Below are 45,477 nucleotides of genomic sequence, written 5' to 3' on the forward strand. Positions count from 1 at the left end.
AACTGCACGACGGTCGCCGGATGCAGACCGTTTCGCTTACGGATGACCTGCTGCGTTCGTGCGATTGCGCCGTGATTATTACCAACCATAGTGCATTCGACTACGAACGGATTGCGACATTAGCTCCGGCAATCGTTGACACTCGCAACGCAACTCGTCATCTGCAAGGCCCACTGCGCGAGAAGATTACAGTATTGTAGCCTGTTAGTAACACCTGCAATCATCAGCCATTCACCCGGCTTTGGCATAACGTAAGTGCGTAAGAGGCGAGCAGTAAGGAGCATAAGCTGTGCAACGTGAGGTGCGACTCAGTATCGTTATCCCATGTTACAACGCTGCGGCAACCCTGGGTGAACAGCTCACCGCGTTGGCCGATCAGACGTGGGATCGGCCATGGGAAGTGATTGTGGCCGACAACGGTTCGCGCGATGATTCGCGACGGGTTGCCGCCGCCTTTCTCAACCGGTTGCCGCACCTACGCATTATTGATGCAAGCGCACGACGTGGTGGTGCCTTTGCCCGGAATGAAGGCGCCCGCCACGCGCGTGGTACTGCCTTAGCCTTCGTTGATGCTGATGATGTGGTGGCGCCGAGTTGGGTGGCGGCAATCGGCAATGCTCTCGACCGCCACCCGTTTGTCGCCTCGCGCTTTGATATCGAGCGGCTCAATCGCCATTCCTGGCTGAGCCGGACGCGGCGTAATCCGCAAGCCGACGGGTTACAGCGGGTGAATTATCCGCCGTATTTGCCGCATGCCGGCGGGTGTGGCTTAGCCGTCGAGCGGTCGCTGCACGAACTGGTTGGTGGTTTTGATGAGACGCTGCTCCGTTTGATGGATACCGATTATTGTTTCCGGATTCAGTTGCAGGGTAACGTTCCATTGACCTTCGTTCCTGAGGCGCTAGTCTACGTTCGGTACCGCGACACTTTACGCGGAATGTTGCGCCAAACGCGCGAGCGGGCGATTGCCAATGTGGCGTTAGCTCGTCGCTATAGCGGTGAACAACTCGCGCAACGGCGGTCGTTCCAACTCTGGTTGGCATATACCAGGCGCTGGTTCCGCCATTTAGGCCGAGCGATACGGATTCGCCAGCGCGAACAGTTGGCGGAATGGTTGCGGGTGAATGCGTGGTTGATCGGATTACTGCAAGGTAGTCTGCAATACCGTTACCCACCCTTAGCAATCTAGGATCGGGACAGATGATTTCATCGCAGCAAGGTGGTCGTGCTCGTTCCTCACTTCTTGGGCGTTGGTTGGCGCCATTGGGCCGGCGGTGGCTTGGCACACTTATCCGGATAGAGACGCCTACTCCCCTAGTGGCATTGACCTTTGATGATGGGCCACATCCCCGTTACACACCACAGATTCTCGACGTGTTGGCCCACTATCACGCGCGTGCTACCTTCTTTGTGTTGGGTCGGCACGCGGCTGAGCAGCGTGATCTGGTAGCGCAGATTGCTGCTGCCGGTCACGTAATTGGTAACCACACCTTTCATCACGTGCGTATGCCACAGACGCCGCGCTACCAACGTTGGCGAGAATTGTGGTCTGCACAGCGGGCAATTGCACCATATGGAACCCGCCTTTTTCGCCCGCCTTACGGTGGTCAATCGTATGGCTCGCGACTCGATGCGTTGCTGCTAGGGTATGAAGTTGTCGGTTGGACATTCCACATCGAAGATTGGGTGACGCAATCGCCGGTTCAGTTGGTCGAGCGACTAAACCGACAGCTTCGTCCGGGCAGCATTATCCTGCTCCACGACCGGCTGGCGCAGCCGCGTGATCCGGCGGCAGCCGATCGGACACCATTGATCGAAGCGCTGGCAACGTTCCTCGCTCAAGGGGGTAAGACGTACCGTTTTGTGACTGTCCCCGAACTCATCCGTGCCGGACGCCCCGTGCGAGGGCCATGGTTCCGTCCGGCGTTGTAAGGATTTAGGAATACCACGATGGCTGAAGATACACTCCTGATCCCGCCGTATGGCGGTCGTCTGGTCAATTTGGTGGTGCCGGCTGAAGAGCGGTCCGCATGGTTAGCGATGGTCTCACGCTTGCCATCGATCCAGATTTCGATGCGTAGTCTGTGTGATTTAGAACTGCTGGCAACCGGTGGTTTTTCACCGCTGACCGGGTTTATGGGGCAGGCCGATTACGAACGTGTGCTGGAAGAGATGCGGCTGGCCGACGGTACGCTGTGGCCTATCCCGGTGACGCTGCCGGTCGAACAGAGTTCGTTTGGCAGCGACCGGATCGTGCTGCGCGATGTGCATAACAATCCGCTCGCCATTATGGAAGTGAGCGAGATTTTTTCGTGGGACGCCGAGCGTGAGGCGCTGGCCGTCCTCGGCACGAACGATCCCCGCCATCCATTGGTAGCCGAGATGGCGCGCTGGGGGAAGTTTTACGCTGCCGGGCGGTTGCACGTCTTTAATCTGCCGCGCTACTACGATTTTGTCGATCTGCGGCGGACGCCGGCTGAGGTACGCCGATTACTGACGGCGATGGGGCGGTCGAATGTGGTGGCGTTTCAAACGCGCAACCCGATGCACCGCATCCACGAAGAGCTGACCAAACGGGCAGCGGCGCAGATTGATGGGAGCCTGCTCATCCATCCGGTGGTTGGGATGACCAAACCCGGCGATATCGATCACTTTACCCGTGTTCGCAGTTACCGATTGTTAGTTGAAAAATACTACGACCCGTCGCGTACCCTGCTCAGTCTCTTACCCTTGGCGATGCGAATGGCCGGCCCGCGTGAAGCGGTGTGGCATGCCATCATCCGTCGTAATTACGGAGCGAACCACTTTATTGTTGGCCGTGACCATGCCGGCCCTGGTAACGATAGTATGGGTAGACCGTTTTACGGTCCGTATGATGCGCAAGCGTTGCTAGCACGCTATGCCGGGGAAATCGGCGTGAAGATGATCCCCTTTACCGAGTTGGTCTATCTCAAGCGCGAAGGTCGGTATGTGCCGATCGATGAGATGCCGCCGGGGGCTGAAGTTGCCACCATTTCTGGAACGCAGGTGCGTGATGAGTATCTGGCGAAAGGCCGTCTCTTACCCGAATGGTTTACCCGCCCTGAGACTGCCGAGATTCTACGTCAGATGTATCCACCGCGTCACCGCCAAGGGTTTTGTGTTTGGTTCACCGGTCTGAGCGGTGCGGGGAAGTCCACGATTGCTGCCATTCTCAATATTCTGTTACTCGAGCGCGGTCGCACGCCAACAATACTCGATGGTGATGTGGTACGGACACATCTCTCGAAGGGTTTAGGGTTTTCGCGTGAGGATCGTGATACCAACATCCTCCGGATCGGCTTTGTTGCCAGTGCAGTGGTCAAAGCGGGCGGGGCCGTTATCTGCGCAGCCGTCAGCCCCTACCGCGCCGCGCGGAACGAGTGCCGGGCCATGATCGGGAGTGACCAGTTTATTGAAGTATTTGTCGATACACCACTTGAAGTATGTGAGCAACGTGATGTGAAAGGTCTCTACGCCAAAGCCCGGCGTGGTGAGCTGCGAGGATTTACCGGCATCGATGACCCGTATGAGCCGCCGGTTAATCCTGAGTTGGTGTTGACGACAACCGATGTGACGCCCGAAGAGAATGCACGCAGGATCATTCGCTATCTCGAAGAGAAGGGTTTTCTGGAGGGTTAGTATGGTAAACGTCTTCCGTCGTGCGCGTCGTACTCTGCGTCAGTGGATCAGAGGCCCATATGCCGATCTCGGTTTTACTCCGCATCCCGATTTCTACTATCTCGCCTCGTTTCCGAAGTCGGGGAACACATGGGTGCGCTTTTTGCTGGCGAATTTGTTGGCCGGCGAAGAATTGGGCCTTCAGGGGTTTGGTCGTTATGTACCCGATAGCCATATCAAAGGTGATCTGGTCTATATGGCCGATCCGACCACACCGTTTAATCAGATGCGACCGCGCTTTGTGAAGACGCACCTTCAATATCGCCCGATCTTTCGACGGGCTATCTACATTGTGCGTGATGGGCGTGATGCAATGACATCGTTCTACCATTGGCGGAACAAACGCTCCGGTAAACCGATCACCCTACGTGAGGTCATCACCGGCGATTTCTACTGGGGTCGTTGGTCAGATCATGTCTTAGGGTGGCTGAACAGTGATTGCGAGCTGTTGTTGGTCAAATATGAAGACCTCTATGCCGACATTGTCACCCAAGTACGGCGGATCCTTGAGTTTTGCCACATGCAGGCGAGCGATGAACAGATTGCGGCTGCGGTTGCGGCCGCGTCGTTTGATCGGATGCGCGCTAAAGAACGAGCCGCCCAAGGAGCCGATACGCCGTTTTTTGTGCGCAAAGGCGGTTCAGGCGATTGGCGTAATTTGTTTTCGCCAGACGATGAAGAACTGTTCTGGCAATACCATCGTGCCGGCATGGTTGCCGCCGGTTACCCCACAACCTAGGCTAAGGAGTACCGTTTTATGCGCCAGCACGTGGTTCGTTTGTGGACATCACTATGGATGCGCTATGCCGGTCCACACCGGTTGGGTAAAGTGGCGACATGGTTGGCTGCCTTACCGTATGCGCCCTACAAAGCGCGCGTGGGACTGGCCCATCGTTATCCGCAAGGTTACATCGCACCGTCGGCACAACTGAATGGGCGCAGAATCCGGCGCGGTCGCCATGTGTTTATCGGCGATGAAGTGTTGATTTATCAGCGGCAAGACGGTGGACCGATTGAACTGGCCGATTACGTCGAGCTGCATCGCGATACGATCATCGAATGCGGACGCGGCGGGAGTGTGGTGATCGGTGAGCGCACGGGTCTTCAACCACGTTGCCAATTGTCGGCCTATGTTGAACCCATTGTAATCGGACGTGGATGCCAGATTGCACCACAATGTGCCTTCTATCCCTACGATCACGGCACGGCGCCCGGTCAGTCGATCGGTATGCAACCGCTGACGAGCAAAGGGCCGATTGTACTAGAAGATGATGTCTGGCTAGGGTACGGTGTGGTGGTGTTATCCGGTGTGACAATCGGTTCCGGGACGGTAGTAGGGGCCGGGAGTGTTGTAACAAAAAGTTTACCTGCCGGGGTGATTGCCGTAGGAGCACCGGCGCGGATTGTGCGTGAACGTACAGCACTCGATATTAACCCTATCACAATGAGGTGACATATGGTAGCGACGGTAACAGTTGCGATTCCGGTCTACAAACGACTCACGTATGTGGCGCAGGCGATCCGCTCGGTGGCTGCACAAGACTATCCGGCGATTGAACTCATTGTCTCCGACAACGGTTGTAACGGCAATGCCGTATGGGAAATAGTCCAGGCCAACTATCCGCGTCCCTTTATTTTTCGCCAAAACCCAGCTCCGGTACCGATTGTAATGCATTTCAACCAGTTGATAGCAGCCGCAAGCGGTGAGTATTTCATCTTGTTGAGTGATGATGATGAGTTGGCGCCGGGTTATGTCTCGACGATGGTTGCAGCATTGGTAGCGAATCCCTCCGCAGCCGTAGCCATCTCGCGGGTGGAGGTTATCGATGAGCACAATCAGGTGATCGGATCGACCGCCGACCGTCCGTTGCCGCCGCCGTTGATGAGTGGCCCGGATTGGATTGAGCGGTGGGGGCGCAACGAGCATAAGTTTGTTAGTTTCACCACCAATGTAGCCCGCACGTCCGAGATACGGATGGTTGGTGGTTATCCCGATTTCGATGGCGGGAATGGCATTGATAACGCATTGCTCGTTGCTTTGAGCATCGAGCGTAGTATCGTCTATTGTCACGAGGCTATTTTTCGCCATCGTATCTACGATACCAGCTTTGGTAAATCGGTCAGTATCGCAAGCTTGGCCCGTGCATCGCGCCAATTCCTCGCCTTCCTCGATCAGCATCCGGCGCTGCGCGCGTATGCCCGTCAACATCCGCAGGAGTGGCGTCGCTGCCGGAATGCTATTATTCGCGTGATCTGGACAACCTACTATGGGCGGTGGCGTCATCTCTACCGTGACCGTGAGGCATATCTCGATTGGTTAAAAGCCGGTTTTGCCTTGCCGTTCATTCCTGCTTACTACCGACGAGTGATTCCTGAGATTATCTACTCGCTGCCGACAATTGGGCAATTTGCCCAGCGTCGGCTCGAAACACGGTGAACGTATGCGTGTAGTTCACGTTAGTACGAACGACATCAGCGGTGGTGCGGCACGGGCAGCGTATCGGCTCCATCAGGGCTTATTGCAGTTGGGGTGTGCTTCACGAATGGTGGTTGCCCATCGGTGGAGTGATGATCCGACGGTGCAGGCGTTGGTGTCGAAACCCGGTTTCATCGGTACGTGGCAACGACGTTGGCGTGGTTGGCGGATCCGACGCGATATGCAACCGTACCTCACAACCCGCCCGCCCGGCCTCGAACCGTTCAGCGATGATCGCAGTCGGTATGGGTACGAATTACCAAGAGCATTGCCGGCTTGCGATGTGGTCACTTTACATTGGGTTGCCGGTTTGCTCGATTACGGCAGCTTCTTTCGGACCGTACCGCAACGAGTGCCGGTCGTGTGGCGGCTTTCCGACCAGCAGCCCTTTACCGGCGGTTGCCATTACGATGAAGGCTGTGGACGCTACACGGCAACCTGTGGGGCATGTCCGCAGCTCGGTTCGCGCGATGATCACGATCTTTCCCACCGGATTTGGTTACGCAAACGGGCTGCCCTCGCTGCCGTACCACCCGGTCATCTCCACATCGTTGCACTCAACCGTTGGATGGCTGCCGAAGTACACCGTAGCTCGCTGTTCGGGCATTTACCGGTACATGTCATTCCCAACGGTCTTGATACCACCGTCTTTGCACCGTATGATCGGGCCTATGCGCGGGCAGTACTTGGCTTACCCCAGCAAGCAAAGATCGTCCTGTTTGTCGCAGTTTCGGTCAATAATCGTCGGAAAGGATTTGCCCAATTAGCAGCGGCATTGGCCGGTCTGTATGATGAACCCGACTTATTGCTGGTCTCGATCGGCAAACATCCGCCTACCTTGAATATACCCATCGCGCATCATCCTCTCGGTACGGTTGATGAAGATACCCGGCTCGCCTTAGCTTATAGCGCTGCTGATCTTTTTGTTATTCCGTCGTTGCAAGACAATATGCCGAGCACGGTGCTCGAAGCACTGGCCTGTGGCACGCCGGTCGTCGGTTTTGATACCGGTGGGATTAGCGAATTGGTGCGCCCCGATCAAACCGGTTGGTTGGCGCCGGTCGGTGATGTCGACGGGTTGCGTGAGGCCATTCGGCGTGCGCTCCACAACGATGATGAGCGCTTATGGTTGGGACGTCGCTGCCGAGAAATTGCCCTTGCTGAGTATCGGCAAGAAATACAGGCGCAACGCTATCTCGACCTCTATCAACAAATTACGACTACCGCCAATGCTACAGTACGGGCGGGATGATCTGGCTCCCCTTCAGCAATCGCATAGTTGAACGTTTTGTCATTGCTGATGTTGTTCAATGACATTACACTGTCAGATGAACCCGTTACAACTAACATAGTACAGTGTGTCAACACCAAAGCGGTCGGGTTTCATATCTTCATCACTCCGTTCACATTGCCAGACTGCTCGTTTTCGGTAGCTGGCATGGCTCGATGACCCATTTTGTGTGGAGGGTCCCTTGGAACTACGATTGTATCTCCTGTTTGTTTGGCGTTGGGTGTGGTTGATTGCATTGTTCGCGGTAATCGGCGGTGGCATTGGCTACGCCTACTCGCAAACTCAACCACGTCTCTATGCTGCTTCGACCATGCTGATGGTCAATCAGGATCAGGGTATTTTTGCCCGTCCGTCGCCCACGTTCGATGATCTGCGTGCTCGTGAGCGCTACGCGCTAACGGTACGCGAACTGTTACTCGTCCGACCGGTACTCGAACGAGCTGCTTCGATGGTTGATGGCGTGACGGTAGCTCAACTCGCTGCCCGCACGAGTACGTCTGATGTTGGTAAGACCGAGCTATTTTTACTAACGGTGCAAGATACCGACCGTCAACGGGCCGTGCGATTGGCCGATGCCATCGTGGCTTCGTTTCAAGCCCTCGAACGCGATTTGCTCGATAACCCGTATGCCCAAGCCTCGAGCTTGATTATCGTTGACCCGGCTCATGCCAAGCGTAATCCGGTGAGTCCTGATTATACTCGCAATATTGTGCTTAGTATCTTTATTGCGGTTGTGCTGGCAATTGGGATCGGATTTTTATACGACTACTTCAATACCCGTATCCGCGATGAAGGTGATTTTACGCGCCGGGGTGGTGGCCGTCCGTTAGTCGTTGTTGGTAAGCTGAACGGCGCTACGCCGGCGGCACAACTCGTCACGCTCCGCGATCCAGCCTCGCTCGATGCCGAGGCGTATCGTATGATGCGACTGCACCTTGATGCAATCCCTGGCGACGAACGCCCCCAGGTGATTGCCGTGATCAGCCCGTCACCTGGTGAAGGACGGAGCGTGACCGCGGCTAATCTGGCCGTCGCACTAGCGCAAACCGGGCGACGGGTGGTGCTGGTTGATGCGCATTTGCGCCATCCCATCCTGCATACCATCTTCAACGTCCCACATCAAGGTGGATTATCCAACCTCCTGAGCACACCGGTGCAGGCAATCGAGCCATTCTTGCGCGTGACCGAGCAACCAAATTTGTATGTATTGACGGTAGGGAATGCCAGTGGTTTGCCGGCTCAGTTGCTGGGCGGGCCACAGTTAGAAAAGGTGCTGGCAGCCCTACGGCAACACGCCGATGTGGTGTTGATCGATAGTGCGCCTCTACTCACATTTGCCGATACCGCCCTTCTGTTGCGTGCCGTCGATACCACGCTGGCAGTAGTGCGAGTCAAGCAGACGACTGAAGAAGAGCTACGCCATATGCTTGATCTCCTGCGCCAGACCGAAATCGCGTGTCTTGGCGTGGTGCTGAATGGTGTTGTCAAACGTCGCCGACGGTTGCAGTTTACCGGCTTCAGCTCTTCGCCATTGATCAAATCGGCGACCATTGCGAACCGCAGCGAAATAGCGGGCGACACAGGAGATTGATCTATGTCGCGAATTTGGTTTCTCGTGATTGCACTAGGTACTGCCATACTGACCGGTTGCAGTCAGCCGGTGATCTCTGAGCCTGAGTCGTCTGCAACATCTGTTCCTGCTGAAGCAGCGGTAGCACCGACACCCACTGCTGCACCGGTGATTGTAAACGGGACGCTGATGGCTTCCGGTCGGGTTCAGCCGATGACAGTGCTTGATCTCAGCTTCGTAAACCCGGGTTCGGTGGCAGAGGTGGTTGTGCAACTCGGTGATCGGGTACGGGCCGGTGATGTGATGGCGAGTCTCGATGTGCGCACACTCGACTTGACGATAGCTGAGGCACGAGTGATGTTAGCTGAGGCGCAGGCCAATTACGAGCAGTTGATTAGTGGGGCAACGCCCGAACAAATCGAGCAGGCCAAGGCGGAGATTGATCGAGCGCGCGCACGTTTGGCCGATAGTCGCACGAATGTGACCCAGAGCGATATTGCCGCAGTACAGGCCGAGCTGCGTGAAGCGAAAGCAGTGCTCGAACGGCTCAAAAAGGGTATTACACCGGAAGATAAGGCTCGCCTCGAAGCTGCTGTGGCCGAGGCGCGTGCGCGGTTGCAAACTCGGATCAATACACTCGCCGGTGAAAAGACGCAACTTGAATCGCAGATCGAGCGCTTGGCAAATGAGTTGCGTAACGCCCAAGATGACTACTCGCGCACGAAGTGGGCGAACGAACAGATCATCGCCAGCGGTGGTCAGTTAACGCAGGCCCAGATCGACAACGAGACTCGACTGTTGCGGGCCGTGGAAAATGCTGAGCATCGGTTGCAAGAGGCTCGCGTAGCACTGGAAACCGTGCGCCAGAATGAGTTCAGCGAAATCGCTGCGTATCAGGCTGAAGTGCAGCAATCGGAAGCGCTCTTGGCCGAGGCGTTGCGTCCGGTAACGCCCGATCAGATCGCGGCGGCGGAAAAGCGCATCTTGCAAGCCGAGGCGAAACTGGCTCAGTTTACGATCAACCATCCCAACGAGGTAGCTGTGTATGAGGCTGAGCTACGCAAGGCCGAGGCTGATTTGGCTCGTCTGACTGCTAACCCCACCAGTGCGCAAATTGCCATCGCGCAAGCACGGATTGAGCGGGCCGAAATTGAGCTGCGCAAAGCAGAACTCAACCGTGAACGTTACCAAATTCGTGCCCCAATCGACGGAACCGTGGTGGGGGTCTACGCCCAACCGGGTCAGACGGTTGATGCTAGCCAGCGTGTGATTACGTTGGCAACCCTCGATCGGTGGCAGATTGTCGTGGCCAATCTGAGTGAGCTACACATCAGTCTGGTCCAAGAGAACGATCCGGTGACCATTAGCTTTATCGCACTGCCTGATGTTCGGTTGAGTGGAAGGGTTAGTTATATCGAACCGGTTGGTCAAGAGACCGGAATCGGTACGACGTATACCGTCCACATTGTTCCCGATAGCTGGGATCCGCGTCTGCGGTGGAATATGAATGCGCAAGTGACCTTTGCCGCAAGACCGTAGTTTGGGTGCGTCAGGTATCAATGCGTAGTTAGCACACCACTAGAGGAGGTTGGAAGAATGACAACTACACCTACGCCCCATGTGCTCATTACCGGAGGAGCCGGCTATATCGGATCGCTGCTGACCGGCGTGTTGTTGCAGCACGGGTGGTCGGTGACCGTGGTCGACGATCTCTTGTTTGGCGGTTCATCATTACTCGGCTATTGGTATCATCCTCGTTTTCGCTTCGCCAAGGGTGATATTTGCGATCCGGCAACGTTACGAGCCGGCGCCGATGGAATCGCGGTAGGGGATTTACCGCCGGCGCGTTTCGATGCCGTTATTCATCTCGCCGCTATCGTTGGTTTTCCGGCGTGTCAGATGGTGGGACCACAAGTGGCGTGGCGCTACAACTTCGAGGGGACTAAGCGGGTATTCGCTGTGGCCGATGATGCGCAAGTGGAACGGTTTGTCTTTGCGTCAACGTACAGTAACTATGGCCTGTCACCTAACGGTGAACCGGTGACTGAGGATTCGCCGCTTAATCCGCAGTCACTATACGCCGAAACCAAGATCGCTGCCGAGCAGTATCTGCGTAACGATACCGGTGGCGCCACGACAACCCCGATCCTATTCCGATTTGCTACCTTGTTCGGTATTTCACCTCGCACTCGCTTCGATCTCATCGTCAATCAATTTGTACTTGAGGCGATGACCAAACGCAAACTGATTATCTATCAGCGCGGGTATGCCCGTTCATTCGTGCATGTGCGTGATGTCTGTAATGCGATTCTGTTGGGCTTGAACGCGCCGTTGTCAACGGTAAATCGCGAAATCTTTAATGTGGGTGGTGATACAGGTAACTATACCAAAGACGAGATCGTAGCATTGGTGCAACGGCATGTGCCGGGGACAGTTATCGAGTACAAAGATCTGACGTTTGGCGGTGATATGCGCGATATTCGCGTATCGTTTGCCAAAATCCGTGAGCGGCTCGGTTTTGTCCCACAGATCAGCGTTGAAGAGGGGATCCGCGAAGTAGCGGGTGTCCTCACCAATGGTGTGATTAAAGATGCACTCGATAGCCAGTATCGCAATGCGCAGTTTATCGTCCAGTAGTGACGCTCCCTTATGGAGAAACATTCCTCATCATTCACGCATTCCAACAAAATATGAGTTTATCCAGCGAGGATCGTATGCAGCTCAACACACAGCGCTGGCCCGATAGTCATCAATTTTGGCACGATAAGCGCGTCGTTGTCACCGGTGGTGCCGGTTTTCTCGGCTCGTATGTGGTCGAGAAGTTGAACGCACGTGGTGCGCGTGATGTCTTTGTACCCCGGTCACGCGACTACGATTTGCGGCACGTTGATGCGATTCGCCAATTGTTGGCCGATTCCCGTCCCGATATTGTGATCCACATGGCGGCCCGCGTGGGCGGGATCGGCGCCAATCGCGATCACCCGGCGGAGTTTTTCTACGACAATCTCATGATGGGTGTGCAGTTACTCCACGAGAGCTGGAAGTTTGGGGTCGGTAAGTTTGTGACGATCGGTACGGTGTGCGCCTATCCGAAGTATACACCGGTGCCGTTTAAGGAAGATGATCTCTGGAACGGCTACCCCGAAGAGACGAATGCACCGTATGGCTTGGCCAAAAAGATGCTGCTCGTGCAGGGAGAGGCGTATCGGCAACAGTACGGCTTTAATTCCATCTTCTTGCTGCCGGTCAACCTTTACGGGCCGCGCGATAACTTTGATCTCGAAACATCGCACGTCATTCCGGCTCTGATTCGGAAGTGTATCGAGGCAGCAGAGCGTGGTGATGATCACATCGTGGTTTGGGGCGATGGTTCACCGACGCGCGAGTTTATCTACGCCGCTGATGCCGCGGAAGGCATTTTGTTAGCGACGGAACGGTACAACGATCCCGATCCGGTCAACATCGGGAGTAGTGATGAGATCAGTATTCGTGATTTGGTCACCCTAATCGCTGAATTAACCGGTTTTCGCGGCCAGATTGTCTGGGATACGACTAAGCCCAACGGTCAACCGCGTCGCAAGCTCGATGTGTCACGGGCATGGGAACGGTTTGGCTTCCGATCCACGACACCCTTTACCGAAGGATTGCGGGCAACGATTGATTGGTACCGGACGCATCGCGAGGCAATGGTTGCGATGCGTGCCGTTGGTGAGGTACTCTAAACCTATGCTAACTGTAACCTGGACAATACCGACAATTACCGATTTGCCGCCACCACCACCTGACCGACAAGGTTGGCCGTGGACAATCGCAACGCCACCGGCGCCAGCCTTGTTGGACGATGGCCGCCCGTGGCCCCGGATTACCATTGTAACGCCCTCGTACCAGCAAGCCCAGTACCTCGAAGAGGCGATCCGGTCGGTGTTGTTGCAGGGCTACCCAAACCTTGAATACATCGTGATGGACGGCGGGAGTCGTGACGGGAGTGTCGCGATCATTGAACGCTACGCACCGTGGTTGAGTTACTGGCAATCGCAGCGCGATGGTGGGCAGTCGGCGGCACTTGCCGATGGGTTTGCCCGCGCTACCGGCGAGATTCTGGCGTGGATCAATTCCGATGACCGTCTGCAGCCGGGAGCGTTGCAACGGGTAGGACGTTTTTTTGCCAAACGTCCGGGGCTGGCTTTCGCCAGCGGCGATGTCAATTTCATCGATGCCGATGGGCGGGTGACGGCACGGATCTTTGCCTTGCCACCTAACGGGAAGCTCACTGCGCAACTCGGTGTGCATCGCTGGCCGCAGCAGGGATGTTTTTGGCGACGTAGCGTGTATGAACACGTAGGTGGGGTGGACCGCAGTCTACGCTTCTGTATGGATCGCGATCTCTTCATCCGACTGAGCATTGCCGGACCGAGCCGCCGCATACCGGGGCCACCTCTGGGCGATTTTCGCCTCCACGAGGAAGCAAAGACCGCCACTCTCCAGGCGGTTTGGCAGCGTGAGCATGCACTGTTGCGGCGACGTTATGGTCAATCCCTTGCTCCACACGATTATGCCCGCCTACGCATCCTCTGGTGGCTCTGGCAAAAGCACGCGAGCCTGCGACAGCGTCTGTATCGGCATTTTGGCTTTGAATGCTAGGAAGACGGCTAACGATGATTGTGACCGGGTCCATCATTCTTAATCCACTTGAGCTTGCGTTACTCGGTCTCGTATGTTTGTACGCGGTTTGGCGCGGACGACCGGAGATTCCGTTGGCGATCTATCTTTCGTTTTCGCTGTGGACGCGCACGATCTTTGTGGGGCCGAGTGCGGCAACGTGGCCGTTGTTGGCAACGATAGTGGTGGCCCTGATTCGCTATTTGCACGTCGTGCGGCCATGGTCGTTGCTGCCACAGCGGCTAGATGCGACGACCGCCCAAATCTTTCCGGCAGTTGATCGCTGGATCGTACCGTGGATGGTGTTTTGGTGGGGATGGGCGCTCTTGGTACTGTTTCAGTTTAAACTGCCGGACAAAATGTCGATTGTGCGCCCGGTGTTGCTTTATATCATTGTGGGCGCAGTGGTAGCACTGATCGCGATCCGTGATGCGGCCGCAGCGCGACGGTTTGCCATTACCTATCTGTTGACAAGTGCCTACGGTTTGTATGCGGCATTGCGGTTTATCAATGTACCGCTCGATTATCTGCTCGGCGATCCCGGTTTGTCGTCGCTGCCGTATCGTAATCTTGGGATCCGCGAGTACAATTACTTTTCACATCATCTGAGTATTGCCTTCATTCTAGGTCTCGCCCTCTTCTTGCAAGCGCGTCGGTGGTGGTCGCTCATACCCACTTTAGCACTGGCACTATGGTGCATTTATGGCGTATTTCTGACCGGTGCCCGCCAGTCGTTGAGTGGCTCAGGTGTGGCAGCAGCGCTCATCTTTGGTTGGTCGCTGACCCGTACCGGTAAGAAATCGTGGCGTGTGCCATTTTCCATTGCGATTATTGTGCTCGTGGTTATGATGATTTATCAGGTAGCGCCTCATCTGGTGGTGCGAGAAGGGGAGAGTGGTCTTGAAGAATCGTTCAACATCTTCGAGGACCGCGGTGGATTGTGGCAGATCGGTCTGAACTACTTCTTTGCGTCACCGGTATGGGGTTGGGGATTTGAATACAAGCTCTGGTCGCACAATATTTTCATCGGTACGCTAGCCGATCAAGGATTGGTGGGGATGACGTTTCTCATCGGCTACCTGATCTGGGCGTTGCGACGCTTGCCAGCGATTTGGGTACAGATCCCCACCGATGATCGCGGAGTTTGGCGTATTACCTTTTTTGCCATCTTTGTCTTCGCCTTGGTGCATGGTCAAGCGTCGGGGAATACGATGGTGACGGCCCATCTACACTGGTCGTTGTGGGCGGTGTGGGCGTTGAGTACGGGCGTTGTCACGGCACCGGCCCATGCCCCGTTGCCGCTATTGGCGCGGGTACGGCCACGCACGTTACCGGCGGGGGTGCGAGCATGAGCCACGAACCACGTATCACCTTTGGTATGATCGTGCTCAACGGCGAGCCATTTTTGCGCTACAACCTGCGATCTATTTACCCGTTTGCGCACCAGATTATCGTGGCCGAGGGGGCTAGCCCACGTGCAGCGCATGCGGCTACGCCTGATGGTCATTCGCTCGATGGTACGTTGGCAGCACTCTACCGCTTCAAAGCCGAAGAAGACCCAGACGATAAGCTGATCATCGTGACCGCTGAGATGTGTGGTCATCCCAACGGGTTTTGGCCGGGTGAGAAGGACGAACAAAGTCGTGCCTACGCCGACCGGGCTACCGGTGATTGGTTGTGGCAGATCGATGTTGACGAGTTTTACCATCCGTCTGACATCGCGCGTGTGATCGCATTTTTGCAACAACATCCCGAAACGACCTGCCTGAGTTTTCGGGCCTACCATTTCTGGGGTGGGTTCGATTATTGCGCCGAGGGTGGTCTCTTCTGGCATCGTCAATATCAGGGGGAACCGTGGGGACGCTATCGGCGCGTGTTGCGCTGGCGACCGGGTTATCGCTACGATTCACACCGTCCGCCGACTATTGTCGATGAACGGGGGCGTAATATCACCCGGCGGCGAATGTATGTCGCCGATTCATTCGGGGTGTGGATGTACCACTACTACATGGTTTTTCCTCATCAATTTTCGCGTAAGGGGGCCTACTACCAAAATCAGCCGTGGGAACGCGAACGTGGCCGTTTGCAAAAGAATCTCGATCTGCTCGGCGAGGTGAATCTGACCAACGGCTTACACATTATGGATCAATACGGGACGTGCAACTGGCTGACTCGCTTTCAGGGGCAACATCCGCCGCAGATCGAAGCGTTACGTGCTGATATTGCTGCCGGGCATGTGCAGATTGAACAACGCCGGACCGATGACATTGAGCACTTGTTAGCCGATCCACGCTATCTCCAGATGGTGCGTGTCGCTGCTCGGCAGGAATGGCTGAAAGCATGGCGTAATTATCTCATCTATCTACTGTGGTGGCGTCCGCGGTCGAATCTGGTGCAATTCATCCAAGAGCAGACACCGTCGGCATTGGTGCAGCGCTTGCCGCCCGCGCTCCGACGCAAGTTTATTCCCGAGTATCGACGGCGGTATCAAGAGCAACTTCTGCGCTATCAGCGTTCAATCCGTTCAGGAGACGCAACGTGACCGAACCACTCTTCAGCATTATTACGATCACCCTCAATTGCGCCGCCGATGCCGAACGAACGGCGCGTAGTGTGTTGGCTCAGACGTTTCCCGAGGTTGAGTATTTGGTCAAAGATGGTTGCTCGACCGATGGAACACCAGAACGGTTGCGGGCGTTGGGGGTACGGGTGATTGTGTCGCCCGATAGCGGTATCTTCGATGCGATGAACCAAGGTCTCATCTATGCCCGTGGGCGTTACGTCTGCTTCCTCAATGCGGGCGATGTGTTTAGTAGCCCTCACGTGTTACACATTGTGGCCGATGCACTAGCCCGTTATGGTGAACCAGATTTTCTCTACGGTGATGTACGCTCGTTGGTCGACCATCCGTTTCTCGGTACCGGTACTAACGGTAGCGGACGCTTGATCCGTTACCCTGACCGGCTGAGTCGGTTTTGGTTATACCGCAAAATGATTTGTCACCAAGTCTGGTTTGTGCGGCGTGAGATCTATGCGGCGCAACCGTTTGCGACCGATTACCGGATTTTAGCCGATTACGCCTATCTGCTCGATATGGTATTGCACCGCCGGGTACGCTACGCCCATATCACCCACGAACTCGCCATTTTCGACGGTGGCGGGACAAGTACGCGATCGTCGCCGCGCCGTGATGCCGAGCGGGCCCGTGCGTTGGCTTCCGTCTATACGCTGTGGGAACGGTGGCTGTACGAAACCGTCTTTGGGGGAATGCGATGGCTCAACCGCACACTCATCTACCCGGTCATACCGTTGCTACCCGAACGGTTGCGCGCTCGGCTGAGCGGTCTCTGACCGGAACACACCGGATTGTCCATATTTCTACGGTGCATCAGCCGTTCGATCAGCGCATTTTTCACCGCGAATGTGCGAGTCTGGCGGCTGCCGGATATGAAACGCATCTGTTAGTGCCGTTACCGGTCACCGCCCTCGAACGGCAAGGGGTGTATTTGCACAGTGTTGGGGTGCTGGCCGACCAACGGCTGGTCTTGGCGCTCAAGCGGCGATGGCGGCGGATGCGGCAAGCGGCGCTCCTTGCTCGGCAGTTAGATGCCGCTCTGTACCATCTGCACGATCCCGAGCTGATCCCGCTCGGTCTCTGGCTCAAGGCTACCACATCGGCACGAGTGATCTTCGATTGTCACGAAAATAATACGGCGTATCTGCACCAGAAACATCACATGCATCCGGTGATGCGCAGCGGTTTGTCATGGGGGATGGCGACGTTGGAATGGCTGGCGGCTCGTACATTTGATGCGATTATCACCGCCGATCGGGGGGTGGCCGATCTGTATCTACGCCGGTTTCGTGCGCGCCGGGTGGTGACGATCCACAATTTTCCGCATCTTGATCTGTTTTTGCAACAGCCACCACCCGCCGACGACGCACCGTTCGATTTGGTGTATCACGGCACCATCCCGCGCTATCACCTTGAGGTGACCTTTGCTGTTGCCGAGGCATTGCGTCGGCGTGGTCGGCGGGCGCGCTGGCTCTTTTTCGGGAAGTGCCCGGAGGCGGCATGGGCGCAGGCCGAGATCGAACGGCGTGGCTTACAAGACGAAATCGTGCTTGATGCGAATCAGGTGCCGCACGAACAGGTGGCGACTCGCGTGCGACAGGCGAAGATCGGGTTTATTCCGCTGCCCAATCTGCCTAAGTTCCAGCACAATATCCCGACCAAGCTGTTTGAGTTTATGGCGTTGGGTATGCCGACCGTGCTTAGCAATTTACCGCCTAGCCGGCCATTTGTTGGTGATGGTCAGTGTGCCATTATGGTACCGCCCGATGATAGCGAAGCGTATGCTGATGCGATCATCCGTTTGCTCTCCGATGCGGCATTGCGGCACGCACTGGGTGCTGAGGGTCGCAGGCGGGTGATCAAGGAGTTTAATTGGCAGCGCGAGGCACAATACCTGTTAGCGTTGTATGCCGAGTTGTTAGGTTCATAGATTACGACTGCTTATGCACCATCTCATTATTACTGCCGATGATTACGGGATGTGTCCAGAAGTGAATCGGGCCATTGAGGAGTGTCTGGCTGCCGGTGCATTACGAGCGACGTGTGTGATGGCGAACATGTCGTATGATACCGATGCCGCACAACTCCGCCGAGCCTTTCCCCAAGCCTCAATCGGCATTCACTGGACCCTCACGCTTGGGAAGCCGGCCGCAGCCCCTGAACAGGTACCCGATCTGCTGGCGCCAAACGGTCAGTTTTGGCCGGCAGCGGAATTCCGGCGCCGCTGGCTCGCCCGCCGTATTTCACCGGAGCAGGTGCGCCATGAATTGCACGCTCAGTATACGCGGTTCGTCGCCGTTGCCGGCCAGCCCGATTTTTGGAATACGCACCAGAATGTACATGTGGTACCCGGTCTCTTTATGGTGGTCGTTACCCTTGCGCATGAACTGGGTATCCCGGCGATGCGCTCTCACCGTCGGATTACCGTCCCACGTCGTGGCACGGCCCTGACCTACCATCTCTCCCATCCGGTGTATTGGTTGAAGGGCCAAATCATTGCCCGCTGGGCTGCGGCAGCCGCTCGATATGGGCTGCGTATGCCTGCCGGCGTCGTGAGCACACCGGGATTTGGGCCGGGGAAGGCAGCGGTTGAACAGATCGTGCGCCAGATGACGTGGCCGCGCCACGCGCCTGCCGAGTTGGTCATTCACCCGGCCACCCGGCTGATCCCCGAACTTTTTGGGTCGTTGACCGATTCACGTCTGCGCGAGTATGAAGTCTTTCGCGATCCGATGCTCGTCAATCGCTTAGCTGCTGCCGGTGTCCAGACAACCGGCTTTGAGGTGTTGCGATGAACCTGCGTTTGCCTTCGCAACAGCAGATCTACGATACCGCCCCGCGTTGGTTACAGCGGGTGTTGGTCAATGCCGAAGCGGTACGTCGCGAGTGGTTTCGGCGTCATGGTGCGTATCAGCAGTTGGTACGCGAACACGATCCCGCGTGGTACTATCGCTCGCGTGCCGAGCAGGAATCGTGGCAGCTTGCCCAACTCAATCGCCTGTTGGCCGAAGTTCGTCGGCGGGTGCCTTTCTACCGGCATGTCTTGCCCGACCGTCCACTCACCGGGCTTGACGAACTCTCCACGTTGCCGATGCTCAGCAGAGAGCAGGTTCGGCGTGATCCGTTTGCGCTGGTCGCTACCGATCTCGACCGACGTACCCTCTGGCCACGCAAGACGAGTGGCTCTACCGGGACGCCACTGACCTTCTACCTTGACCGCGAAGCAACCCGTAACCATCAGGCTCCGGCCGATGCGATGCTGGCCGCGTTTGGGTGCCGGTTTGGTGAACCGCGTGCTCGCTTTTCGGGCGCGTATGTCGTGCCGTATACTCGCATTCAACCGCCATTCTGGATCTGGATCGACCTCTACCATCAATTACAATGCTCGGCCTACCATCTCGCACCCGAGTTTTACCCGCATTATCTCCGTGCCCTGCGCGAGCATCGGGTGGTTTATGGAACCGGCTACCCGACGGCGTGGCATCTCTTGGCGATGTACGTCCGCGAACACGGCGATCAACCGCCCCGTTTGCGGGCCATCGTTACCGATAGCGAGGGCATCTCGCTCGAACAGCAAGCTGTGGTCGAACAAGCGTTTGGCTGCCCCGTCGTACAAACCTACGGCACCGGCGAGGTGGGGCAAATCGCGTGGCAGTGTGAGCATCGCCGCTACCACGTGCTCAGTCGCGCTGCCATTGTCGAAGTCGTTGATGAGAACGGCCAACCGGTCGCTCCCGACGAGACCGGTCAAATAGTCGTGACCTCATTTGCCAGCTCAGGGACGCCGTTTATCCGGTATCAAACCGGTGATCTGGCAACGCTGGCCGCTGATGATTGTCCGTGTGGTCGGCATAGTCCGTCGTGGTTGGCGATTGAGGGCCGGATCGATGACCGGATCAAGACTCCTGATGGACGTTGGGTTGGCCGTCTGAGCCACGTAACGAAACCCGGCATCGGAATCAAAGAGAGTCAGATTGCGCAAGTAGCTCGTGATCGGATTATCATCCGTGTGGTGCCGGCCCCTGATTTTGTACCCGCCTCAATGCAAGCGGTGCTTGCAGCGGCCCAACGTTATCTTGGCCCAACGATGCGGGTTGAGTGGGAATTGGTGGAACGCTTACCCCGGACACGCGCCGGAAAGTTGCGTCACGTCGTGCGTGAAGTTCCCGACTTATAGAAATGGACGCGAGCGAGACCGATGCACATTCTCTATCTGCATCAATACTTTACTACCCGCGCTGGGAGTGGCGGAACCCGCTCGTATGAGTTTGCCCGCTATTTTGTTCACCACGGTCATCGGGTGACCATCGTGACGGCTGCCGATCCGCAGACACCGTGGACGGGCGGATGGTGGCGGCAACGTGTGGTAGACGGAATGAACGTAGTCGAGGTACGGGCCGGTGATACCGATTATCGTCGAAAGACGGCCCTTGGCTACGGTCAGCGGATGGTCGCGTTTCTCCTCTTCGCCCTTGCTAGCGTCATCGCCGTACTGCGCGTCGAACGACCCGATGTCGTCTTCGCGACCAGCACACCGCTTACCATCGGCATTCCCGGTATGATCGCTAGCCGTTGGCATCGCGTCCCACTGGTATTCGAGGTGCGCGATCTGTGGCCGGAAGCGCCGTTACAGATGGGCGCATTGCGTCATCCGGCCCTGATACTGGCTGCACGCTGGCTCGAACGCACTATCTACCGCCACTCGCGCCATATTATCGCACTCTCGCCCGGTATGCGGCAGGGCATCTTAGATACCGGCGTACCACCGGAAAAGGTTAGCGTGATTCCCAATGCCGCCGATCTTGATCTCTTCCATCCGTTACGTGATGGCCGGTGTTGGCGTGAACGACTAGGTCATCCCTCATTTCTGGCGCTCTACTTTGGCACGATGGGTGAGGCTAACGATCTACAGCAGGTGATCGAGGCTGCACGAATATTGCAGACACAAGGCCGTGACGACATCCTGATCGTGCTGGTGGGGCAAGGCCGGCAACGTCCACAGCTTGAGGACAAAACCCGTGACTACCAACTGCGCAATGTGTGTTTTCTTGATCCGTTACCCAAAACCGAGGTCGCCGATCTGGTCGCTGCCGCCGATGTCTGTCTGACCATCTTCAAAGCCATACCGGTGCTGGCAACGTGCTCACCGAACAAACTCTTCGACGCACTGGCCGCCGGTAAAGCGGTTATCGTCAACACACCAGGTTGGTTGCAACAGTTGGTCGAAACGCATCAATGTGGGCGCTATGCACGTGCCGGCGATCCCGCCGATCTAGCAGCCCAGATCACTTATTTGTGTGACCATCCGGACTTCACCCAGCATGCCGGTCAACAGGCTCGGTATCTGGCCGAGCAACAATTTGATCGCCGGCAACTGGCAGCCGCAGCACTGACTATCCTGCAAACATGCACAGCAAACTAGCAACCTCTGCGTCTTTGCGTCTTTGCGTCTTTGCGTCTTTGCGTCTTTGCGTCTTTGCGTCTTTGCGTCTTTGCGTTATATAATTCGTTCCCACCACCGTGTCGGTAAAGCGATAGATGGCTCTCCGGGGGCTCAACCGGTTACGTCCCACGCCGATCATCCCTCTAACGCCTGCTGTACCGCTACCTCTAACGAGCTGGCACGAAATGGCTTCTCAATCAGGGGTATGTCGCCGATATGCACCCCTTGCAGCGCTGCAAATCCGCTCATCAACAATACCTTAAGGGTGGGCAAAGCCTGTTGTGCCAGCTTTGCTAGCTCTTGGCCGCTCATCTCCGGCATAACGACATCGGTTAGCAACAGGTCGACCGGTTCGCTCTGTAATAACGTAAGTGCCTCAGGCCCATTGTTTGCATGCAACACGGTATAACCAAGATGGATCAGGGTATTGACCGTCATTCGCAACAGATCGGGATCGTCATCAACCACTAAAATACGTGCTTGGCGACGGGCTGTGGGTATAACCACCGGCGATTCAACCGGTGTCGTTTGTTGGGCACACGGTAAGTACAGCCGGACGGTCGTGCCGAGGTTGGAGGTAGAATAGATTTGGGCTGTCCCTCCCGATTGACGAGCAAAGCCATAGACCATCGCCAGGCCAAGACCCGTACCGCGTCCGCGTTCTTTAGTGGTAAAGAACGGTTCAAAGGCACGTTTGGCTACTTCTGGTGACATTCCGTTACCGGTATCGATAACGTCAATCACGATATAGCAGCCGGGCGCCAACATCGCCGTCAACATGACATCTTCCACAGAAACCCACTGCTCACGAACCTTGATCGTCAGTATTCCGCCCTGCGGCATCGCATCACGACTGTTGATCACCAGATTCAGCAACGCGGCCTCAAGCCCGGCGCGGTCGGCTCGTGCCGGGAGAGTGGTTTGTTCGAGCAACTCAACTTTCACGTTTGAGCCGAGCGAGACTTGGATGAGCGGCAAGAACTCCCGCAACACCTGATGCAGTTCAATTGTAGTTGGTGCGAGCGGTTGGCGGCGGGCTACCGCCAGCAAACTTTTGGTTAGTTCGGCGCCACGCAATGCCGCATGGAGCGATGCCTGGATCATCTGCTGTATATCGGGATCGTATTGCCAATCGGCTAATACCATATCGAGATTACCGATAATAATCCCAAGCAGGTTATTAAAATCATGAGCAAGCCCACCGGTGAGCAACACCAAGGCCTCAAGCTTCTGCGTTTCGTGCAGGCGTTCATCAAGTTGTTTGCGCTCGGTAACATCGCTCAGTGCCCCGATCATACGTGTCACGTTGCCGTTTGCATCGCGCAACGCTTCACCCCGCGCCAGTATCCAGCGATACCGGTTGTTGCGATGACGCATGCGGAATTCCATATGAAACGGTTCAAGACCGGCAAAATGGCGATCAAGCGCTTTCGTCACTGCCGGCCAATCCTCGGGATGAATCCGCTCGAAGAAGGTAGTGATCGTGTTTGGTAATTCATCCTTGTCAAAACCGAACAAGGCTTTCCATTGTGATGAAAGATAGGTGATCCCATTGCTAATATCCCAATCCCATACCCCATCTTGCACTGCTCGTTCGGCCAACGTGTAGCGCTCTTCACTTAGTCGTAACCGTTCCGAAATGATGTGCTGCTCAATGATCGGTCCGGCTAAGTGGCTGATAAACTGGGTGAGGATGAGGTCTTCACTCGCCGGTGACGCAGCTCGTTTCGACCACACCGTGAAGGTGCCGATGACAAGGCCACCAGTACTGAGTATCGGTTCGGCCCACAGCGTTTGAATACCGTTCGCCTGCACAGTGTTCGCAACATCATGCCAGGCCGGATGGTTGGCGAGTATCGGAATAATGATCCGTTGGCGGTTGAATAGTGGCTGCCAGCGGTTGGTCGACGCTAACAATTCGTCTGTTTCGAGAAAAGCGCGGAGCGGCGGTGGCACGCTGGCTCCGATCACACTGCTTATCGCAAGGTGTTTTGGATCGAAGAGGATAATCGCACCGTAGGTATCGGGTTGCTCTTCTTCAAACGCCTGTATCAGAATGTTCATAAGGGTTTGCAAGTTTTCACCTCCCAGTAAGCTGGTGAAGAGTTGAACCCGTAACCGCTCGTGAAACTCGAGGCGCTTTAACGCGCTTATATCGGTGTGCGTGCCGAGGAGCCTGGTCGGAGTCCCATGTTCGTCACGTTCAACAATCGAGCCGACTGATAGGATCCACCTCCAACCTCCGTTCTGCATCCGCGAGCGGTATTCAACCCGATACTCTGAAATCTTGCCGGCCAGGTAATCGAGGAAGGTTTGGTATACGGTATCTGCGTCATATGGATGCAATCGCTCACGCCACTGTTGGTTGGTCTCGCTGAAGGTAGCCGGATCGTAACCCAACATGGTCGCATATTCAGCCGTCACAACTGTCCGACCACTGCGGAGATCGAGATCGTACAATCCTTGATTAGCCGCTCGCAAGGCGAGTTCGAGCCAGTGGGCATTGATTTGCAGGGTGCGAAGACTTTCGTATTCACTAGTAACATCGGTAAAAAAGATGAAAATAAACGTTTGCCCGTTCCCGTAAGTTCCGCCCGGTGCAATATTACAATAAAATGTTGAGCGATCTTGGCACAGACAGGTAATATGAAGGAGTGGTGTTTCGTCTCCGCTGCTCATCCGCTGAAACGCATCGATGATGATCGTATGTATATCGTTCGGATGCAAATCTTCGATATACAGGTTCTGCATTTCGCCGGCAGAGTAGCCGAAGAGACGATGCATCGCTTGGTTCGACCAGCGTACCTGCCGACTACCGATTTCAACCTCAATCACGCCAGACGGAGTATGCTCGACCAGCATGCGTAGGCGATAGGTTTCACGTACCATCGCGTGTTCTTTGCGGAGTTCACGCAGCACAATGAACGGCAACCGCATGAGGTCGGTTTCGGCAACAATATCGACGATGGCCGGTTCGTGGATAAACTGCGCAGGGTGATATTCATGTGTTGGGGAGAGGATGATCAGCGGTATGCCGGTCGGTACACTGAAGCACTGGGCCGTTCGGCAGAGAATGAGCAGCGGCGGTTGCTGAGCAATCTGGACGAGCAGATCACTCGGTGTGTTGGCAAACGAGTAGTTGATCTGCGGGTAAGCGAGTAGTTGTTGAATGAGAGGTTGCCGCAACTCATCAACGGCATAGAGGAGAAGGTGGGTGCGATTGCCGGTCATGGTCCTATTCCTATTGGTAACCGAAGCGACAAATCGCACCGGGTATCTACTAGTATATCACTCACAATGATAATTGCTACCGTTTCTGCGTATAGAGACGCTAACTTAACCGTTCGTTTTGTCACTGCTAGTTGCCGATGTAAAGGCGTGATCGACGTCCCATCCATCACCCCACTCGCTCGCGCGTGCCTGTCGCCAGACTGCACCGTGCCGGCGCGTAACGGTAATGTGTTGTACCCCCTGTACCGTACAGACTTGCAGTTCGATGTGCCCACTATGAATAAGCGGGTGACGGACGATCCGCCCACGAGTTGATGGTGTACCCTGCCGGGCGGCGATCAGGTACGAAAACTTTTCATCCTCAAACGGCGCCGTTGCACCTTTCAAACGACGTTGAAAGGCCGGCCGTGCAATGCGTTGGGCGAAGTGGCACCAGTCGTGCTGTTCGGCCAACGGGCAGGCTGCGGTATGAGGGCACGGCGCTACGATCGGAATATCACGCTTTATCAACTCATCCCGAATACTCAGAATGGTCGTATGACCGGTCGGTGTGCCTGGTTCGATAAAGATCAAAGCACCTTTCGTGGCTTTCCAAAGCCGACTAAGCAAGGTCAGGCGCATTGACGGCTCAATTTCACCATACACATAACTCGCTACAACCAAGTCGCTCTCCGGTAACCGTTCGATGGTGAGCACATCACTACGCTGCCATGTCACCGTCGGTAAACCGGCCCCGGCCATCAGTTGTTCGCCGATTCGCGCCATCGCCAACTGACGTTCAATCGCAATCACACGTTGCAGTGACGGCCACTGTTCGGCGGCAGCCCAAATTGCTGCACCACTGCCTGCTCCAACGTCCAGCATCTTCGTTGGCGCAAACGTCGGTTGCGCTTCGGCCAAACGGCGAAAAACGGCACGCACGGCCGCGTAGGTAGCCGGCATACGCCATGCCGCATACGCAACCGCTTCGAGCGGTGTGGTGATCGGTGGAGCTTGGCCGGTGCTTAACTCACGGTAGCGCGTCGAGAGTGCGATAGCTGTTTGCTCCAGTGCTGTCGCCGGTTGGCCGGCTACCATTCGCTCGAGTGATCGTTGGAGGATTGGTGGCAATTGCATAGGTACTTTTTCTCGCTACTGCTTTGCTCAACCTTGCTATTGTACCGGTACGTGCAACAATAACTCGCTATTTCAAATTATGGTATACTACAAGTATATTATCCACTTCTAAAAGAACTTCCTATCGAAACACCTCAAGAGCGGCTTGGTAGCCGCAGGAGTGCGGAATGAACCGTGCTGAACTAATTGCAGAGCTTGAGCGCATCCTCGGTCCGCGCGGTGTGGTAACCAACCCCGATGCCCTGCTGACGTATGATGCCGACGGGTGCGTGATGGATACCCACGAGCCGCACGTCGTCACTCTCCCGACCAGCGCCGAGCAAGTGGCGGCGATTGTCCGGCTGGCTGGCCGTGCCGGTATGCCGATTGTACCGCGTGGCGCCGGTACTGGGTTGGCCGGTGGGGCGACGCCGATGCAGGGGGGGATTGTCATCTCCACGGCCCGCATGGATAAGATTTTACAGGTTGATACGGCCAATGGGCGCGTGCTCTGCCAGCCCGGAGTTATTAATTGGGAATTGTCACAATATCTCAAGCCGTTTGGATATCAGTTCGCCCCCGATCCTTCTTCCCAAAAAGCATGCACAATTGGTGGGAATATCGCTAACAATTCCGGCGGTCCGCACTGTCTGAAGTATGGTATAACTGCCAGCCACGTGCTCGCCGTGCAAGTTGTCTTACCCGATGGTGCGATTGTGTGGACGGGGGATGGTAGTGTCCATACACCCGGCTACGATTTAACCGGCGTGATCACCGGTTCGGAAGGAACCATCGGCTTTGTCACCGCAGCATGGCTGCGCTTGACTCGTCTGCCGGAAGCGGTGCGGGTGGTGTTGGCCCTCTTCCCCGATATTGCCGGTGCCTCCAATACCGTCTCACAGGTGATCGCCAGTGGTTTGCTGCCTGCTGCACTGGAGATTATGGATCGACTGGCGATTAAGGCGGTCAACGATATGTATAAGTTGGGTTTGCCTGAAGCTGCCGGAGCTGCCTTGCTCATCGAGGTCGATGGGGTTGAAGATGGTCTTGATGAGCTGCTGCATGATATTACCGCCATCTGCTGGCGCAATGGGGCGATAGATGTACGACCTGCGCGCACATCGGCTGAACAAAATCAGGTGTGGGCCGCACGTAAGAATGCTTTCGGGGCGATGGGTCGTCTCGCGCCAACTTATTATCTGGTTGATACTGTTGTACCGCGTACAAAGCTACCGCAAACGATGGATGAAGTGGGCCGGATTTCACGCGAGTTCCGCTTACCGATTGCTAATGTCTTTCACGCCGGCGATGGTAACCTGCATCCGATTATCCTCTTCGACCGTCGCGATCGTTCGCAGAATCAGCGCGCGCTCGAGGCGGCGACCAGTGTTATGAAAGTGAGTATCGATTTCGGTGGCGTGATAAGTGGTGAACATGGGATTGGGGTCGAGAAGCAAGATTATATGACGTTGCTCTTTACAACCGAGGATTTGGCTGCGATGGCTGGTCTTCACCAGAGTTTTGATCCTCACGATCTGTTTAATCCCGGTAAGGTCTTCCCGAAGGGTCGTGGTTGTGGTGAATTGGCCGCTCTCCGGCGTGCGGGTATTGCCTGGAGTACGTTGAAAACGAGTTAATCGCATGAAGCTCGCATCGTTGCAAACCGATTTGGCCGCGATCTGCGGTGAAGATTATATCTGTGAACAACCCGCCGATCGCCAGATTTATGGTCAAACGCCGCTCTTGGCAGTTGCCCCCGGCTCCATTGATGAGTTATCCCAGACGGTAGCCCGCCTCGCTGCGGAACCATTGGCGATGGTGCCATGGGGTGGTGGTACCCAGCAATCATGGGGGCGTCCGCCTAATCGTCCATTTGTGGTGATTGAAACCCATCGTCTGCACCGCATTCTTGATTATACGCCGGATGATTTGACCATTTCGGTTGAGGCCGGTCTGACCTTAGGTGCGTTGAGTGCAGCGTTGGCCGAGAATCGGCAGATGTTGCCGCTCGATGCGCCATTGCCTGATCGAGCAACCATCGGTGGTTTGTTGGCAACAGCGATGGATGGCCCGCGTCGGCTCGGCTATGGCTCGGCCCGCGATCTACTGATCGGGATCAAGGTTGTCGAAGCGACCGGTCGAGTGTCGAAAGCCGGCGGTATGGTGGTTAAGAATGTGAGCGGCTTCGATATGATGAAGCTGTATTTGGGGAGTTTTGGTACGCTGGCAATTATCGCATCGGCCAACTTTAAGTTAATTCCGCAACCACGTGCCGCGGCAAGTATTCTATGTCGAGCTGCAACTCCGGCGCCGTTGTGGAAAGTAGCCAATGCCATTGCTGTAAGCCAACTGACACCGGTAGCCGTTGAGTATGTCGAAGGAGTAGCGGTAACCGGTGCATCGTATGCTTTAGCGGTGCGTACTGAGGGGTTGCCGGCAGCGGTCGAGCGTCATGTGCGTGATGTGAGGGCCTTTGCCACCCAATTCGGTGTGAGCGCTGAGCCAATGCGCGATGCCGAACACGAGCAACTGTGGGCTGCGCTTAATGATGTGCCGCAAACGGCACTCGTCGCCGCCGATGAGCTGGTTGTCCGTGTTACCTGCCTCCCCGCCAATCTGAGTACGATCCTGACGGAAGCACGCACTGCGGCGCAACACGCTGATCTCCCTTTCCAAAGCACGGCTCGGTCGCTGAACGGCGTAGCCTATCTGCGGGTGCGTGGTCCACATCCTGCTTTGCGAGAATGGTACACTGCGTTGCTCAACGCTGCCCCTCAGATGACACTGCTGGCTGCACCGCTGTCGTTGGTCGCTGAATTACCGGCGTTCGGTTCGCATGTGCCCAATCGCGAATTGATGCAACGGATTAAACAAGAGTTTGATCCGACGCATCTGCTGAATCCGGGGCGATTTGTGGTCTAGTTCTTTCCGGTAACGGGCCGGTCTGTACAAAAGGAGTTCGCCGCAGTGACGACAACTGCTGCTCCAACTGCATTGGTTGAAGAGCTACGCGCCGTGCTCGGCGCAGAAGCAGTGCTGACGACGCCGGAGTCGTTGCTGACCTACGACTCCGATGGCAGTATGATCGTTTCCCATCCACCGGATATTGTCGTGTTACCGACCACTGCCGAACAGGTTGCAGAAGCGGTGCGGTTGGCTAATCGTGCCGGCTTGGCAATCGTAGCGCGTGGCGCCGGTACCGGGATTGCCGGTGGCGCCGTGCCGCTGCGTGGTGGGTTGATGATCAGTACGGCGCGCATGGATAAAATCCTTGCCGTTGATACTCGTTCGCGATTGGCCGTCGTTCAGCCCGGCGTTGTCAATGCCGATCTCAATGCCTATCTCGCGCCACTTGGCTACCAATTTGCCCCCGATCCCTCTTCGCAACGGGCCAGTACCATCGGTGGTAATATCGCAACGAATGCCGGTGGTCCGCACTGTCTGAAGTACGGGGTGACGAGTAATTACGTGTTGGCAGTCGAAGTGGTCGATCACGCTGGTTCTCGTTACTGGACTGGTGATGGTGTGCTCGATCAGTCCGGTTACGATCTAACCGGCCTCATGACCGGCAGTGAAGGAACGTTGGGGATTGTGACGGCTGCTATTGTGCGCCTGACACCGCTGCCTGAAGCGGTGCGCGTGGTATTGGCCCTCTTTCCATCGGTCGTGGCTGCGGCTGCGGCAGTCAGTGCCGTGATTGCCGCCGGTTCGTTGCCGACGTCGCTGGAAGTGATGGATCACAATGCGATCCGCGCCGTCAATAGTGCCTATAGTTTGGGCTTGCCGGAAACGACCGGCACGACGGCCCTCATTATCGAGGTAGATGGTGTCGAAGATGGATTAGACGATCAGCTCGATCAGATTATCGCGATTTGTCGTGACCACGGCGCGTTTGATTTGCGTCCGGCCCGGGATCCGGCGACGCAGGCGCGGGTATGGACCGCACGCAAGTCGGTGGCGGGTGCCATTGGTCGCCTTGCGCCGGCGTACTATCTCGTTGATACGGTGGTACCGCGCACAAAGCTACCGTTGATGATGGAGCATGTCGAGCGGTTGCGGGCCGAGTATGGTATGGAGGTGTGTAACGTTTTTCACGCCGGTGATGGGAATCTCCACCCGCTCGTGCTCTACGATCCGCGTGATCCGGATCAGCGTCGGCGTGCGCACGATATTGCTGCCGGTGTGCTCGAACTTAGTATTGCCAATGGGGGCGTAGTCAGCGGTGAGCACGGTATTGGCCTGGAGAAGTGCGAATACATGCCACGCTTTTTCTCACCCGCCGAGTTGCAATTGCACGCGACAATTCATCAGGTGTTCAATCCAACCGGCTGTTTCAACCCGGCCAAGATCTTTCCCGCCGATACCACACCAGCAGCGTTGGCCGCCGCGCGTGCCGAGCGGTTGCAACGGTGTGATCCGGCACACGGCGCTGCTGCACCTGAACCCGGGGCATTCGTTGCACCGGAAACGCCGGCCGCTGCCGCAGTGCTGATGAAGGCTTGCTATCACGCCGGCTTGTCGGTAATCCCAACCGGTGGAACCACGGCGCGTTCGCCCCAGGCTGTGACGATCTCAACGAAGGAGTGGCACGGCCCTCTCGTGTACGAACCGGATGATCTCACTATTAAGGTGGCTGCCGGTACGACGTTGGCCGAGTTGCAAGCCTTGCTCGCGCCGCATAATCAGATGTTGCCTCTCGATGTGGCCGATCTACACCGGAGCATCGGTAGCTTAGTTGCCACCGCTGCCGATGGTCCGCGCCGACTGGGCTATGGCGCGCTTCGCGATTGGGTGTTAGCACTCGATGTACTCGAACCAGATGGTGAGCCGGTGCGCCTCGGTGCCCAGGTAGTCAAGAATGTGACCGGCTACGATCTGGTTAAGCTCTATACCGGCAGCTATGGCACCCTCGGTCTGATGACGGCAGTGGCCTTGAAGGTCTTTCCACAACCGCCTGCCGGTGCGACGGCCATTATGAAGATGCCGACAAGCGTTGCTGCGTGTACACTGATCGATGATCTGGCCGCAACTCGTTTGTTGCCTACGGCTGTTGAATACCTTGCCGATGCGGGTGCTATCGTGGTCGCCGTGCGTGCTGAGGGTCATCCCGCTGCCGTTGAGCGTCATATGCAAGAGGTGACAGAACTCGCCCACCGGCATAATGGGGTATGGACGGTGGTGGCCGGCGCTGATGAAACAAGCTTCTGGCAGCAGACGGTTGCCCGCTATGGGGTGGTGACCGATCAGGCGTTGTTGCGGCTTAGCGTTTGGCCATCCCGTTTCGCTGCTACCCTCCAGACAATCGAACAAGCCGCGTGCCACCAACACGTAGAGGTTGCGCTTACGGCACACGCGCTCAGTGGGATCATCTATCTGCGGGTGATCGGCGAGCCGGCGGCGATAGCTGCATATCATGCTGAGTTGTACCGTACAATTCCCCATACCCGTCTCCTTGTTACACCACCGCACTTCGTGCCGCAGGTGCCGGTATGGCCTCTATCGCCAACCACGCTCAACCGTATCCGTGCGCTAAAAGTAGCAATTGATCCGCATAACACGCTGAATCCAACTGCCGTTTGGTTTGCCAATCGTACCTAGAGGAGAAATACCTGTGACCGTGACTCACTCATCACCAGCGTCAGCGCAGCCGGTTATTCCCCTGATCGGCTTTAGCGTCAAAGATAAGCCAAGCTCTGACATTATTAACACCTGTGTTCACTGCGGGTTGTGCCTTTCGTCGTGTCCGACCTACCGCGAGACGGGTTTGGAAATGGCGTCGCCGCGTGGACGCATTTACCTGATGAAAGCGGTTGACGAAGGGCGGATTAGCCTTGCCAGCCCGGTTTTTCAAGAGCAGATGAGCCTCTGTCTCAATTGTCGAGCCTGTGAGGCGGTATGTCCTTCAGGGGTACAGTACGGTGCAATCCTTGAAGCGAGCCGTGCGCAGATCGAGCAGGCCCGTGCCGGTAAAGCCGGACCCGCAGCGGTACCGGGTGCGCCGGAGCCGAAGTTGCCATCGCGACCACTCTGGCAGCGCGCGTTGCGTAGTGCTGTGTTTGGGGTGTTGTTCAAGCGGATGGAAGTGTTTCGTCTCTTCTCAACGATGATGCGCCTGTACCAGCGGAGTGGCGTACAGTGGGCGGCCCGCAAGAGTGGCATCCTCAAACTATTGCGGTTGGCCGACACAGAAGCGATGTTACCACCGATCAGCGACCACTATATCGTACCGAACGGGCAAATCTTGCCTGCGGAGGGTGAACGGCGCTACAGTGTTGCACTGCTTACCGGCTGCATTATGAGTACGGCATTTGCGCACGTCCACGAAGCGACGATTCGCGTCCTGCGCAAGAATGGTTGTGAGGTGATCATCCCGCCAGACCAAGGCTGTTGTGGGGCGCTGCATACACATGGTGGCGATCTTGATGGTGGACGTGAGTTGGCACGGCGTAATATTGCCGCATTTGAAGGTTTGGGGGTAGATGCGATCATCGTAAATGCCGCCGGTTGTGGCAGTACGATGAAAGAGTACGGCCATCTGTTGCACGATGATCCGGAGTGGCGTGTGCGCGCTGAACGCTTCAGTGCCAAAGTCAAAGATGTGCATGAATTTCTTGCCGGGATTGACTTCAACCGCGCGGCCCTGGGTCGTCTCGATCTCACCGTCACCTATCAAGAACCGTGTCACCTGGTGCATGCCCAGCGTATTAGCGCGCAACCTCGCACACTGCTGACCGCCATCCCCGGCCTGAAGTTAAAAGAGATGCCCGAGTCGTCGTTGTGCTGCGGCAGCGCGGGGATTTATAACATCACCCAGCCTGACATGGCGATGAGTCTCGGCGCCCGTAAAATTGATAATGCCCTCACCACCGGCGCCGAAATTATCGCGACGGCCAATCCTGGCTGCGCGTTGCAGTTGGCCGGTGAGCTGCGCCGGCGCGGCAAAGAGGTCCAAGTGCGCTATATTATCGAATTGCTTGATGAGTCGTATCGAAGATCGGTAGTTGCCTGACAATCTCGATAAGTCATTTCTAACAGCCCTGTGCAGCCCTTACCGGTCCTGCACAGGGCTTGTTCATGTTGCTTGTCTGTCTCAAGGTATGCTACTATAATTGCACCAAGCGGCACAAAGAATGCGCCGATACCGTTTCGCTAGGATTGCAGCTAAACCACTACGCGCTCGATGAGGAGATATTTGCTGCCGTACCGGTGTATCTACCGTCCAGAACGGCTTATCAATTCGATTGTGCCAATCCTGGCAGCCGGTTTGTCGCGATGACAAGCGTGTACGTGTAGTCGTAAACCTATTCCGTTATGGGAGAAAGCAAGGTTGGCTATTCCTACTCGCTACCAAACCTAGATGCAAAAAGTATGGAATCGGCTGCATTGCCCCGGTTGTCATCGAGTATAATCGGACGCAGAAAAATGTGCCTAAAATCACAAGTTTGTGAGCGGGTTATTGGATCCGCCCTATATCTAGTCTGGCCACGCCAATGAGTGAGATCAACCTTCACCCTGCCGCGCCCGAAATCGAGGCCGTGCGCGCCCAATTACAACAGGCGCGAGGCAAACAGTTCTGGCGTTCGCTCGATCAGTTGGTCGATACGCCGGCCTTTCGCGAGTTGATTGCCCGCGAGTTCCCGCAGGGCGCGAGCGAGCTGGCCGATCCGGTATCGCGCCGAACCTTTCTCAAGCTGATGGGAGCGTCGCTAGCGCTGGCCGGTCTCTCCGGCTGTACCGTTGCGTTCAAACAGCCGCAAGAAAAGGTGGCTCCCTTTGCCCGCGCACCGCGCGATCAGATTCCGGGCATTCCGAACTATTACGCCACTGCTGTCATGCTTGATGGGTTCGCTCTCGGGGTTACGGTCAAGAGTAACGAAGGACGCCCAACGAAGATCGAGGGGAATCCGGCCCATCCGGCAAGCCTCGGTGCGACTGATGCCTTCGCACAAGCTGAGTTGTTGGCACTTTACGATCCCGATCGACCCGAAACGGTACGTCGGTTCGGTTTGCTGAGTACGTGGGAGGCGTTTGTTACTGCAATTAACGAAACCTTGCAGGTGCAACGGACATTGCAGGGCCAAGGGTTGCGGTTGTTGACGCCAACCATTACCTCGCCCACCTTACGGGCCCAGATAGCCGAACTATTGACCAACTTCCCGGCAGCACGCTGGATTCAGTACGATCCGGTAGGTCGCAGCAATACCTACGCCGGTGCAGCATTGGCGTTCGGGGCTCCGTATGAGCCACGTTATAACTTCGCCGAGGCTGAGGTTGTTTTGGCGCTCGATGCCGATTTCGTGAGCGAAGGCCCTGGTCGGGTACGCTATGCGCGCGATCTGATGCAACGCCGCCGAGTGCGCGCCGAAACAACCACGATGAGTCGGTTGTACGTCGCCGAACCGGTCTTCTCACCGACCGGTGCCATTGCCGATCACCGCTTGGCGATCCGGGCCGGTCTGGTCGGTCAGTTGGCTGCTGCTATCGCCAATGAGTTAGGGGTGACAGCGGTAGCACCGGCGACCGGCCTGAACGAGGTTCAGCAGAAGTGGGTGGCGACCGTCGCTGCCGATCTACGTCGTGCCGGCTCACGGGCAGTTGTCGTGGTGGGCGAGGCACAGCCGCCGGTTGTGCATGCCATTGCCCATGCGATCAATGTGCAGCTCGGTGCTGTGGGGACAACGGTTGAGTTGACCGAACCGGTTGCCCAACCCGCCGATCCGCAGGATTTGGTGACCCTAACTGAAGAGTTACGGGCCGGTCGTGTTGAGCTGTTGGTTATTATTGATAGCAACCCTGTCTTTACGGCACCGGCTGATCTTAACTTTGCCGAGGCGATGAAGCAGGCAAAGCAAAGTGTGGTGCTGAACCCTTACGAAGACGAGACGGCAGCTCAGGCCACGTGGTTTATCCCATTGTCCCATCCCCTCGAGTCGTGGTCAGATGCCCGTGCATACGATGGTACCGTGAGCATTATTCAGCCGCTCATTCGCCCCCTCTATAGCTCACGTACCGCTCACGAATTGCTGGCTGTCCTGAACGGCGCCATCGGAACGACAGATTACGACAGTGTCCGCACGTACTGGCAGCAGCAAACCGGCCTTGACGATGCTGCTTTTGATGATTTCTTCAAGCGTGCATTAAGCACTGGTGTGATCGAGGGAACACGCTTAGAGCCGGTCGATGTGTCGTTGGTCGACGGGGTGCAGTTACAGGCACCGCCACCTACGACTAGCTTGGAATTGTTGTTCCGACCCGATCCGGCGATCTGGGATGGGCGTTTTGCCAACAACGGCTGGCTCCAGGAATTGCCGCGTCCAATGACAAAATTGACGTGGGACAACGCGGCATTGGTGAGTCCGCGCACAGCCATCCGGTTGCTCAACCTACCGTTTGACCCGGCCAGTTTGGCTGCACCCGGTCGAGCACGCGATCAGGCACTCGAACGCCTTACCGGTGAGAACGGTCGCATGATCGATATCACGACGCCGGCGGGGACGTTGCGCATGCCCATCTGGATTGTCCCCGGTCACGCCGACGATACGATTACGGTGACGCTGGGCTATGGCCGTACCCATGGCGGGCGAGTGGCCGAAGGCGCTGGGTTCAATGTCTATCGCCTGCGCCAGAGCGCCAATCCGTGGCTAGTGGCCGGTGTGAGCGCAACCGCTGTGAACGAGCGTTATCTGCTGGTCAGCACCCAAGATCACTGGACACTCGAAGGGCGTGATGTGGTGCGCGCCGGCGAGTTTGCCCGCTTCAAGGAAGACCCGAAGTATATCGCCAAAGAGGTCTATGCTGAGAAGTACGGGTCACCGGAACGGAAGCCGCAATATCAATCACTGCTCCCCGGTTTCGACTACAGCACCGGCAATCAGTGGGGGATGGTCATCGACCTCTCGGCGTGTATCGGTTGCAATGCGTGTGTAGTTGCCTGCCAGGCTGAAAACAACATTCCGATTGTCGGTAAAAACGAAGTGGCTCGCGGGCGCGAGATGCACTGGATCCGGATTGATCGCTATTACGCCGGTGAAGATCTCGACAACCCAGAAGCGTACTTAATGCCGATGACCTGTGCTCACTGTGAACAGGCACCCTGCGAGTTGGTCTGCCCGGTGGCGGCTACCGTCCACGATGCCGAGGGCATTAACAATATGGTGTACAACCGCTGTGTCGGTACGAAGTACTGCTCGAACAACTGTCCGTTCAAGGTTCGCCGGTTCAACTTCTTGCAGTACAGCGACCTGACCACCGAGAGCCTCAAGCTCATGCGCAACCCACAAGTGACGGTACGCAACCGTGGTGTGATGGAGAAGTGCAGCTACTGTGTACAGCGGATCAGTGCAGCTCGGATCAAGGCGAAGGTTGAGGGCAACCGCCCCATCCGTGATGGTGAAGTCGTAACCGCTTGTCAGCAGGTTTGCCCGACCGAGGCTATCATATTCGGCAACATCAACGATCCCAATAGTCGGGTAGCACAGCTCAAGCAGCAGCCGCACAACTACACCGTATTCGACGAATTGAATCTCAAGCCGCGCACAAGCTATCTGGCGCGGGTGCGTAACCCCGAAGAATCACTCGATGGTGGTCACAGTGCAGGGTAGCAGCAGAGGCCGGTCGGCAGATGACCGGCCAGTGCTAGAAACGAGAAGCGTATGGTGCAATCTGTTCGCAAATCGATCGTGACCCGCGTGGTGCGGCTGGCGTGGCTGCCGCTCTGCCTGTTGCTGGTCGCCTGTCACGTTGATATGTACGATCAGCCTAAGTATAAGCCGAACGCGGTAAGTAACTTTTTTCCTGATGGCCGTGCTATGCAGCCACCACCGGCCAATACCGTACCACTCAACAGCTACAACCCGGATTCACCGCTCATGACCGGGCGGATCGATGGTCAGTTGGCCGATCAGTTGCCACCCGAACTAAAACTCGATGCTGCGTTGTTTGCCCATGGTCAATCGCGTTACAACGCCTTCTGTGCCCCGTGCCATGGGTTAGTCGGTGATGGTCAAGGAGTCATCGCCTACCGCGGTCCGATCACCGTACCGAGTTTTCATAACGACCGGTTGCGTAATGTACAGATCGGTTATTTCTTTGACGTGATCACGAACGGTATCGGCAAAATGTACAGCTATGCGGCGCGCATCCCACCTGAGGATCGCTGGGCGATTGCCGCGTATGTGCGGGCGTTGCAATTGAGCCAGAATGCCGATGTCGCCTTGTTAAGTGAGGCTGAGCTACAGCAAGTCAAAGCCGGCCGCTAGGCTAGAGAGCGAGAGACGCGACGTATGTCTGCCCAAATCTTTCCGCGTAATGCAAATGCAATCTTTCTGGCCAGCCTCTTTGGCCTTGTGATGCTGGTGATCGGTGTTATTGCCGCCATGGTCGGTTTTTACCTCTCACCATGGTATACTGATGTTGGTGTTGCGAAAGCCCAGCCGGTTCCGTTTAGCCACAAGCATCACGTCAGTGAGTTGAAGATCGACTGTCGCTATTGTCATGCGACGGTTGAGAAGGCAGCTCACGCCGGTTTCCCGGCTACCGAGACGTGTATGTCGTGCCACTCACAAGTGTGGACGACTAGCCCGTTGCTTGAAGTCGTGCGTACCAGTTATCAGACTGGTGAGCCGGTCGTGTGGAACCGCATCTACGATCTGCCCGACTTCGTCTATTTCAACCATTCGGTGCATATCGCCAAAGGTATCGGTTGTAGTTCGTGCCACGGTCGGATCGATCAGCAGCAGTTGGCGGCTAAAGCACAGCCTCTCTACATGGGCTGGTGTCTCGGTTGTCACCGCGCTCCCGAAAACTTTATTCGCCCTCGCGAAGAAGTTTTCAATATGGAGTGGGACGTGAATTCGTTGTCGTTGGCTCAGCGGCAACAACTGGTGATCGAATACCAGATCCCAACCGATGGCCGTTTGACTAACTGTTTTGTCTGCCACCGCTAGAAGAGAGGTGATTATGAGTCACGCTCATGCCCATAGTGAAGGCCCGTCAGCCGAGAGTCTGGCGCTCAATCATGAAGTGAGCGATGCGCGCTCGACACCGGTCATTTGGGGTCTTGGCATCGTGTTTGGTACGTTGCTGCTCGCCTTTGTTCTGATGGGTCTAGTGCTGGCTCTGACGTCCGGCTCGATTACCGATGCGAGTAATACCCTGAGGAACGACGAAGTGACGCAGTTGCAGTTACCACCGGCGCCCCGGCTCGAGCAGAATCCACGAGTTGATGGTGACCGGATTATCACCGAAGCGAAGGAACGGCTTGAAAGTTACGGTTGGGTGAATGAGCGAGCTGGTCGGGCACATATTCCTATCGAGCGGGCAATGGAACTCTTGCTCGAGCACGGTCTCGGTGCCGGAAAGTAACCCGCTTTTAGGCTAGATTGTGAGTTGGTGTTATGAGACGCTGGATCTCGCTAGCGCTGCTCGGATGGCTGAGTATGTTGTTCCTAGCACCCGTCACTGTACTGGCGCAAGGAAGCAAATCAAATCCGGCTGATGGGGTAGCGTTTGAGCAACGTATGGGTGAGCAAGTACCTCTTGACGCCGTCTTTATTGACGAGCAAGGGTATGAAGTGCGGCTCGGTCAGTTTTTCCGCTCTGGGCTGCCGGTTGTCCTCGTCATGAGCTACTATGAATGCCCGATGCTCTGCTCGTTTGTACGCGAAGGCGTGTTATCGGCGTTGCAACAGGTATCGTTAACAGCCGGGCGAGATTTTCAGGTGGTCAATATTAGTATCGACCCGCTTGAGACACCAATGATGGCCAGCGGGGTCAAGACGCTAACCTTGCAGCGTTATGGACGGGCCGGGGCGGAAGATGGTTGGCATTTTCTGACCGGGAGCGAAGAGCAGATCCGGCGTGTAGCCGATGCGATTGGTTTTAAGTACGTTTACGACGAGACGATTGACCAGTATGCGCATGCGGCCGGGTTTGTCGTACTGACACCGGAAGGAAAGACGTCTCGCTACTTTTTTGGGATTGAGTTTAACGTATCTGATGTGCGATTAGGCATAGTAGAAGCTTCATCCGGTAAGGTTGGTACGCCACTTGATCAGTTCTTGTTGCTCTGTTATCAGTACAATCCGATCACCGGTAAATATACACCGGCGATCATGACGATACTCCGTATTGTCGGTGTGCTCACTGTGATTGGAATCATTATCCTGATCGTAACGTTGAGTCGCTCGACTCCCGGTGGTAATCTACCGCCGCCGCGTGAGTCGGTGCCAGCCTAGCAGTAGTAGCGTCGGGGCCGCTGCGCCCCCAGATAGGACGAAGTATGCGCGATTTTCCGTTATTTCCCGATCAGGCGTCAACCTTTGCAACACAGGTTGACCAGCTCTACTTCTTTCTGGTGGCCCTGAGTCTACTGTTTGCCGGTGTGCTGCCGTTTGTCATTCTCTACCTGATTGTTCGCTATCATCGCAGTCAGAAAGTCGATCGCAGTAATCCGGTCCACTCGAATCTGAAACTGGAATTGACCTGGACCTTGATCCCACTGGCGCTGGTGATGCTGGTTTTCTTTTGGGGTGCGTTTTTATACGTGCAGATGCGTACCTTACCAGACCGCACCCTCGATGTCTACGTGATTGGCAAGCAGTGGATGTGGCATGTACAGCATCCGAACGGTAAGCGTGAGAACAATGAGTTGCACGTTCCGGTTGGTCAGCCGGTGAAGCTGATTATGACCTCACAAGATGTCATTCACAGCTTCTACATCCCGGCATTCCGTGTGAAACAAGATGTTCTGCCCGGACGCTACACAGTTATGTGGTTTGAGGCGACCAAGCCCGGTGAATACCATCTGTTCTGCGCCGAGTATTGTGGCACAGAGCACTCGCTCATGATCGGACGGGTGGTAGCTTTACCACTGGCCGATTACGAGCGTTGGCTGGCAACACCTGGCCCGGTGGTACTGCCTGATGGTACGATTGATACCGGTCAACCGGTGGTTGCGGTAACACCTGGCAATCCGATGGCAGCGGCGGGTGGTCAACTCTTCACCAGTCTTGGCTGCGCCGGATGTCATGTGATGGCCGGTGGTGGTGTGGGACCGAGCTTGCAAGGTCTCTACGGCGCGACCGAGAAATTGGCCGATGGTTCGACAGTTGTGGCTGATGAGAACTACTTGCGTGAGTCGATCCTCAACCCGAATGCGAAGATCGTTGCCGGCTATGCTGCTGTGATGCCGTCGTACCAAGGGCAGATTAGTGAAGATCAGCTTAACCAACTGATCGAGTATATTAAGTCACTCGCCAATACGGGGAATTGAGTATGAGCACTGTTTCACTTCCACAGACCAGCTACATCCGCGATACCTCACGGACTTTCACCGATTGGTTGAAGTCGTGGTTGTTGACGGTTGACCACAAGCGGATCGCCATCCTGTACCTGTTGTCGATCAACTTCTTTTTCCTCCTTGGCGGGTTGGCGGCGACATTAGTGCGGGTGGAGTTGATTACGCCGCAAGGTGATCTGATGTCGTCGGATGTCTATAATCGCGCCTTTACGCTGCACGGCGTGATTATGGTCTTCTTCTTCCTCATCCCGTCGATTCCGGCAGTGCTGGGTAACTTCTTGGTGCCGTTGATGATTGGCGCTCGCGATCTGGCCTTCCCGCGCCTCAACTTACTCAGTTGGTACTTGTACATGATCGGTGGCATCTTTGCCCTGATTGCGGCCGTCTTTGGCGGTGTTGATACCGGCTGGACGTTCTATACGCCATTTAGCTCGACCTACTCTAACTCCAACGTGGTGATGACGATCACCGGTGCGTTCATTATGGGCTTTTCGTCCATCCTGACCGGTTTGAATTTCATTGTTACCATCCATAAGATGCGCGCGCCCGGTCTGACGTGGTTCCGTCTACCGCTCTTTATTTGGGCCAACTACGCAACCAGTATCATTCAGATTCTGGCTACGCCAGTGTTGGGTATTGCACTGTTGCTGGTTGTGGTCGAACGGGTGTGGGGAGTTGGTGTTTTTGACCCGGCGCTCGGTGGCGATCCATTACTCTTCCAGCACCTGTTCTGGTTCTATTCGCACCCGGCGGTCTACATTATGATCTTGCCGGCGATGGGTGTTATCAGCGAGCTGATTAGCACTTTCTCGCGTAAGCGCATTTTCGGTTACGAATTCATTGCCTTCTCGAGCATTGCCATCGCGATCCTTGGCTTCCTTGTCTGGGGTCACCACATGTTTGTGAGCAGCCAGTCGGTGTACGCTGGACTGATCTTCTCTTTCATCACGATGCTGGTGGCGATCCCGTCAGCGATTAAGGTCTTTAACTGGACAGCAACCCTCTATAAGGGTTCGATTAGCTACCGAACGCCGATGCTCTACGCGCTCGGGTTTATCGGTTTATTCGTGATCGGTGGCCTAACCGGAATTTTCCTCGGTGTAACGGCGGTTGATCTCCACGTGACCGATACCTACTTCGTGGTGGCCCACTTCCACTACGTGATGGTGGGTGGGACGATTATGGCCTACTTGGGTGGTATCCACTTCTGGTGGCCGAAGATGACCGGTCGCATGTATAATGAAACGTGGGGTAGTATTGCCGCGTTGATCATCTTCGTTGGCTTCAACATGACCTTCTTCCCGCAGTTTATCCTCGGTTATCTGGGGATGCCGCGTCGCTACCACGTGTACCCACCGGAGTTTCAGATCCTGCACGTGATGAGTACGGCAGGGGCGAGTATTCTGGCGATTGGCTTTATCATACCGCTGATTTATCTCGGCATATCGTTGCGGAAGGGACGGATTGCCGGGGATAATCCGTGGGGAGCAACCGGCTTGGAGTGGAAGACATCGTCGCCACCGCCTACATTCAATTTCGATAAGACGCCAATCGTTACCGAAGAAGCCTATTCGTATCCACCAGATGCTGCCGAGCGTGATGCGGCGTCGTGGCGCCCTGGTTCGCCGCTGTAGTGCAGGCGGACTGCTGAGCAGAATGGCTTAGCGCGCTGCACCCCGTATAGCGTGCTCGTACATAACGGTTTGTGCGTTTGGTAAGCAAATATGGTGCATACGGTGTGAACGCACCGTTACCGATTTCGCTACGTTGGCAATTGGACGCAGAGGAGAGAGCGTTGGCAACGATCACACACGAAGAGGCGCATGTACACACACACAGCCACGGCCCCGAACTGCAACATCAGTTCGAGACGCCGGAGCAGCAGAAAGAGGCTGCTACGTTAGGCATGTGGGCCTTTCTCGTCACCGAAATAATGCTCTTCGGTGGTATCTTCATGGCCTACATCGTCTACCGTTGGGCTTTCCCTGAAGCATGGGAAGAGGCGGCAGCGCTGCTCAATACTCCGTTAGCTGCCGTCAATACAGTCGTTCTCCTAGTCAGTTCGTTGACGGTGGCACTGGCTGTCAATGCTGCCGAGGAAGGTAATAAGCGGCGACTGTTGACAATGCTGGTGTTGACGATGTTGCTCGGCGTAACCTTCCTTGTAATCAAGGGGTATGAGTACAGTGAGAAGTTTGCTCACTGCGCCGGCGCGAAAGATCCGATCAGTTGGATTACCGGTAGTGACTTACACGAGAGCCATGAATGTTTGGTGCCGGGTCGCGGGTTCATGTTTCCTGCCGAGCATGGTGCGTCGAGTGGCGGCCATGGCGCGACTGCAACCGGTCTGATGCAGTCCGGTCACCAACTTTTCTTCTTGTTGTACTTCTGCGCAACCGGCTTACACGCGATCCATATGTTCATTGGCTTGGGTGTGATGGGTACCATTACAGCTATGGCTTTGCGTAACAAGTTCTCGCCAACCTACTACACACCGGTTGAGATCGGTGGTTTGTATTGGCACCTGATCGATATTATTTGGGTTTTTCTCTTCCCACTTTTCTATCTGGTTTAGGAGGTCGGGATGGCCGAGCATCATGCACATTCGCACACGCATTACCACGGCGCTGGACATGCCCATATTTCGCGCGGTACTTACTATCGCGTCTTTGTAGCGCTGATGGTGCTCATGGTGTTGACTGTCGTAGCGTGGTGGGTTGAGAAGAATCTGATCACGATGCCGGGTTGGTTGGCCGTCACGATTGCGATGTCGATTGCTATTGCCAAGACGGTCTTGATCGTGATCTATTTTATGCATGTGAAAGTGAGTAGCCGGATCACACAGATTTATGCAGCAGGTGCGTTTGTCTGGCTATTGATCCTCTTCCTTATTACCATGGGGGATTATATTGCTCGTGGTTGGCCGCCACAGCCGGGGCCGTTACCGTAAGTTCTGACGATACATCGCCTAATCGAGAGGAGCAGGCTTAACGCCTGCCCTTTTTGTTGTCACCTTTACCCAAATATTGTTAACAACGCGGCAAGACTGGTCTGGGCAAGGCTGGGTAGGATAAGGTCGGCTGGCGGGAGGGGAATCTGCCGCGATACTGCGCCGGGTACAGCTACGACGGGGCAGCCGGCTGCGCGGGCGGCAAGGATACCGTTGGGCGAATCTTCTAGTACGAGACAGGCACTGGGTGGCACGCCGAGCCGGGTTGCTGCCGTCAAGAAAAGATCGGGTGCCGGTTTGGTCGCTGCGACATCATCAGCCGTTACGATTGCGGTAAAGGCGTGGTATACGTCGAGGCGGCGGAGCCAGCCTTCGACCCAACGCCGACTACTGCTACTGGCAACGGCGCACGGCAGACCGGCGGTATGTGCTTCGGCTAATAGTCCGGCTACACCGGGTAGGAGTGGTTGATCGGCGCTGAGAGCGTCTTTACGGGCTTGCCGACGGGCTAAAATAAGGTCACGCTCGGCAATAAGTTGTTCGGCTAGAAGAGGATCACGTTCCTGCACCAAAGCAACCAGATGGGCGTGGGCATCGAAGCCGGCATTGGCGCCAAGGGTAGTTGCCCAGTCATAGACGCTAAGTGTGACGCCGTACTCGGCATAGATCTCTTGCCAACTGTGCAGAGCTGGGGTTTCGGTATCGACCATCAGGCCGTCGAAATCGAAGATGAGGGCACGGATGGGCATGCGTTGGTTCCTTCGCAGATGGTGGGGCAAAGTGAACGGGTTGGCGTAGGTCGCTCACCTACGAACGCCACTCTTTGCCCTAATGCGATAAGCCATTGTCTCTCTTCGTTGGTTCCGTAACGGGTGACGTTTACGGAAAATTGTCTCACCGTTATCATACCATAGCCTTACATAATGATAGTGTTTGTAGGATTAGCGCACTGACCAGACCACAATGGTGAATGAGACATTGACTATCCTCTAGGGTCTCTCTACGTTCATAGCCATCTTCGCCAGAAACTGGCAATTGCATCTCTAGTCTGATGGCAAAGAGGTGGCGAGAAGATATGATCAACTGAGCGAGATCTGTTCCCAGAGGAGCGACGATCATGAGTAAGTTTGTTGAAATAGTACGGGTGCGACCGTTTGAGCACGATGACTCCGATTATGCTGCACTCGTGGCGATCGCCAACGCAGTGTTCCCCGATAATCACGAAACGGTCGACGAGATACGGCATTGGGATACAACTCGTCCTGCTCATTGCGTTCAGAGACGGTGGTTGGCCGAAGTGGATGGTACGATTGTAGCGGCGGCTGAGTATTTTCAACCCGCGTGGATGTACCACCCGCGCAAATTTTTCGTCAATGTGGCAGTGTTGCCGGTATGGCAGGGGCAAGGAATTGGTAGCTATTGTTATGATAAACTGATGCGCGACCTTACGGTGCAGTATCAGCCGTCGGAAGTACGGGCGAACTGCCGCGAAGATCAAACTCGCAGTGTGCGATTTCTCGCCGATCGGGGTTTTCGTGAAGAGATGCGGACGTGGGAATCGCGGCTCGATTTGCGCACGTTTGACCCAACCCCGTATGTTGATGCATTGGCGCGAGTCAGAGAACAAGGCTTCACTATCTGTACTTTGCGCGAGTGGCTTCACCGCTTGCCCGATGCTCGGCAGCGGCTCTATGAAGCAATGACAGAGATGCGCACTGATGTGCCTCAACCTGAACCGTTCACACCGGTTGATTTTGCGACGTGGGAACAGTCGGTATTGGGTAATCCGCATCTCTACCCAGAGGGGTACTTTCTGGCACTCGATGGTGATGAGATTGTAGCGACGAGCCAGCTCTGGAAGTATGCCGAACCTGACGTGTTGATGACAGGCATTACCGCTACCCGCCGGCGTTACCGGCGACGTGGACTGGCACTGGCGTTGAAGGTGCATGCACTGGCGTTTGCGAAGGCTGCCGGCTACCGCGAAGTACGTACTTACAACGCTACTACCAATCGGGCAATGTTGAGCATTAACGAGACGTTGGGCTTCGTCAAGCAACCGGCGTGGATTGAGTTTGTGAAGGTTATAGGGTGACGTTGGGGGAGTGTAGTATTGTGAGAACACACCGGCAGTGTGCCCTGGCGAGAACTCAACGCAAAGGCGCCAAGAGCGCCGAGGACGTAGCGAT

At 55.9% G+C, this 45,477-nt stretch carries 37 protein-coding genes (1 of these 37 only partly in view); 34 read left to right on the forward strand and 3 right to left on the reverse strand.

Annotated features, from left to right (window positions below; all coding sequences use genetic code 11):
* The 20 genes from ACP5OT_RS08440 to ACP5OT_RS08535 all read left to right on the forward strand — a co-directional run.
* A protein-coding gene (locus ACP5OT_RS08440) for a nucleotide sugar dehydrogenase (protein WP_424676879.1) crosses the window boundary here: on the forward strand, positions 1-200 show its final stretch. It extends 1,123 nt beyond the left edge of the window; 200 of the gene's 1,323 nt are visible here — the last part of the coding sequence; its start codon lies off the left edge, out of view; the stop codon is at positions 198-200.
* Between the two features lie 89 nt (positions 201-289).
* Positions 290-1,189, forward strand: a complete 900-nt coding sequence (locus ACP5OT_RS08445) for a glycosyltransferase family 2 protein (RefSeq protein ID WP_428112620.1) — start codon at positions 290-292, stop codon at positions 1,187-1,189.
* A gap of 11 nt (positions 1,190-1,200) precedes the next feature.
* Entirely contained in the window at positions 1,201-1,932 is a 732-nt protein-coding gene (locus ACP5OT_RS08450) for a polysaccharide deacetylase family protein (RefSeq protein WP_428131895.1), read from the forward strand.
* A gap of 18 nt (positions 1,933-1,950) precedes the next feature.
* Entirely contained in the window at positions 1,951-3,660 is a 1,710-nt protein-coding gene (locus tag ACP5OT_RS08455) for a bifunctional sulfate adenylyltransferase/adenylylsulfate kinase (protein ID WP_428131897.1), read from the forward strand.
* A 1-nt stretch (position 3,661) separates the two neighbouring features.
* On the forward strand, positions 3,662-4,438 hold the full coding sequence (locus tag ACP5OT_RS08460; RefSeq protein WP_428131899.1) for a sulfotransferase domain-containing protein: 777 nt from the start codon (positions 3,662-3,664) through the stop codon (positions 4,436-4,438).
* Positions 4,439-4,456: 18 nt separating this feature from the next.
* Positions 4,457-5,152, forward strand: coding sequence for an acyltransferase (locus ACP5OT_RS08465; RefSeq protein ID WP_428112617.1), 696 nt, complete (start codon positions 4,457-4,459; stop codon positions 5,150-5,152).
* A gap of 3 nt (positions 5,153-5,155) precedes the next feature.
* On the forward strand, positions 5,156-6,136 hold the full coding sequence (locus tag ACP5OT_RS08470; RefSeq protein WP_424676873.1) for a glycosyltransferase family 2 protein: 981 nt from the start codon (positions 5,156-5,158) through the stop codon (positions 6,134-6,136).
* A 4-nt stretch (positions 6,137-6,140) separates the two neighbouring features.
* Positions 6,141-7,427 (forward strand): glycosyltransferase family 4 protein, encoded by a 1,287-nt coding sequence (locus ACP5OT_RS08475; protein ID WP_424676872.1) that lies wholly within the window; start codon positions 6,141-6,143, stop codon positions 7,425-7,427.
* Positions 7,428-7,647: 220 nt separating this feature from the next.
* The gene (locus ACP5OT_RS08480) at positions 7,648-9,057 is read left to right on the forward strand and encodes a polysaccharide biosynthesis tyrosine autokinase (protein WP_424676871.1); all 1,410 of its coding nucleotides are present in this window, start codon (positions 7,648-7,650) and stop codon (positions 9,055-9,057) included.
* A gap of 3 nt (positions 9,058-9,060) precedes the next feature.
* Positions 9,061-10,575, forward strand: a complete 1,515-nt coding sequence (locus tag ACP5OT_RS08485) for an efflux RND transporter periplasmic adaptor subunit (RefSeq protein WP_424676870.1) — start codon at positions 9,061-9,063, stop codon at positions 10,573-10,575.
* Between the two features lie 57 nt (positions 10,576-10,632).
* Positions 10,633-11,673, forward strand: a complete 1,041-nt coding sequence (locus tag ACP5OT_RS08490; RefSeq protein ID WP_428112611.1) for an NAD-dependent epimerase/dehydratase family protein — start codon at positions 10,633-10,635, stop codon at positions 11,671-11,673.
* A gap of 77 nt (positions 11,674-11,750) precedes the next feature.
* On the forward strand, positions 11,751-12,758 hold the full coding sequence (locus ACP5OT_RS08495) for a GDP-L-fucose synthase family protein (RefSeq protein ID WP_428131902.1): 1,008 nt from the start codon (positions 11,751-11,753) through the stop codon (positions 12,756-12,758).
* A 4-nt stretch (positions 12,759-12,762) separates the two neighbouring features.
* Positions 12,763-13,677, forward strand: a complete 915-nt coding sequence (locus tag ACP5OT_RS08500) for a glycosyltransferase family 2 protein (protein ID WP_428112607.1) — start codon at positions 12,763-12,765, stop codon at positions 13,675-13,677.
* A gap of 14 nt (positions 13,678-13,691) precedes the next feature.
* Positions 13,692-15,047, forward strand: coding sequence for an O-antigen ligase family protein (locus tag ACP5OT_RS08505; protein WP_428131904.1), 1,356 nt, complete (start codon positions 13,692-13,694; stop codon positions 15,045-15,047).
* Positions 15,044-16,237, forward strand: a complete 1,194-nt coding sequence (locus ACP5OT_RS08510; protein WP_428112604.1) for a glycosyltransferase — start codon at positions 15,044-15,046, stop codon at positions 16,235-16,237. Before ACP5OT_RS08505 ends, ACP5OT_RS08510 begins: the two co-directional genes overlap by 4 nt.
* On the forward strand, positions 16,234-17,046 hold the full coding sequence (locus ACP5OT_RS08515; protein WP_428112602.1) for a glycosyltransferase family 2 protein: 813 nt from the start codon (positions 16,234-16,236) through the stop codon (positions 17,044-17,046). The genes ACP5OT_RS08510 and ACP5OT_RS08515 overlap by 4 nt, the downstream gene beginning before the upstream one ends.
* Positions 16,968-18,200, forward strand: a complete 1,233-nt coding sequence (locus ACP5OT_RS08520) for a glycosyltransferase family 4 protein (RefSeq protein WP_428131906.1) — start codon at positions 16,968-16,970, stop codon at positions 18,198-18,200. Before ACP5OT_RS08515 ends, ACP5OT_RS08520 begins: the two co-directional genes overlap by 79 nt.
* A 13-nt stretch (positions 18,201-18,213) precedes the next feature.
* A complete protein-coding gene (locus tag ACP5OT_RS08525) occupies positions 18,214-19,065 on the forward strand; it encodes a carbohydrate deacetylase (RefSeq protein WP_424675716.1) in 852 nt (283 codons plus the stop codon).
* The gene (locus tag ACP5OT_RS08530; RefSeq protein WP_424675717.1) at positions 19,062-20,447 is read left to right on the forward strand and encodes a phenylacetate--CoA ligase family protein; all 1,386 of its coding nucleotides are present in this window, start codon (positions 19,062-19,064) and stop codon (positions 20,445-20,447) included. Before ACP5OT_RS08525 ends, ACP5OT_RS08530 begins: the two co-directional genes overlap by 4 nt.
* Positions 20,448-20,468: 21 nt before the next feature.
* Positions 20,469-21,692 carry a glycosyltransferase family 4 protein gene (locus tag ACP5OT_RS08535; protein WP_424675718.1) on the forward strand — a complete coding sequence of 408 codons (1,224 nt, stop codon included), beginning with the start codon at positions 20,469-20,471 and terminating at the stop codon, positions 21,690-21,692.
* A 156-nt stretch (positions 21,693-21,848) separates the two neighbouring features.
* Here ACP5OT_RS08535 and ACP5OT_RS08540 read toward each other — a convergent pair whose 3' ends face one another.
* Together ACP5OT_RS08540 and ACP5OT_RS08545 are read right to left on the reverse strand one after the other, a co-directional pair.
* A complete protein-coding gene (locus tag ACP5OT_RS08540; protein ID WP_428131909.1) occupies positions 21,849-24,944 on the reverse strand; it encodes a PAS domain-containing protein in 3,096 nt (1,031 codons plus the stop codon).
* A gap of 105 nt (positions 24,945-25,049) precedes the next feature.
* Positions 25,050-26,060 (reverse strand): small ribosomal subunit Rsm22 family protein, encoded by a 1,011-nt coding sequence (locus ACP5OT_RS08545; protein ID WP_428131911.1) that lies wholly within the window; start codon positions 26,058-26,060, stop codon positions 25,050-25,052.
* A gap of 167 nt (positions 26,061-26,227) precedes the next feature.
* Between ACP5OT_RS08545 and ACP5OT_RS08550 the strand changes: the two genes are divergently transcribed.
* From ACP5OT_RS08550 to ACP5OT_RS08610, 13 genes are all read left to right on the forward strand, one after another.
* On the forward strand, positions 26,228-27,676 hold the full coding sequence (locus ACP5OT_RS08550) for an FAD-binding oxidoreductase (RefSeq protein ID WP_424675721.1): 1,449 nt from the start codon (positions 26,228-26,230) through the stop codon (positions 27,674-27,676).
* Positions 27,677-27,680: 4 nt separating this feature from the next.
* Positions 27,681-28,961 (forward strand): FAD-binding oxidoreductase, encoded by a 1,281-nt coding sequence (locus tag ACP5OT_RS08555; RefSeq protein ID WP_424675722.1) that lies wholly within the window; start codon positions 27,681-27,683, stop codon positions 28,959-28,961.
* 45 nt (positions 28,962-29,006) lie between these two features.
* Positions 29,007-31,637 carry an FAD-binding oxidoreductase gene (locus ACP5OT_RS08560; protein WP_428131913.1) on the forward strand — a complete coding sequence of 877 codons (2,631 nt, stop codon included), beginning with the start codon at positions 29,007-29,009 and terminating at the stop codon, positions 31,635-31,637.
* Between the two features lie 13 nt (positions 31,638-31,650).
* On the forward strand, positions 31,651-33,048 hold the full coding sequence (locus ACP5OT_RS08565) for a (Fe-S)-binding protein (RefSeq protein ID WP_428131916.1): 1,398 nt from the start codon (positions 31,651-31,653) through the stop codon (positions 33,046-33,048).
* Positions 33,049-33,529: 481 nt separating this feature from the next.
* Positions 33,530-36,640: a TAT-variant-translocated molybdopterin oxidoreductase gene (locus tag ACP5OT_RS08570; protein ID WP_424675725.1), complete on the forward strand. Its 3,111-nt coding sequence runs from the start codon at positions 33,530-33,532 to the stop codon at positions 36,638-36,640.
* A 51-nt stretch (positions 36,641-36,691) separates the two neighbouring features.
* Entirely contained in the window at positions 36,692-37,297 is a 606-nt protein-coding gene (locus ACP5OT_RS08575) for a c-type cytochrome (protein ID WP_428131918.1), read from the forward strand.
* A 24-nt stretch (positions 37,298-37,321) separates the two neighbouring features.
* Complete coding sequence (locus ACP5OT_RS08580; protein ID WP_424675727.1) at positions 37,322-37,984, forward strand: cytochrome c3 family protein; 663 nt, start codon at positions 37,322-37,324, stop codon at positions 37,982-37,984.
* A gap of 13 nt (positions 37,985-37,997) precedes the next feature.
* Positions 37,998-38,402 (forward strand): hypothetical protein, encoded by a 405-nt coding sequence (locus ACP5OT_RS08585; protein WP_424675728.1) that lies wholly within the window; start codon positions 37,998-38,000, stop codon positions 38,400-38,402.
* Positions 38,403-38,434: 32 nt separating this feature from the next.
* Positions 38,435-39,274 (forward strand): SCO family protein, encoded by an 840-nt coding sequence (locus ACP5OT_RS08590; protein ID WP_428131921.1) that lies wholly within the window; start codon positions 38,435-38,437, stop codon positions 39,272-39,274.
* A 44-nt stretch (positions 39,275-39,318) separates the two neighbouring features.
* Complete coding sequence (coxB, locus tag ACP5OT_RS08595) at positions 39,319-40,311, forward strand: cytochrome c oxidase subunit II (RefSeq protein ID WP_424675730.1); 993 nt, start codon at positions 39,319-39,321, stop codon at positions 40,309-40,311.
* A 2-nt stretch (positions 40,312-40,313) separates the two neighbouring features.
* Positions 40,314-41,972 carry a cytochrome c oxidase subunit I gene (gene ctaD / locus ACP5OT_RS08600; protein WP_424675731.1) on the forward strand — a complete coding sequence of 553 codons (1,659 nt, stop codon included), beginning with the start codon at positions 40,314-40,316 and terminating at the stop codon, positions 41,970-41,972.
* A gap of 161 nt (positions 41,973-42,133) precedes the next feature.
* The gene (locus ACP5OT_RS08605; RefSeq protein WP_424675732.1) at positions 42,134-42,913 is read left to right on the forward strand and encodes a cytochrome c oxidase subunit 3; all 780 of its coding nucleotides are present in this window, start codon (positions 42,134-42,136) and stop codon (positions 42,911-42,913) included.
* 9 nt (positions 42,914-42,922) lie between these two features.
* Positions 42,923-43,288, forward strand: a complete 366-nt coding sequence (locus ACP5OT_RS08610; protein WP_424675733.1) for a cytochrome C oxidase subunit IV family protein — start codon at positions 42,923-42,925, stop codon at positions 43,286-43,288.
* Positions 43,289-43,353: 65 nt separating this feature from the next.
* On the opposite strand, the gene ACP5OT_RS08615 is transcribed toward ACP5OT_RS08610, so the two are convergent.
* The gene (locus tag ACP5OT_RS08615; protein ID WP_428131923.1) at positions 43,354-44,037 is read right to left on the reverse strand and encodes an HAD family hydrolase; all 684 of its coding nucleotides are present in this window, start codon (positions 44,035-44,037) and stop codon (positions 43,354-43,356) included.
* A gap of 368 nt (positions 44,038-44,405) precedes the next feature.
* Between ACP5OT_RS08615 and ACP5OT_RS08620 the strand changes: the two genes are divergently transcribed.
* Complete coding sequence (locus ACP5OT_RS08620) at positions 44,406-45,383, forward strand: N-acetyltransferase family protein (RefSeq protein ID WP_424675735.1); 978 nt, start codon at positions 44,406-44,408, stop codon at positions 45,381-45,383.
* Positions 45,384-45,477: the final 94 nt, after the last annotated feature.

This window comes from Chloroflexus sp. (genome assembly GCF_049970315.1).
GTDB lineage: Bacteria > Chloroflexota > Chloroflexia > Chloroflexales > Chloroflexaceae > Chloroflexus.

Coding starts and splice junctions, on each gene's coding strand:
- ACP5OT_RS08450 (WP_428131895.1), top strand. CDS start 1,201: ATGATTTCATCGCAGCAAGGTGGTCGTGCTCGTTCCTCACTTCTTGGG.
- ACP5OT_RS08455 (WP_428131897.1), top strand. CDS start 1,951: ATGGCTGAAGATACACTCCTGATCCCGCCGTATGGCGGTCGTCTGGTC.
- ACP5OT_RS08460 (WP_428131899.1), top strand. CDS start 3,662: ATGGTAAACGTCTTCCGTCGTGCGCGTCGTACTCTGCGTCAGTGGATC.
- ACP5OT_RS08465 (WP_428112617.1), top strand. CDS start 4,457: ATGCGCCAGCACGTGGTTCGTTTGTGGACATCACTATGGATGCGCTAT.
- ACP5OT_RS08470 (WP_424676873.1), top strand. CDS start 5,156: ATGGTAGCGACGGTAACAGTTGCGATTCCGGTCTACAAACGACTCACG.
- ACP5OT_RS08475 (WP_424676872.1), top strand. CDS start 6,141: ATGCGTGTAGTTCACGTTAGTACGAACGACATCAGCGGTGGTGCGGCA.
- ACP5OT_RS08485 (WP_424676870.1), top strand. CDS start 9,061: ATGTCGCGAATTTGGTTTCTCGTGATTGCACTAGGTACTGCCATACTG.
- ACP5OT_RS08490 (WP_428112611.1), top strand. CDS start 10,633: ATGACAACTACACCTACGCCCCATGTGCTCATTACCGGAGGAGCCGGC.
- ACP5OT_RS08495 (WP_428131902.1), top strand. CDS start 11,751: ATGCAGCTCAACACACAGCGCTGGCCCGATAGTCATCAATTTTGGCAC.
- ACP5OT_RS08500 (WP_428112607.1), top strand. CDS start 12,763: ATGCTAACTGTAACCTGGACAATACCGACAATTACCGATTTGCCGCCA.
- ACP5OT_RS08505 (WP_428131904.1), top strand. CDS start 13,692: ATGATTGTGACCGGGTCCATCATTCTTAATCCACTTGAGCTTGCGTTA.
- ACP5OT_RS08510 (WP_428112604.1), top strand. CDS start 15,044: ATGAGCCACGAACCACGTATCACCTTTGGTATGATCGTGCTCAACGGC.
- ACP5OT_RS08520 (WP_428131906.1), top strand. CDS start 16,968: ATGGCTCAACCGCACACTCATCTACCCGGTCATACCGTTGCTACCCGA.
- ACP5OT_RS08525 (WP_424675716.1), top strand. CDS start 18,214: ATGCACCATCTCATTATTACTGCCGATGATTACGGGATGTGTCCAGAA.
- ACP5OT_RS08530 (WP_424675717.1), top strand. CDS start 19,062: ATGAACCTGCGTTTGCCTTCGCAACAGCAGATCTACGATACCGCCCCG.
- ACP5OT_RS08535 (WP_424675718.1), top strand. CDS start 20,469: ATGCACATTCTCTATCTGCATCAATACTTTACTACCCGCGCTGGGAGT.
- ACP5OT_RS08540 (WP_428131909.1), bottom strand. CDS start 24,944: ATGACCGGCAATCGCACCCACCTTCTCCTCTATGCCGTTGATGAGTTG.
- ACP5OT_RS08545 (WP_428131911.1), bottom strand. CDS start 26,060: ATGCAATTGCCACCAATCCTCCAACGATCACTCGAGCGAATGGTAGCC.
- ACP5OT_RS08550 (WP_424675721.1), top strand. CDS start 26,228: ATGAACCGTGCTGAACTAATTGCAGAGCTTGAGCGCATCCTCGGTCCG.
- ACP5OT_RS08555 (WP_424675722.1), top strand. CDS start 27,681: ATGAAGCTCGCATCGTTGCAAACCGATTTGGCCGCGATCTGCGGTGAA.
- ACP5OT_RS08570 (WP_424675725.1), top strand. CDS start 33,530: ATGAGTGAGATCAACCTTCACCCTGCCGCGCCCGAAATCGAGGCCGTG.
- ACP5OT_RS08575 (WP_428131918.1), top strand. CDS start 36,692: ATGGTGCAATCTGTTCGCAAATCGATCGTGACCCGCGTGGTGCGGCTG.
- ACP5OT_RS08580 (WP_424675727.1), top strand. CDS start 37,322: ATGTCTGCCCAAATCTTTCCGCGTAATGCAAATGCAATCTTTCTGGCC.
- ACP5OT_RS08585 (WP_424675728.1), top strand. CDS start 37,998: ATGAGTCACGCTCATGCCCATAGTGAAGGCCCGTCAGCCGAGAGTCTG.
- ACP5OT_RS08590 (WP_428131921.1), top strand. CDS start 38,435: ATGAGACGCTGGATCTCGCTAGCGCTGCTCGGATGGCTGAGTATGTTG.
- coxB (WP_424675730.1), top strand. CDS start 39,319: ATGCGCGATTTTCCGTTATTTCCCGATCAGGCGTCAACCTTTGCAACA.
- ctaD (WP_424675731.1), top strand. CDS start 40,314: ATGAGCACTGTTTCACTTCCACAGACCAGCTACATCCGCGATACCTCA.
- ACP5OT_RS08610 (WP_424675733.1), top strand. CDS start 42,923: ATGGCCGAGCATCATGCACATTCGCACACGCATTACCACGGCGCTGGA.
- ACP5OT_RS08615 (WP_428131923.1), bottom strand. CDS start 44,037: ATGCCCATCCGTGCCCTCATCTTCGATTTCGACGGCCTGATGGTCGAT.
- ACP5OT_RS08620 (WP_424675735.1), top strand. CDS start 44,406: ATGAGTAAGTTTGTTGAAATAGTACGGGTGCGACCGTTTGAGCACGAT.